This window comes from Streptomyces sp. NPDC038280, assembly GCF_055600045.1.
Window position 1 is genome coordinate 446,280 of record NZ_JBVJYZ010000003.1, and the last position, 57,671, is coordinate 503,950.

The following is a 57,671-nucleotide window of genomic DNA, read 5'->3' on the forward strand; positions in this document are numbered from 1 at the left end:
CACGGTCGCCAGCACCTCGGCGCGGGCCTCGTCCGTCGCCCACAGCGCCGCGCCCGCGCCCTCCGTCTCGGTCGGTCCCGGGGCGACACAGTTCAACCGGATCCCCAGCGGCGCGAGTTCGACGGCGAGCGTACGCGTCATGGCGAGCACGCCCGCCTTGGCGGCCGCCGAGTGGACCGTGCCGGGGTGTCCGTGCCACGCGTAGGTGGCGATCACGGAGAGGACCGAGCCGCCGGTGCCCTGGGCGCGCAGCTGCCGGGCCACTGCCCTGGTGCAGTAGTACGAACCATTGAGGACGATGTCGATGACGGCGCGCCAGCCGCCCGGGCTGAGGTCGACACCCGGGACGACGAAGTTGCCCGCCGCGTTGTTGACCAGCCCGTCGAGCCGCCCGAAGCGGTCCACGGCGGCGGCCACCAGGGCGTCGACGGCCTCGGGGTCGCGTACGTCCGTCGGCACGGCGAGCGCCTGCGCGCCGTCCTTCTGCAGGAGGGCGACCGTCCCGTCCAGCCGCTCCGGCGTACGGCCCGCGACGACGACCCGCGCGCCCTCCGCGCCCAGGGCCCGCGCGATGGCGCGGCCGATACCGCTGCCGCCGCCCGTCACGATGTAGGTGCGACCGGTGAACTGCTTACTCATACGAGGACTCCATGGGCGTCGAGGGCGAGGGCGCCACCCGGGTGGACGAGCAGTGGGTTGACTTCGAGCTCGGCGAGCTCGGGGTGTTCGGCGGCGGCTTCGGCGAGGGCGCACAGGGCGGCCGCCGCGGCTTCGAGGTGGGCGCCGGGAGCGCCCCGCCATCCGGTGAGCAGCGGCGCGTGCCGCAGGGAGAGCAGCAGGTCACGGGCCCGCCGGGGGGTGAGAGGGGCCGCGGACAGGGCCGTGTCGGCGTGGAGTTCGGCGGTGACCCCGCCGATGCCGACCATGGCCACGGGCCCGAACGCCGGGTCGCGCCGCACGCCCGCGATGAGTTCGACGGCGTACGGGGGAGTGACCATCGCCTCCACCGCGTAGCGGTTGGCTCCGGTCGCCTCCTTCATCCGGCCGAACGCGGCCCGCAGAGCCGCCTCGTCGGAGAGGCCCAGTGCGACCCCGCCCGCCTCGGTCTTGTGCGCCAGGCCCATCGCCTTGAGGGCGAGCGGGTGCCCGACGCGGCCGGCCGCGGCCACGGCCTCGTCCTCCGTGCTGACGAACACGGCGGCGGGGAAGCCGAGTCCATACGAACACAGCAGCTCACGGACGGTCTCGTAGCCCCCTTCCGTGAGCGGCGGCGAGGCGGCGGGCGGCAGCGCGGCGGGTCCGGACGGCCGGGACCTTCGGACGGCGTCCGCCGCCGCCAGGGCACCAGCCGCCTGCTCGATCCGCTCGTACACGGGGATTCCCCCCTCCCGCAGGACCGCGAGCGCCGGAGTGTCCCTCGCCATGGTGTGCACGACAAGGGTGCGACCGGACTCCCTCGCCGCGTCGGCCAGTTCGCGGGCCACCTCGCACTCACGAGGTCCCTGCGCCGGATGCCCGGTCGCGTAGTCGCCGAAATAGCCCGTGAGGACGGTGGCGTCGGTGTCCCCGGACAGCAGCAGCGTCCGGGCGATCCGGGCGTACGCGCCGAGGTCCGCCTCGCCGGCCCCGGCGAGGTCGACCGGGTTGCCGCACCCGCCCACGGCGGGCAACTGCCCTCCGAGGGCCACCCGCGTCTCCTCCCCGAGCACCGGCACGTCGACCCCCCGCCCGGCCAGCGCGTCGGCGGCGAGCGCCCCCTGCCCGCCACTGTCCCCGACGACGGCGACGCGCAGGGGGCGGTCGCCCGACGGCCGGGACGCCGCGTCCCGAGGGGCCAGGAGGCACAGCGCCGTGTCCACGAGCTCGCCCGCCGTGTCCAGGAGGGACGCGCCCGCGTCCCGGCAGATCGCCGCCACCACCGCCCGGGCGCTCACCAGCGCGCCGGTGTGGGAGGCGGCCGCGCGGCCGGAGGCCTCGCCGCGGCCCACGGTGAGCAGCAGGACCGGCTTGCCGGCCGCGTGGGCCGCCGCGAGGGTGCGCGCGAACCGGCGGCCGTCGCGGAAGTCCTCGATGTACGCGGCGATCACCCGGGTCGCATCGTGGGCGATCAGCGCCTCGAGGGCGTCGACCGCGTCGATGTCCCGCTGGTTGCCCAGGGAGACGAAGCGGGAGAAGCCCTGCCCCGCGCGGGACAGCAGCCGTCCGATCTCCAGCGCGAGGTTGCCGCTCTGGGACACCAGCCCCACCGCCCCGGCGGGGAAGTCGCCCCAGCTGAGGCGGAGTTGCGTGGTGGTGTCGACGACCCCCATGCAGTTGGGACCGAGCAGCCGGGCCCCGTGCGCGGTGACCAGCGAGGCCAGTTCGTGCTCGGCCCCGGCGCCCTCGCCGCCGGAGGTGATGACCGTGAAGCAGCGGGCACCGGCCGCGAGGCCTTCGGCGACGACGGGCCTGACGTGCGGGGGCGGGACGGCGACCACGATGTGCTCGGGGGCCTCGGGCAGGGCGGCGAGACTCGGGTGGAACGGGACGCCGTCGAGTTCCCCGCCGCTCCGGTTGACCAGGCGCACGGTGCGGCGGTGGCGCCCGGCGAGGGCACCGGTGGCAAGCCAGTACCCCCACTTCTCCGGATTGCCGGACGCGCCGACGACAGCGACCGACGCCGGATCGAACAGCGCGTCCAGGCTCATCCGTACCACCCGAAGCGCTCGGCGATCACGGGCAGCCGGTCGGCGACGAGGGCGTGCGCCGCCGCCCGCGGCGTCGATCCGTCGGCCTCGGCACGCGCCAGCACCTCGTCGATGAGGGCCCGCATCGAACGTCGGATGTGCGCGAACGCCTCCTCGGCGTCGGCCCCGATGTCCCCGAAGAGGGTCCACCACCACCACGCGTTGGTCGCGGAGTTGACGACGACGTCCGGCAGTACGGTGATCCCTCGCGCCGCCAGCAGCGCCTCCGCCTCTGCCAGTACCGGCATATTGGCGGCCTCGACGATCCAACGGGCCGTCACCGACGCCTGGTTGGCGGCGTCGATGGCGTACGACACGGCGGCCGGGACCAGTACGTCGGCGTCGGCGGACAGCCAGGCGTCGCCCGGCAGTTCGCGGTCGTCCTCGCGCAGGACGGCCCGGTCCACCGTGCCGTAGGCGTCGCGGGCCCCGAGTAGCGCCTCGACGTCCAGGCCGTCGGGGTTGGCGACGGTGCCCTTGACGTCGGCCACGGCGACCACCTTCAGCCCGGCCGCGGCCAGGAACCGGGCGGTGGCGCCGCCCATGGTGCCCAGACCCTGCACGGAGACCCGTGTCCCTCGGTAGGCCACCCCGGCCCGGTCCAGTGCCGCGAGGACGGACTCGGCGACCCCGCAGCCGCCGGCCAGTTCGTCGAGGCCGATGCCGTCGACGTGGACGGCGAACGCGTCGGCGAGCCGCCCGCGCGCGGCCTCCTCGTCGTCGAGGAGCCGGTAGACGGCCTGGACCGACGAGACCAGACCCGCTTCGGCGGCCGCCCGGTCGACGACGTCCTGGGTGAGACCCAGGTCCTCCCCGGTGGTCCAGAAGTGCTCGACGTACGGCCGCATCGCCCGCAGATAGCGGACGAGGAGCCCGTACGCCCCGGGGTCGCGCGGGTCGCAGTCGATACCGCCCTTGGCACCGCCGAGCGGGATGTACCGCGCGTCGGGGCTGTAGTGCAGGGCCTCTTTCATCGTCATGCCGCGCGCCAGCCCCGTAACCTCGTCGAGGGTGCACCCCTCGCGCATCCGCAGTCCGCCGCTGGCCACGCCGCGTACGAGACGGTCGATCACCAAGTGCCCCTGACGGCCGGTGACATGGTCCGTCCAGGTGAGGGAGACCAGGGGAGTGGCCGCCGGAGAAGTGGTCGTCATCAGGAGGTCTCCTCGGGAACGGTGATGAGGGTGGGGCCAGGGATGGAAAGTGCCCGCGCGAAGGCCTCGCCGAACTGCCCCGGTGAGCGCACCCGCTCCCCGCCACCGCCGTAGGCGCGGGCCAGCCCGGGCAGGTCGACGGGCGCGAGGTCGACGGCCGTCGGGACCTCCCCGCGTGCGGCCATCTCGTCACGGATCTCGCCGTAGCCGCCGTTGTCGAAGACCACGACGGGCAGCGGCAGCCGCAGCTGCGCGGCCGTCGCCAGTTCCTGCACGGAGAACTGCAGCCCGCCGTCTCCGCTGAGCGCGACGACCTGCCGGTCGGGGAACGCGGTCTTGGCTCCGATCGCGGCGGGCAGGGCGTAGCCGAGCGTGCCGAAGCCGGTGGGGTGCAGATACCGGCCGCCCGGGCCGACGGGCAGATGCGGAAGCGCGCCGTAGTAGCAGCACTGGGCGCTGTCCGAGGTGATGACGGCGTCCTCGGCGAGCAGGGAGCGCATGACCCGGAGATACGGGATCCAGCGCGCGTCCCGGTCGCGGGTCTCGGCGTCCCGCGCGGCGACCAGCGCGGCGGCCTCCTCTCCGACTCCGGGCGCGTCGCCCTCCACTGACGGTCCGAGCGCCGCCAGCAGCCCCCACAGGGCCCCGAGCGCTTCCCGCGCGTCCCCCACGAGTCCCACGTCGGCGGGACGCGGCCCCGCGTAGATCTGCGCCGGGTCCACATCGACCCGTATCAGCGTGCCGTTCAGCTCCGGGAGGGGCGCCCACAGATCCGACTCGGCCAGTTCCGTGCCGACGGCGAGCACGGCGTCCCGGTCCACGAGCCACTTCTGGACGGCGGGGCTGTGCAGCGACACCCCGACGGAGAGCGGGTGGGTCTCCGGGACGACACCCTTGCCGTTCGCCGTGGTGACCACCGGCGCGCCCACCAGCTCGGCGAGGGCCAGGCATTCGGCGGCCGCTCCCCGGGCGCCCCCGCCGAGCACGAGGGCCGGGCGTCGCGCCCTGCGCAGGACGTCGGCGGCGCGCCGCGCATCGGCGGGATGGGGCGCCGCCACGACGGGGGACGGGGCGAGCCGCGCCGGGCCCGCGGGCTCCGCGGCCTCCAGCAGATCGAGCGGCACCTCGATGTGCGCCGGGCGGGGCCGGCCCGTACGGAACAGGGTGAACGCCCGCGCCACCGCCTCACCGATCTCCCCGACCGATGACACCCGGTGACTGAACGCGGCGACCGAGCGCATCGCCTCCGTCTGACCGCGCGTCTCGTGCAGCAGCCCGGTGGACAGCCGGGGATGCCGCAGCGGCATACCGGGCGAGACGACCAGCAGCGGGACACTGTCCGAGTACGCCTGCCCCACCGCCGCCGCGATGTTCAGCAGGGCGGGCCCGGTGGTGGTGAGGGCGACTCCGGGACGACCGCTCACCCGCGCGTAGGCGTCGGCCGCGTACCCCGCGCCCTGCTCGTGACGAGGTGTCACATGACTGATGGCGTACGGCCGCAGATGGCGGTAGATCTCCAGATTGTGCGTACCGGGAATGCCGAACGCGGTCGTGACGCCGTGCGCCGCCAGGGCGCGGACCACCGCCTCGCCACCCGTCATCTTCCCCGTGCGCGCGGACCGGCTCATCACAGGCTCCGCGAGATCAGCAGGCGCATGATGTCGGAGGTGCCTTCCTCGATCTCCTCCAGCTTCGCGTCACGCATCCACTGCTCCACCGGGTACTCCCGCGAGTAGCCCCAGCCGCCCAGTGTCTGTACGGCCGCCCAGGTGCAGTACGCCGCCGTCTCCGACGCCGTCAGCTTGGCCATCGCCGCCTCGGTCGTCGCGTCGAGCCCCGCGTCGAGCCGCTTGGCCGCCCGCCAGGTCATCAGCCGGGCCTGCTCGACGCGGGTGCGCATGTCGGCCAGGCGGAAGGCCACCGCCTGGTGCTCGACGATCGGCCTGCCGAACTGCCGGCGGTCCCGGGCGTAGTCGCGGGCGTACTCGTACGCGGCCCTGGCCACCCCGGTCGCCGCCGCGCCCAGCACCGCTCGCGAGATGTCGAAGGTTCGCATGAGGCCGTGGAAGCCCTGGCCCTCGTCGCCGAGCCGGTCGGCCTCCGGGACGAAGGCGTCGGTGAAGAAGATCTCCCGGCAGACGATCGCCCGCTGGCCCATCTTGCGCATCGGCTCCCCGAAGGTGACCCCGCTCGCGCCCTTGCGGAAGAGGAACGCCGTCACGCCCCGGGAGCGCAGCGCCGGATCAGTCGTGGCGAAGACGACGTACTGCTCGGCCTCTCCCGCGTTGGAGATCCAGGACTTCTGGCCGTTCAGCAGATAGCCGCCGTCCGTGCGGGTCGCCGTCGTCACGATGGACGCGGCGTCCGAGCCCGCGCCGGGCTCGGTGGTGGCCAGCGAGGTCATCGGGGTGTCCGGACCGGTCAGCGGGGTGAGCCAGGCCTCCTGCTGGTCCTTGGTGCCGAGCGCCAGCAGCGGGTCCGCGTAGAAGCCGTTGGAGCAGAGGAGGTTGCCGATGCCGAGGTCACCGACGCACAGCTCCTCCTGCGCCAGGCACTGGGTGAAGACGTCGGTGAAGCCGCCGCCGCCGTACTCCTCGGGAAGCATGAAGCCGGTGATGCCGACCCGCGCCGCCTTGCGCCACAGGTCCCAGGGGGTCTCTATGTCGGCCTCGTCCACGGCGCGCGCTCGCGGGCGTATCTCGTCGCGTGCGAAGGCGCGGGTGAGCTCGATGATGTCGCGCTGCTCGGGGGTGAGCGGGACCAGCTCGGTGGGGAGGTCGGACATGGTGCCTCCAGATACGGCGACGGCGTCAATTAACTGAACCGTCAGTCAGTATCTGGAGGCGCGGCGGGGCGTGTCAACGAGTCGGACTACTGAATCATGACTCAGTAGAGCGGGTGGCTGTCACCCGGCGGGGGAGACGGGTGGGGGCGGCGGTTCCGGCACTCCGTGCGGCGAGACCTCCGCGGAGCTCAGGGACTCCGACGGAGGCGACACGTCCTCGGTCCGCGGCTCGTTCTCGGTCGGCGTGCCGGTGTCCGGGGATGTATCGGGGGCGGGCGACTCGGGCGATTCGGGGGCGGTCGACGGGCACGCGCTCGGACCACCCGGCGGGACGGCCCCACCGGTGACCGTGACGCACGGCAGCGGCGACGACGGGCCCGTGGAGTCGGACTCCGAAGCGGGCTTCGACGGCGATCCCGAGGGCGAGTCGGAGTGCGAGACCGACGGAGGGTGCTTAGGAGGCGCGGTCTCCTTGTCCTTCTTGCCCTCCGAGTCGCCGCGACGGCGAGCGATCCAGTCGCCGTTCTTGGCGTCGAAGATGACGAAGACGTTCACGACCTTCACGGAGGGGGCGACGATCACGACGTTCGACGCCCGGAAGCCGGGCCACGCGGCACCGGTCGTCCGGGGCGGAGTCCGCTGGGCCACCGGCGGCGTCAGCGGATTCCCGCAGGCGCAGCGCACCCTCGGCACTCCCCGGTTGTCGACGAGCACGGCCGTGCCGGTCTGGAGGACGGCCTGATAGGTGGTGGCGGAGCCGTCGCGGTACCCGTGGTTGGTGACCTGGGTGTCCACGCGCAGCTGAAGCGGTGTGAGCGAGCGCAGATACCCGGCGACGGCGTTCGGCTGGATGCCCAGGACCGACGCGAAGGACGCGTTCTTGGCCGGGACAGCGCTCAGATAGTCGATCTGCTTCTCGACATCGCAACTGGCGACCTTCATGGTCCCCCCGTACAGACCCGGCGCCGAACCGTTCACACTGCGGGTGGCGTTGGTCGGGCCCGGGGTGGTCGGGCTCGGCAGCGCGGCCGGGGACTCGGGCGCCGGGGCCTTCGCGGCCGTGGACGGTGTGTACGGATTGGGCCCCGTGGCGGCCGCCGGCTGGAGGGCCACCTCGCCGCCCGCGCCGTTGCCGCCCCCGTCCGAACGGGTGAGGACGATGGTCAGCGCCACCGCCGCGACGACCACCGCGGTGAGGGCCGCGATCTTCGGGACCGAGCGCCACCAGGGGCCGCCGTCCCCGCCCGCCCGGCCGCCGCGACCGCGGCCGTCACCGCCGCCCGTACCGCCGGGGGGCCCGGGCGGGGGCGGCGGACCGCCCGACTCCGGGCTGGATGAGGGGCCCGAGAGGGGTCCCGAAGGGGGGCCTGTGGGCGGGCCGGAGGGCGGGTGCGACGTCACGATGTGTCCCTTCTTCCGTTCCGCGCCCCATTGTGTGGGCCGCGGGATGACTCCGCACCGCGACCCGGGGCTGTCGGGAGCAACAGACCACGACCGCCTGCGGACGTGGCTTCGCCCTCGGAACATCACGCCGGCATCGCCCGCCGAGGATGACGGCTCCAGTGCCCACGCCAGCGGCCGCGCCTCGCGCGACCCGTTCCCGGCCCCGAAGGAATTTGAGTACATGTCAGCGACCGGACCGTTCATGACCGTCTTCGCATACGTGTCCGCCCGGACCCCCGACCGGACCGTCCGGGGGGGCGCGCGCCCAGGGTCCGGCCTAGCGTGGCAGCGTGAGCCGTCAGGGACCCACCACGCGCAGCGGCGCCCAGCGCGCCCTTCACGACTGGGGCGACGCTCTCCTCGCCGTCGTGGCAGGACTGGCCGCCATGGTCGTCATCGCCGCCCTCGGGCTGTGGGCGGCCGGCGCCGGAGACCTGCCGGGCGGCGGCTTCCCGAGCGTCGTCGCGGCCGTCGTCGTGATGGCGGCCGGCGGCGACGTGGGCATCGCCGGAGACGCCGGCCCCCTCGCCGGAACCGACGCCGCACTCACGGCCATGCCCCTCTCGGTGGCCCTTGTCGGAGCGCTCACCACCGGCGTCTGTTTCCTCCGGCCGCTGCGCCACCGGGCCGTCGCCGGCACCGGCGAACTCCTCGGCAGGGTCGCCCGTACGACCGTGCTCTGGCTGGCCGCGCTGGCCGGCCTGACCGCCCTCGCCCGGCACACCTTCGATCTCACTCCGGACCTCGGGCAGGACGAGCTGGCCGACATCGTCGGCGAACTCCTGGAGGGCGCCGTCACCGTCGGCTTCCGTGCCGATCCCGGCCCCACCCTGCTCTACGGCCTGCTCTGGATCCTCGGCGTGCTCGCCATGGCCCTGTTGGTCTCTCGCAGGGCCCCGCTCCCGGCCAGGCTGGTCCGCTATCAGGAACCCGTGAGGCCCGCGGCGTTCGCGATGCTGCTCCTGCTCCTGGTGTACGTCGTGCTCGCCCTGGTCATCGGCGTCGTGGTGGCGGCGACCCGGGGCCACGCCGCCTCCACCTTCGCAGTCGTCCTCCTGGGACTGCCGAACGTCGCCTGGCTGGCCCTCGGGCTCGGTATCGGCGGCTCCTGGGAGGGCAAGGTCGAGGGGCCCTTCGGCCTGCCGATGCCGCATGTCCTCGACGAGGTCCTGCGAGGCCGCGAGACCACCACCCTCGATGTGTCCGCCCTCGCCTCGGCCGACGAGCGCGCCTGGTGGCTCGTCCCCATTGCCGCCCTTCTGCTCCTGGCTGCGGCGTTCGCCATGGCGGTGCGCTCCCCGGCCCGGATGCGGCTCTGGCAGCACGCCCTCCACATGGGCGTCGCCTTCGCCCTGACCATGCTGGTCGTCTGCCCCGTCACCCGGCTCTACGCCCGCTACGGCCTGTCGCTCCTCGGGATCGGTGACGTCGGCGGGCTCGGCGGCCAGGTCGCCCTGCGGCCGCATTTGTGGACCACGGTCGGCCTGGCCCTGCTGTGGGGCCTGGTCACGGGCTTCATCGGCGGACTGCTCGCCTCGCACGTACACCGGCGGGGCGAGGTCGACCAGGCGGACGGCGCCGGTCCCGCCTAGAGCGCGTATCGAGTCGTGATCATCGGGTGGTCCTGGTGAGGTGTTTGATCCAGATCATCGAGGCGTGCAGGTGGAGACTGGCGAGGTAGCTGTCGGGAGTCTTGTCGTATCGGGTGTCTCACCGTCCCAGTTCCGGCCTCCTGGTACGTCACGCTCTGGGGCGGGTGAGGCACGTGGAGCCGACGTGAGCCGACCGGTGCACTGATGTCCGGGCGGGGACTCATGGGACATGGCCCGGCACCCGGCTCAGGTTCCGGGGAGGATACGGCGCGTTTCGTAGGCCCACATCGCGATCTCGACCCGGTTGCGGGCGCCGAGTTTGGCCATCAGGCTGGCCAGATGCGTCTTCACCGTGCTGAGGCTGATGTGCAGTGCATCGGCGATCTCGGTGTTGGTCAGCCCGCGAGCGACGGCGAGGAGCACCTGCTCCTCGCGGGCGGTGACGGGGGAGACCGGCTGGGCCACGGGCCGGCCGGCGGGCAGGTCCGCGAATGCCTGGAGCAGACGGACGGTGACGCTGGGCGCGATGAGCGCCTCACCGTCGGACGCCGACCGTACGGCGTGCGCCAGAAGGTCCGGTCCCGTGTCCTTGAGGAGGAATCCGCGGGCGCCGGCACGTAGTGAGCCGTAGACGTACTCGTCGAGGTCGAACGTGGTGATGACGACCACGGCCAGCGGGTCGGCGACACCCGGGCCGGCGACCAGCCGGGTGGCCTCGAGCCCGTCGAGTACGGGCATGCGGATGTCGAACAGGCAGACGTCGGGGCGTAGTTCGCGGGCCAGACGTACCGCTTCCCGCCCGTCGGCGGCCTCGCCGACCACCTCGATGCCGGGCTGGGCGTTCAGCATGATCCGCAACCCGGTGCGGATGATCGTCTGGTCGTCAGCGACGAGGACGCGAATGGACACCGCTCTCGCTCCTCGCTCTCGGCAGTTCGGCTTCGACATGCCAGCCCCGGTCGGTACCCGGGCCGGCTCGTAGTGTGCCGCCGAGCAGGGTCGCGCGCTCGCGCAGTCCGGTAAGTCCGTATCCGTCGCGACCCCGGCCGGTGCGCCGGCCGTTGTCGCGCACGCTCACCCGTACCGTGTGCCGTTCCGCGGCGACCCGAACGACGAGCTCGGTCGCGTCGACCGCATGGCGCAGCGCGTTGGTCACCGACTCCTGCACGATCCGGTAGACGGCCGCGTCCACGGCCGGGGGCAGCGCGTCCAGTTCGCCGTCGAGCCCCAGGTCGACCCTGAGGCGACCACCCGGGGTGCGCACCAGGCGCTCCAGATCCGCGACTCCGGCAGGGGGCGCCAGCTCGGCGCCGACCCCGTGGTCGCGCAGCGCGGCGACCATGGCGCGCATTTCCTCCAGCGTGCGCGCCCCTTCCTCCTCGACCCCCTCCAGCGCCTCGACGGCGGCGGACGGGTCGGTGCCCGCGAGCACCCGGCCCGCCTGGGCGATGATCACCATGGCCGACACGTGGTGGGCCACCGTGTCGTGCAGCTCCCGGGCGAGTTGCTCGCGCTCGCGGGAGCGCACCTGCTCCAACTGCCGCTCGCGAGCGGTCACCCGGAACCGCACGGCAGCCCCGACCACGCCGGGCAGCAGCAGGAAGACGAAGCCCACGACCTTTTCGACGACCGGGGTCTCGTCCGTGACGACACACAGCGCGCCGACCGCGATGATCACCGCGCCGCCCAGCACGATCTCGCGTCCCGATCCCCACCGGGGCAGCGCGTACACCAGCACGAGCACGACCGCGCCGGTGTACAGGCCGACCGGCTCGCGCGGTGCGGCGACGAGCGAGGCCACCGGAAGCAGGATCACCGAGCCGAACGCCAGCGTCACCATCGCCAGCGGGCGGGTCCGGCGCCACAGGGGCAGCAGGCACAGCCATACGGCGAACACCACCGCCACCGGCCGCCACACGACGTTCTCGCGCAGGGTGGCCTCCAGCGCCACACCGGCAAGGCCCGCGGCGAGCAGCGCCCAGTCCCGCCGCACCCGGGCGGGCGCGTCGGGCGGCCGGGGTTCGGTCCACAGGGTTCGCAGGTCGTCTCGGAGCACGGTTCTCAGCCTAGGGACCGCGGCGTGCCGCGCATCGGCCGAAAGGACGGGTCGTACTCCGCCCCGGGGCCGACGGATCCGCGGCCCGCGGGCCGATGCCGCGGAGCGCCGTGGCGACGAGCCTCGGCATCGTCGGCCGTACAAGGACGGCCGACGAGGTGGTTGGAGGAACCGATGCTCTCGAAAGCCCTGTTGCGCCTGGGCGCAAGCGCCGCCCGCCATCCCTGGCGGGTGATCGCGGCATGGCTGATCGCCGCCACGCTCGCCGTCCTCGCCGCCGTCGCCTTCGGCGGGCGGACCGCGGACTCGATGACCGCTCCGGGACTGGACTCCCAGCGGGCCGCGGAACTGATCGAGCGGGCAGGCACCGGCCAGGAGGGGATGACCGCCCAAGTGGTCGTCACCCCCCTCGACGACGGTGCGACGTTCTTTGACGACGGCGCGCGCACCGCTCTCACGCGGCTGCGGGCCGAGGTGAAGCGGCTGCCGCACGTGCTTGGCACGAGCGACCCGGCGGCGGCGCTCGACACGCGCGGGGACACTGCCGTGCGCGGCGGACTTGTCTCGGCCGACGGGCGGATCGCGGTCGTCCGGGTGCAGTACCCCGACCAGAGCCGGCTGTCGGCCGAAGACCTCGACGCCCTCGTCGATCTCGGCGGCCGACTGCGCGCCGAGCTGCCGCTGCGCATCGAGATGGGCGGGAACCTCTTCTACGCCTTCTCCGACCCCGACGGCGGCGCAAGCGAGCTGATCGGCCTCCTCGCCGCGGCCGCGATCCTGTTCCTGGCGTTTGGTTCGCTCGTCGCCGCCGCGCTCCCTATCGGCATGGCGGTCTTCGGGCTGACCGTCGGGGTCGCCACGATGACGGTACTGGCGGGGGTGACAGAGGTCCCCACCTTCGCACCGGTCCTGGGCAGCATGGTCGGGCTCGGAGTGGGCATCGACTACGCGCTGTTCGTGCTCGCCAGGCACCGGGAGTACCTCGCGTGCGGGCTAGATCCGCAGGCGGCGGCCGGACGAGCGGTGGCAACGGCGGGGCGGCCGGTGGTCTTCGCCGGCGGCACCGTCGTCGTCTCGATCCTCGGGCTGGCGGTCGCGAACGTGCCGTTCATGACGGTGGGCGGGGTTGCCGTCTCGATCGTCGTCCTGACGATGGTGCTCGCGTCGGTGACGCTGCTGCCGGCCTTCCTCGGCGCGGCGGGCCCGCGCCTGGCCCGGGCCGGCCGGATCGGCCGGGCTCTGCAGACCAGGAAGCTGGGCCGACTCGCACGGTGGCGGGACCCGGCGGCAGGCGCCGCCCACGCCGCCGGGTGGCGTCGCTGGATCGGCCACGTCAGCCGGCACCCGGTGCCGTACGCGGTCGGCGCGGCGGGGCTGCTGCTGACCGCGACGCTGCCCGTGCTCGGCCTGCGCGTCGGCCTGCCCGACGACGGCTCACTGCCTCAGAGCCGTACCGAGCGCCGGGCCTACGACCTCGTCGCCGAGGGGTTCGGCCCGGGCACCAACGGTCCCCTCGTCATCGCCGCGGACCTCACCGGTGATCCGGGAGTGATGGACCGACTCGTCGGGGCGGTCGCGGCGGATCCGGGCATCGCATCCGTCGCGCCGACGCACATCGATCGGGCCACCGGCATCGCGACCCTCGTGGTGTTCCCGACCACCAGCCCTCAGGACAAGGCCACGGCCGACACCATCGCCCGGCTGCGCACCGACGTGCTGCCCACGGCGATCGGGCACGGCCCGGCCAGGGCCCACGTCGGCGGCGCCGCCGCGAGCCTGTCCGATGTGGGCCAACGCACCAGCCAACGCCTGCCGGTGTTCGTCGCCGCTGTGCTGGCGATGTCGTTCCTGCTGCTGATGCTGGTCTTCCGCTCGATACTCGTACCGCTCAAGGCGGTACTGCTGAATCTGCTGAGCATCGGCGCGGCCTACGGCATCATGGTCGCGGTCTTCCAGTGGGGCTGGGGAGGCGCACTCATCGGGCTGGAAGCGACGGTTCCGATCGTGTCGTTCATCCCGACGTTCCTCTTCGCCATCCTGTTCGGCCTGTCGATGGACTACGAGGTGTTCCTCCTCGCGCGCGTCCGTGAGGAGTACGTGCGCACCGGCGACAACAGCACGGCGATCGTGGAGGGCGTCTCCGGCACCGCCCGGATCATCACGTCGGCCGCCCTCATCATGGTGGCGGTCTTCCTGTCCTTCGCCGTCGCCGAGGACCCCTCCACCAAAATGTTCGGGCTCGGCCTGGCCAGCGCGATCTTCATCGACGCCACGGTCGTACGCATGGTGCTGGTACCGGCGACCATGACACTCCTCGGCCGGACCAACTGGTGGCTGCCGAAGTGGCTGGACTGGATGTTTCCCCGCGGCCCGGTCGGCACCGACGACACCGACGCGGAATCCACGGGTGAGGTCCCGCGTCCACGGCTGGTTGACCGTTGACTCAACTCCTGCCCGCCCTTGGCGTCCGGCATTTCAGCGCGTCACCTAGGGGCATATCGAGTCGTGATCATCGGGTGGTCCTGGTGAGGTCCTTGATCCAGATCATCGAGGCGCGCAGGTGGAGACCGGCGAGGTAGCTGTCGGGAGTCTTGTCGTATCGGGTGGCGATGCCTCGTCATGCTTTGAGCTAGTTGATCAGGCGTTCGACGGTGTTCCGCTCCTTGTGGAGATCGGCGTCGTGGCTGACGGGTCGGCCACCTCTGGAGCCCTTCTTCTTCCGGGTGGCGGCCTGGTCCTTCTTCTCCGGGATGACCGCCTTGATACGGCGTTTGCGCAGGTGGGCGCGGTTTCCGCAGGACGAGTACGCCTTGTCCGCGGCGACCGCGTCCGGCCGGATGCGGGGTCGGCCGACGGGCCCGCGTACCTGTGTGATCAGGCCCTCCAGCAGGGCCGCGAAGACGCCGGCGTCACGCCCCTGCCGGAAGCGGTTGTGGACGGTCGACCAGGCGCCGAGCTCCGTCGGCGTCTCCCGCCACTGCCCGCCCGTCTTGAACCGCCAGATCACGCCCTCGAACTGCTGCCGCAGTCGCTCGGGGGTACGGGCCTTACTCGCCGATCGGCAGGTACGGCTCGATGAACTCCCAATCCGGATCGGTCAGTTGCACTCGAGTCACGTAAGACCGTCTATCGGACCGGACCGTGCCACGAAGGCACATCCCGCAAATTGATCACGACTCGATACGCGCCCTAGTACCGGGGTGCCCGTACGGACGGAGGGGGCCACCGGACCCCGGCGGCGCGGGTGAACACCGGGAGCGCCCATGCGGGCGGTTCGGGCGGCGGTCCCGGCTCAGGGTCCGGATCCCGGGGCGGCCACGGTTCCGTACCCGGCTTCCACGGCCTCTCCATCGCCACACGCAGTCTCGCCACGAACTCCAGGCAGGTGCCGTACCGCTCGTCGGGCGTCTTCGCGAGCGCCTTCCCCATCACCTCGTCGACCGCGCCCGGCAGATCGGGTCGTTCACCGGTGAGGGGAGGCGGCGGATCGTACTGATGGGCCCAGAGCAGCGCCATGTCGTCGTCCCGGCGGAAGGGCGGTACGCCGGCCAGCGTCTCGTAGACCACGCAGGCCAGGCTGTAGACGTCGCAGCGGGCGTCGACCGGCTTGCCCGAGATCTGCTCGGGCGCCACGTAGTCGAGCGTCCCGACGAACTGCCCGACCGTCGTGAACCCGGTCAGGGACAGCGACTTCTTCGTCAGACCGAAGTCGGTGAGATAGACATGCTCCGGGTGGTCGCTGTCGGTGCCCTCGGCGACCAGGATGTTGCCCGGCTTGACGTCCCGGTGCACCAGATCGTGCGCGTGCGCCGCGTCGAGTGCGGAGGCCACCTGTACGGCGATCCGCCCCGCCTTGTCGGGTGGCAGCGGGCCCTCCCGGTCCAGCAGCGCCCGCAGGTCCTGCCCGGCGACGAACCGCATGGCGATGTACAGCACGCCCTCCGTCTCGCCGGCCTCGAAGACCGGGACGATGTGCGGATGGTCGATCGCCGCGGCCACCCGCGACTCATGGGCGAATCGCTTGCGGAAGGTGTCGTTGCGGGCCAGTTCCGGCGCGAGCAGTTTCAGCGCCACCGTGCGGTCGAGCCGCAGGTCCCGCGCCCGGTAGACGACGGCCATCCCGCCGCGTCCGATCTCGCTCTCGACGAGGTAGTCCGCGATCTGCTTGCCGAGCAGGCCCGAAGGCCGGCCGATCGGCAGGTCCGTGTCACCGGCGCCGGGCGCGGCCATCATCCGTCACCCGCCGCGGCTGACGGCCGCCCGTCCTCGTCGCGCTCCACGAGCCGGGTGGCTTCGGGCGCGGGCTCCTGCCCGGGGTTCTCGTCGGTCCGTTCCACGAGCCGGGTGGCTTCGGGCGCGGGCTCCTGCCCGGGGTTCTCGTCGGTCCGTTCCACGAGCCGGGTGGCTTCGGGCGCGGGATCCTGCCCGGGGTTCTCGTCGGTCCGTTCCACGAGTCGCGTGGCTTTGGGCCCGGGGTTCTCGTCGGTCCGTTCCACGAGTCGCGTGGCTTCGGGCCCGGGGTCCTCGTCGGTCCGTTCCACGAGTCGCGTCGCCTCGGGCCCGAGACTCTGCCCGGCCCCCTCGTCGTCCCGCTCCACCAGCCGGGTGGGTTCCGGTGAGCCCTTCGGCGGCTGGAGCCCCACTACCTGCGTCGGTTCGCGCGGTACCGCGCCGGGGACCGGCGCGGCCGGCGCGACCGGTGCCTGCGGTTCGACGGCCGAGACCTGGGCCGCGGCCGACGGCCCCGCCGAAGCCGCGTACGTACTCAGCCGGGTGCCGTCGCAGTGCACCCAGCGCTCGTGCTCGGCGTCGTACAGCCACACCGCCTCGCCGTCCACGACCATCCCGACGCGCAGGCCGCGCGTCGCCCCGCGGAACCCCTCGCCGTCCATGCGCCCCGCCGCGAGGTCCTCCGCCGCCCGCCGATACCTGGCCAGGGACTCCTCCGCGCGCGCGAGCAGCGGGCGGGGATCGGCCGCCCTGGCCGGTGGCTGCCCGGCGGCGGGAGGGTCCGGCGGTACGGAGACGAGCAGCCGTCCGTCGACCCACGCGGACCAGCCGTTGGAGCACAGGATCCGCCCCCAGTCACCGACCCGGTCCAGCAGTTGTACCGGCAGGAACGGATCGAGCGGTTCCGTCGGGCGGTTCGGGTCGGGGGCCTCCCACGCCGGCATCCCCCCGCGCGGCACCACGTGGGTCGGCCGGAAGTCCGGGTCGAAGGAGCTGGCTGGACTGACGGGAAGGACCATGGGCGGCGCCTACTTTCGCTACTTGCGCATGATCACAGGCTCGTGCCGGCGGAGCAGTTTCGCGACCACGAACCCGAGAACCAGACAGAGCACCACCAGCATCCCCATGTCGAGCAGCCACGCGCTGAGCGTGTGCGCGAACAGCGGATCCGACGTCTTCTCGTTCGGGGCGATCTTCCCGAGGTCGACGGTGGATCCCATCGCCCCGAACGCCCAACGGGACGGGACCAGCCACGCCAGCTGCTCGATGACCGGCGAGCCCTTGATGGTCAGCAGTCCGCCGCAGAACACGACCTGGACGATCGCCAGGAGCACCAGGAGAGGCATGGTGACCTCCTCCTTGCGCACCAGCGCGGAGACGAACAGCCCGAGCATCATCGCCGTGAACGCCAGCAGGGCGACCGCGAGGGTGATCTCCACCAGCGGCGGGAGCAGCACGCCCTTGCCGCCGGGGGCGTTCAGCGGGACCCCGATCAGGGCCACCAGGGTCAGGACCACCGCCTGCACGACGGTGATCAGCCCCAGCACCACGATCTTGGACATCAGATACGCGGACCGGGACAGACCCACGGCTCTCTCCCGGCGGTAGATGGTCCGCTCCTTGACGAGCTCGCGCACCGCGTTGGCCGCGCCCGTCAGCACTCCGCCGACGCAGAGGATGAGCAGTACGTTCATCGTCGACTCTGGCCCGAACTCGCCCTCGGACAGCGCCCTGGCCATCGCGCCCATCACGAACGGCAACGCGATCATGATGGCCAGGAAGGTCCGGTCGGCGCCCAGCGCGGCCGCGTACCGGCGCACCAGCGTCCGCAGTTGAGCACCCCAGCTCTGTGCCTTCGGTGGCGGCTCGGGGGGAGTCACCTGCGCCCGCCCGGCCGCCACGCTCGGTCGCTGCCTGGCGCTTTCGCTGTCGATGTACCTCTGCTGGAAGGCCGACTGCCGGTACGACCCCGCCCAGTCGCGGCCCCGGTCGTTCTCGAACGCCTCGAACGCCTCCGGCCACTGCGAGAAGCCGAAGAAGGAGAGGGAGTCCTCGGGCGGCCCGAAGTAGGCGATCCGGCCACCCGGGGCCAGAACGAGCAGCCGGTCGCACACGTCCAGGCTGAGCACACTGTGGGTGACCACAATGACCGTACGGCCGTCGTCGGCGAGGCCGCGCAGCATGTGCATCACCGAGCGGTCCATCCCGGGGTCGAGGCCGGACGTCGGCTCGTCCAGGAACAGCAGCGAAGGCTTGGTCAGCAGCTCGAGAGCCACACTGACGCGTTTGCGCTGGCCGCCGGAGAGGCTGTGGATCGCCTGGTCCGCGCGCTGTTCCAGACCCAGCTCGCGGATGACCTCGTCCACCCGGGCCCGGCGCTCCGCCGCGGCGGTGTCCTCGGGGAAGCGCAGTTCGGCGGCGTAGGTGAGGGCGCGCTTGACGGTCAGTTGCTGGTGGAGGATGTCGTCCTGCGGCACGAGACCGATGCGCCGGCGCAGCTCGGCGTAGTCGCGGTAGAGATCGCGGCCGTCGTAAAGGACCGTGCCTCGGTCGGCGGGGCGTAGTCCCGTCAGCGCGTTGAGCAGCGTCGACTTGCCGGCGCCGCTGGGGCCGACGACAGCGAGCAGGCACTTCTGGCCCACGGGGAACGACACCTCGTCCAGGAGCGTCTTGCGGCCCTGGTCGACGGTGACCGCAAGGTCCTGCACGTCGAGCGAGACCTCGCCGGTGTCGGTGAACTCCACCAGTTGGTCGCCGATGAGACAGAACGCGGAGTGACCGATGCCGACGATGTCGTCGGGGGTGACGCGCGCGCGGTCGACGGGGCGGCCGTTGAGGAAGGTGCCGTTGTGGCTGCCCAGGTCATGGATCCAGTACGTGCCGTCCGGCTCCGCGCGCAGCTCGGCGTGGAGCCGCGAGACCGTCAGATCGTCGATGACCAGGTCGTTGTCGGGGCCGCGCCCGATCCGGACGGTCCTGACCGGCAGCGGACGGACCGAGGTCGGCCGGCGGAAGGTGCCGGTGGCGGCGGGCAGCGAGACCGAGGACGGCCGGGGCGTGGGGGGCGAGCCCCGCACCGGCGAAGCGGGTTCGGGTGAGGGCCCGGCCCCGGTTTCGGCCTGGGGTTCGGCCCCGGTTTCGGCCGCAGGTTCGGCCTGGGGTTCGGCCGCGGGTTCGGCCTGGGGTTCGGAAACGGATGGGCCGGGTTCGTACGAGACCGGGGGTCGCTGTCCGGGCTCGCCGGGTGTCTCTCGGCCGGGCCGTACGCGCGGTTCCGGTTGCGGTGCGGGCGCCCCGAAGAGGACGCCCAGCGGACCGTCCTCGGGATGCCCGAAGCGGATGACGGTTCCGGGCCCCACGCCCCGGACCTCGATGCGCCGCCCCTCCGCGAACGTGCCGTTGGTGCTGCCCTCGTCCTGCAGCGTCCAATGGTCACCCTCGGGCCGCAACACCGCGTGGTGCCACGAGATGCGCGCATCCACCAGCACGATGTCGCTCAATGGGTCGCGCCCGATGCGATATGCCCGGCTCGGACTCATCACCGTGGTGTCCCCGTCGATCTCGAGGACCAGCTCGGGCGCGGCGGGCACGACGGGCCGCTTTCCCATACATGGATTTTAACTTTCCGGGCCCCGACGCGCTCGGGGGCGCCCTCACGGCGAGCGGGGGCGGGCCCTGCGCGCGGCCCGTCTCAAAGGGGCCACAGGTATCGTGGTCGCCCCGGTTCACGTCGCGGAAGGAGGGGCCCGTGCCCAAGGGTGTGACCAAGCGCCGGCCCCGGACCCGCGCCGCGCTCCTGGCGGCCGCGCTCGAGGCCTTTGCCGAGCACGGCTTCCACGCCACGTCCATCGAGCAGATCTGCGAGCGCGCCGGCTACACGCGGGGCGCGTTCTACTCCAACTTCAGCAGCAAGGAAGAGCTCTTCCTCGCGCTGTTCGACGCCCACAGCGAACGCACCCTCAACCGGCTCGCCGCCGCGGTCGACGCGGTCGGCGCCGAGGAGTTCACCCTGGAGCGGCTCGCCGAACTCGCCTCACGGGTCGAGCCGGACGAGCGCGACTGGTATCTGGTCACCACCGAGTTCACCCTGCACGCGATCCGTGACCCGCAAGCCGCCTGGGTGCTGGCCCAGCACGACGCGCGGCTGCGGGCGGAGATCGCGCGTGGCCTGACGACCGTACTGCGCCGAGCCGGACGCGAACTGACCGTGGACGCCGATGAGTTCGCAAGGCTCCTCATCGCCGTGCGGGAGGGCGGCCTCGCGCAGAGCTATGTGGAGCCCGACAAGCTGCCGCCGGGGGCCCTCGAACGAACCTTCCTGACCTCGCTGTTGTCGGCCGTCACCACCGAGCGCTGAACACACTCCCCGGATGACGGCGAGCCGACGGCCGCGTCGGTCCCCCAGCCGCTCAGCCTGCTGAGCCCTCGGCCGCTCCGCCCCTCCGCCCCTCCGCCGTTCGGCCGCTCGGTCGCGTCAGTCGAAGAGGTCCGGGTCGGACGCCGTGATCTGGTCCCACAGCGGGCGTGCCTGGAACCATCCCGCCAGATGCGTCCCCACCTGGGAGCGGGTGATCAGGGCCGTCTCCCGGTCGATCAACTGCGGTGTTCCGGCGGCCATGGCGAGGAGCTGGGCCTGGCACGAGCGCTCCATGGTGATGAACCACCACACCGCCTCGGCCACCGAGTGACCCACCGTCAGCAGTCCGTGGTTCTTCAGGATCACCGCCTTGTGGTCACCGAGCGCGCGGGCCACCCGCTTGCCCTCCTCGACCTCGTTCACCACGCCCCGGTAGTCGTCGTAGATCCCGTGGTCCTCGAAGAACGCGCAGGCGTCCTGGGTGATCGGGTCCAGCGGGATGCCGAGGCTGGAGAACGCCTTTCCGTGCAGTGAGTGGGAGTGCGCGGCCGCGATCGCGTCCGGACGGGCGGCGTGCACCTGGGAGTGGATGACGAAGGCCGCCCGGTTCACGGGTCGCCGGCCCTCGAGCAGCGTGCCCTGGTGGTCGACCAGGATCAGGTCGGACGCCTTGATCTGCTGGAAGCTCATGCCGAACGGATTGACCCAGAAGGCGTCCGGGTTCTCCGGATCGCGGACGGTGATGTGCCCGGCGACCCCTTCGGAGAACCCGAACTTGCCGAACAGGCGGAATCCCGCCGCCAGTTGCTCCTTGCGGTACTGGCGTTCCTCCTCGACCGAGTCGAAGGTGGGCGGCATCGGCAGGGTGACACCCTCGGGCATCGGACCGACCGCCGCGGCGAGGGTGGCCGGGAGTTCGGTACGCGCGTCGGTGCTCATCAGGAACTCCAAGGGAGGAGGAGAGGGGAGCGGGGTGGCAAAAAGATACAGTCGTGTATCCGTTTGAACAATGGCCGGGTTCCGCGTGGGATCAATGTCGCGCGGGAGAAGGTGGTGGCGGCCGGGCTGGAACTGCTGGCGTTCTCCACCTTCGACGCGAGGACCTCGAAGATCCGCACCGAGGTGAACACGTGGACGGTGTCGCCTCGCCGACATTCACCGACTTCGCCGGGGAGGCGGATGCTTCGGATGACTCCGAACCGCGGGACTACGCGGTCATCAAGGGGTCGCGTTGCTCGCCTGCCTGGCCCACAGGGCGCGGATGCGGGTGCGGGACGACCTGGCGACGATGTTCCGAGGGGCTGGACGAGGCGGCGCCGGTGGAGGAGGCCGCCCGCCGCTTCACCGGCGTGTGACCGCGGCGACGAACCGTCTCCGGCTTCGGTGCAGCCGCCTGACGCGACATAAAACCGGCCCAGCCACGGGGTCTTGGCGCGCACAGCCAAGGCGACGGGCCACAGGGCGGCGCGCATCCGGCCTCAGCCCCGGGACGGCGTTGCCGCCGTCGCCCTCGCACTGCTCGGGCGTGGTCGCCACCGCGGCCCCTCAGGCGGGGACGGGCTCCAAGTCGCCACCGTCAAAGGGCGGATAGCTCTCGCTGCCCGTTCGCTCGGCCGCATCGATGTAGGCGGCAAGAGCGTCGCGGGAGTGGGCGAGGCTGGCCATCTGATCGTTCAGTCGCTGCAGCCGTGACCGCATCGCGGCCAGCAACTCGGGGCACCCGGGCAGCTCCGGGGCCTCTCCGAGCACACATGGCAGCACGTACGCGATGTCCTCGGAAGACAGACCGGCACCGAGCAGGTGCCGGATCTGCCTCACCCGCAGTACGGCGCTCTCGTCGTACTCGCGATAACCATTGGCGCCACGATCCGCCTCCAGCAGCCCCTGGGCGCCGTAGTAGCGCAACTGATGAGTGTGGACTCCCGTCCGACGACTCAGTTCCCCGATCCGCATGGCAACCTCGCTTGACCTTCATACCGGTATCAACGTTGACGATGCTGTCATGAACAACAGCACCGAAACACCCGTGACCATCATCGGACTTGGCCTGATGGGCCAGGCACTCGCCGGCGCGTTCCTGAAAGCCGGGCATCCCACCACCGTGTGGAATCGCACGTCCTCGAAAGCCGACCAACTGGTGGCCGAGGGCGCACGGCTGGCGCCGAGTGTCGGCGAGGCGCTCAAGGCGGGTTCGCTGACGATCATCTGCGTCACCGACTACCCGGCCCTGTACGAGCTCCTCGGCGCGAACGATGTCGAGCTGGACGGCACGATGTTGATCAACCTGACCTCGGGGAGCTCGGCCCACGCCAGGGAAGCCGCCCGATGGGCCGAGCAGCGTGGTGCCCGCTACCTCGACGGCGCCATCATGGCCATCCCGCCGACCATCGGCACCGCCGACGCGGTGATTCTGCACAGTGGGCCGCAGGCGGACTTCGAGGCGCACGAGTCGACACTCGGCGCGCTCGGCACCGTCTCCTACCTGGGGGCGGACCATGGGCTCGCGTCGCTGTACGACGTGGCCGGCCTGGCCATGATGTGGAGCGTCCTGAACGCGTGGCTCCAGGGCACGGCCCTGCTCAGGACGGCCGGAGTCGACGCCGCGACGTACGCGCCGTTCGCGCGGCAGATCGCCGCCGGTGTGGCCGAATGGCTGCCTGGATACGCCGAGCAGGTCGACAGTGGCTCCTTCACGGCCGAGGTATCCGCCCTGGAGAGCGACGCACGGGCGATGGAGCACCTGATCGAGGAGAGCGAGGCAGTGGGGGTGAACGCCGAACTGCCGAAGTTGCTCAAGACCATGGCCGACCGGGCGATCGCCGCCGGACACGGCAAAGAGCAGTATCCCGTGCTGATCGAGGAGTTCGGCAAGCTCCGCAACGACTGACCGACCCCGACCCCGACCCCGACCCCGACCCGGACATCGGGATCCAACCAGCTCGGAGAAGGGGGAGTCTGTCCCGGACCGCCGCACCTCACGACCACCGCCGCCTCGCCGAGCTGCTGATGCCGACTCCGCCGACCGGGAGAAGGCGAGCTGGGGCAGTGGGCGACGAGTGATCGCCCGTGGACCGGCGGACCAAGCTGCGCTGTTCGGCCCCGCACCGCTGCGGTGCGGGGCCGAACAGCGCGGATTGCTACGAGGGCCGGACCGTGGTCGTTCCTCGGATGCCTCAGCGCCGCGCGCCTTGACGGCGTGAGGAGGGCGGGCGGCGCGGAGGAGTCACTCAGGGACGTCAAGATCCAGTACTGGCGGCTTTCGGGCTTACCTCGGCGCTACCCCGGGTAGGGGTCTTGTGTCCCGGGAAGGCGCTGGCTACGGTCGCAGAAAGCGCTTACTCCGACGACTGGTACGACGACCGCCGATCGATGACTGCCCGCCGTATGTGTACGTCGGCCGACGACCTCGCCAGGAGCCCCTGTGCCGACCACGCACCACCCGCGATCCCGCACGGACCTGCTCATCTACACCCGCACCCACGGCTACCGCCATGACTCCATCCCGGCCGGCGCCACCGCCCTCGCCGAACTCGCCAAGGACCAGGGTCTCGTTCCCGAGACAACCGAGGACCCCGCCACCCTCGCTCCCGAGCGCCTCGCCCGCTGCGCCGCGGTCGTCTTCCTGTCCACCACCGGCCCGGTCCTCACCGGCCGGTCCCGCGCGGCCCTGGAGGCGTACGTACGCGGCGGCGGCGGCTTCCTCGGGGTGCACGCGGCCGCCAACGCCGAGCCCGACTGGCCGTTCTACGGAGAGCTCCTCGGTACCCGCTTCGACGGCCACCCCGAGATCCAGCCCGCCGAGGTCCACGTCGAGGACCCCCACCACCCCGCCACCGCCCATCTCCCGGCCCGCTGGAGCTGGACGGACGAGTGGTACAACTTCACGGCCAACCCGCGCTCCGCCTCCGTCCACGTCCTGGCCCGCGTCGACGAATCCACCTACCGCGGCGGCACGCTCGGTAGCGACCATCCCCTGGCGTGGTGCCACACCGTCGGACGGGGCCGCTCCTGCTTCACCGCGCTCGGCCACAGCGCGGAGGCGTACGCCCATCCCGACTTCCGCGCCCACCTGGCCGGAGCCCTGCGCTGGGCGGCCGGCTCCCCCTGACCCCCGCCGGTGCACCCCGCTCCGGCGCTGCTCGCCCCATCCCGCCGCTCGGACCCGGCCCCCGGCCCGCCTTGCGAGGCCGGTCCCGAGGCGTCAGGGTCGAGTAGGCGACCGACCCGAGGAGGACGGACCCATGCCCATCGCCACGGTGAACCCCGCGACCGGCGAGACACTCAAGTCCTACGAAGCGCTCGGCCCCGAGGGTGTCGAACGGTGTCTGGCCGATGCCGACGCCGCCTTCCGGGCCTATCGCGCCACCGGGTTCGCCGAACGCGCCCAGCTGCTCAAACGCGCCGCCGACCTGCTGGAGCAGGACCAGGAGGACATCGCCCGGACGATGACCCTCGAGATGGGCAAGCCGCTCGCGGCGGCGCGCGCCGAGGCCGCCAAGTGTGTCAAGGCGATGCGTTGGTACGCCGAGAAGGCCCCGGAGCTGCTCGCCGACGAACACCCGGCGGAGTCGGACGTCCGCGATTCCGGCGCCTCCGCCGCGCGTACGCACTACCGCCCCCTCGGCGTCATCCTGGCCGTCATGCCGTGGAACTTCCCGCTCTGGCAGGTCGTACGGTTCGCGGCGCCCGCGCTGATGGCCGGCAACGTCGGCCTCCTCAAGCACGCCTCGAACGTGCCGCAGACGGCGTTGTACCTCGGCGATCTCTTCCACCGGGCCGGCTATCCCCGTGGGTGCTTCCAGACCCTGCTCATCGGGTCCGGCGCCGTCGAGTCGGTCCTGCGCGACCCCCGAGTCGCCGCCGCCACCCTGACCGGCAGCGAGCCGGCCGGCCGCGCGGTCGCGTCCGTCGCCGGTGACGAGGTCAAGAAGACCGTGCTGGAGCTGGGCGGCAGCGACCCCTATGTGGTGATGCCGTCGGCCGACATCGACAAGGCCGCCGCGACCGCCGTGACCGCCCGGGTGCAGAACAACGGCCAGTCGTGCATCGCGGCCAAGCGGTTCATCGTCCACACCGACGTGTACGACGCGTTCGCGGAACGGTTCGCGGCCGGGATGGCGGCGCTGACCGTCGGCGACCCGCTCGACGAGTCCACCGACGTGGGGCCGCTCGCCACCGAGCAGGGCCGCGCGGATCTGGAGGAGCTGGTCGACGACGCCGTGCACCACGGGGCGACCGTGCTGTGCGGCGGGGGCCGCCCGGAGGAACACGACCGGGGCTGGTTCTACCGGCCCACCGTCCTCGCCGACGTCACCCCGAAGATGCGGATCGACCAGGAGGAGACCTTCGGGCCCGTCGCCACGCTCTACCGCGTGTCGAACCTGGACGAAGCCGTGGAACGCGCCAACGCCACACCGTTCGGTCTCAGTTCCAATGTGTGGACCCGTGAGGACGAGGACGTCGAACGGTTCGTCCGCGATGTGCAGGCGGGCGGGGTCTTCGTCAACGGCATGACGGCTTCCCACCCCGCTCTGCCCTTCGGAGGCGTGAAGCGCTCCGGGTACGGACGCGAGCTGTCGGGCCATGGCATCCGTGAGTTCTGCAACGTCACCACGGTGTGGCAGGCGGCGGACAAGGACTGACCAGGCCGGCGGACACGGACTGACGCCGCGAAGCCCGGAGAGGCGAGCGCAGAGCGGAACGAGAGGCGAGCGCAGAGCGGAACGAGAGGCGAGCGCAGAGCTCAAGGAGCGGCGAGCTCAGAGCGGAGGGAGCGGCGGCGTCGGGATCTCGGCCGACGGGCCCGGCGCCGTCCCCTCGCCGAACGGGCTTCCGCCCAGCTTCTCCCGGTGATGCGGCGTCAGCCAGCCCGCCGGGTCCGGGCCCACCGGCACGATCCTGGTCGGATTGATGTGCTTGTGCACCTGGTAGTAGTGGCGCTTGATGTGATCGAAGTCGACCGTGTCGCCAAACCCCGGTGTTTGGTACAGATCGCGTGCGTACGCCCACAGCACGCGGTCCTCGGCCAGCTTGTTCCGGTTGCACTTGAAGTGACCGTGGTAGACGGCGTCGAAGCGCACGAGCGTGGTGAACAGCCGGATGTCCGCCTCCGTGATCGTGTCACCCATCAGGTACCGCCGGTCAGCGAGGCGCCGCGACAACGCGTCCAGACGTGCGAAGAGCTTGCCGTACGCCTCCTCGTACACCGCCTGCGAGCGGGCGAACCCGGCCTCGTACACGCCGTTGTTGACGTCGCGGAAGATGTCCTCCATCAGCGCGTCCATCTCATCGCGCAGCGGCTCCGGGTAGAGGTCCGGTGCCCCCTCCCGGTGCAGGGCGGTCCACTCGGTCGCGAAGTCCAGTGTGATGCTCCGGTAGTCGTTCGTCACCAGCGTCCGGGTCGGTATGTCGACGATCGCCGGTACGCTCACCCCGCCCGGGTGGTTCTTCTCGCGCGCGTCATAGGCCTCCTTCAGGAAGCCGATCCCGAGCACCGGGTCCCGGCCGTCCGGATCGAGGGTGAAGCGCCAGCTGCGCTCGTCCTGGATCGGGTCCGCCACGGCGACGGAGACGGCGTGCTCCAGTCCTAGCAGCCGCCGGGAGACCAGCGCGCGGCTCGCCCAGGGGCAGGCGCGACTGACGACCAGCCGGTAGCGGCCCGGCTCCACGGGCCAGCCGTCGCGGCCGTCGGCCGTGATCCGGTCCGTGAAGTGGCTGGGTGAACGCACGAAGGCGTCGCTGTCGCCCGCCGAGGCAGCACGGGTACGGGTCTTGCTGTTCACGAGGACGCTCCCTCCGGTCGATGCGCGGGTACCCGACGGGTGCGTGTCCACTCCACGAGCTCGTCGGCCGTCCAGGTGTTGATCACCCGGTCCACGGGCACCCCGCACTCCTCGGCCCGTGCGCAGCCGAAGATCTGCCAGTCCAGCTGGCCGGGCGCGTGCGCGTCCGTGTCGATCGCGAAGAGGACCCCGGCGGCGACCGCCCGGCGCAACAGTCTGCGCGGCGGGTCGAGCCGCTCGGGACGGCTGTTGATCTCCAGCGCCGTCCCCGCCTCGGCGCACGCCGCGAACACCTGCTCCGCGTCGAACTGCGACTCGGGCCTGCCACGCCCGGTGACGAGCCGCCCCGTGCAGTGCCCGAGGACGTCCATCAGCGGGTTGCGCACGGCCTTCACCATGCGCCGTGTCATCGCGGGGGCGTCCATCCTGAGCTTGGAGTGGACCGAGCCGACGACGAGATCGAGCCGGTCGAGCAGTTCCGGTTCCTGGTCGAGCGAGCCGTCCAGCAGGATGTCGCATTCGATCCCCGTCAGCAGACGGAAGGGCGCCCACCGCTCGTTGAGTTCGGCCACCACGTCCAGCTGCTCCCGCAGTCGTTCCGGGGACAGCCCGCGGGCGACGGTCAGCCGCGGCGAGTGATCGGTGAGGACGGCCCACTCGTGACCCAGGGCCTCGGCCGCACGGCCCATCTCGTCGATGGGGCTGCCGCCGTCCGACCAGTCCGAGTGCAGATGGCAGTCGCCGCGCAGGGCGGCCCGCATCAGCTCTCCGCCCCCGGCCCGGGGCAGCCCGCTCTCCTCCTCCAGATGAACGAGGTAGGAGGGAGTCTCACCGGCCAGCGCCTCCCGCACGACCTGGGCCGTCTTCGGGCCGATGCCCTTGACGGCCTCCAGTGTTCCCGCGGCGGCCCGCTGGGCGGCCTCACCCTCGGCCATGGCGGCGACCGCCGCCGACGCCGTACGGAAGGCCTTGACGCGGTACGTGGGCGCCTGGGAGCGCTCGAGGAGAAAGGCGATCCTGTCCAGGGCAGCAACGGGATCCATCGCCGCGTCTCCTTCCTTCGCCCCCTGCCGCCCTGTCCGTCCGGGGTTTCACACGGTGTCGGGCGGTCACACCGGCGCCCGGGCGTTCACGCCGACCGGCTTCCGCCTCAACCCGGCCCGGCCCGCTCTCGGCTCACGCCGGTTCGCTCACCCCGCCCTGGTCCGGTCGGCCCGAGCCGGCCGGCGGGGGACCGATCTCGCACCACACCGCCTTTCCCTCGCCCCGGGGTTCCACCCCCCAGCGCGTGGCCAGCGCGTCCAGAAGCAGCAGCCCGCGCCCCGAGGTCGCCGCCTCACCGGGTGTACGCCGCCGGGGCCAGGCACTCGAACGGTCCTGCACCGACAACCGCACCCTCCGCACCGGCTCGGGCAGCACCTCCAGCGTCAGCACCGCACCGCCCTCGGTGTGCAGCAGCACATTGACCAGCAGTTCCCCGGTGATCAGCTCGGCGTCGTCGGCCAGGGAGCCCATGTCCCAGTCGCGCAGCGCCTCGCTCACGGCCGACCGGGCGTCGGAGAGGCCCTGCGGGTCCGCCTGGTGGATGTACTGGTGTATGCGCGGCGCTCGCGGCGTGCCCGGGTCCGGGCTGCGCCGCAGTACCAGCAGCGCCACGTCGTCACCGGAGCCCCAGCGCTCCCACAGCTGCTCCGACAGATGGTCCGCGAGCGCCTCCGCCTGCGGCGGGCCGGTACTGATCGCCTCCGCCAGGGCGTCGAGCCCGCTGTCGATGTCCGACCCCGGCTGCTCGACCAGACCGTCCGTGTACAGCACCAGCGTCTCGCCCGGCACCAGGTCGAGCCGGGTCTCCGGGAACTCCTCCTCCCCGAAGACCGAGGCGAGCCCCAGGGGCAGCCCGCCGCGGAGCTTGGGGAGACCCACCCGGCCGTCCGTGTGGCGGATCATCGGCCCGAGGTGGCCCGCGCGGACCGCCCGTACCGTGCCCCCGTCGAGGTCCACCTGCGCGTACGTACAGGTCGCGAACCGCGCGGTGTCCAGTTCGGCGAGAAAACGCGACGCCCTGGCGAGCACGGTCGACGGGGCGTGCCCCTCACCGGCGTACGCCCGCAGCGCGATCCGCAGCTGCCCCATGATCGCAGCCGCGTGGGTGTCGTGCCCCTGCACGTCCCCGACGACGATGCCGACACGTCCGCGCGGCAGCGAGATCACGTCGTACCAGTCGCCGCCGACCTGCCGGCCGCTCCACGCCGCGTGATAGCGCACCGCGATCTCGCCGCCCGTGATCTCCGGGATGCGGCGCGGCAGCATCGTCGACTGCAGACCCGTCGCCAGCTCCCGCTCCTCGTCGAAGAGGATGGCCCGCTGGAGCGACTGGGCGACGATCGCGGCCAGTCCGAGGCAGAGGTTGCGCTCATCGGCGGTGAACGCCGTACGGCCCCGGTAGAACAGCGCCATACCGCCGAGCGAACGCGCCTGGGCGATCAGCGGCAGATAGGCGGCCGCCTTGAACTTCAGCCGGCCGATATAGGGCGCGAGGACGGGAAAGTCCCGGCCCAGCGTGGAGAACTTGCTCACGAACAGCGGACGGCCGTCCATCACCGTCTCGGCCAGCGGCAGCCCTCGCTCCAGCCGCCGCGCCCTCAGCCCGTCGAGCACCTCCAGCGAATCGCCGCTCAGCGCGATGATGTTCAGCGACCCGTTCTCGACGAGGCCGAGCGCGAGGCCGTCCGCTCCCAGCCGCGCGAGCCCGCCGGGGCCGGTCAGCGCGGCCGTCACATCGTCGACGGTCACCGCCCGGGACAGCGCGTGCGTCGTGCGCTCGACGATGCTCGTCTGCACCTGCCGGCGCTTCTCCAGTTCCAGCAGGAAGGCCGAATGGGTGACCTCGGCGGTCGTGTCCCGGACGATCCCGACGATCCGGTGTCCTCTGCCGGTCTCGTCCCGCAGGATCCGGGCCTGCACATGCGTCCACTGCTCCGTGCCGTCCTCCGCCGACATGCGGAAATGCGCGGTGTAGGAGGAACGGCCGCTGCTCAGGGCCTCCCGGATGACGGAGTCCAGCTGGTCGCGCTCTTCCGTGTCGAGGTTGTGGACGAGCGCGGCGGGCCGGCCGTCGAAGGTGTCAGGATCCAGGCCGAAGACAAGCAGGCCCGCCTCGTCGACATCGATGGTTCCTGAGTCGAGATCCCAGTCGAAACTGCCGGTGCGGTTCATGGCGAGCCGCTCCATTGGCCCGATCTCGCCGCTGAGCTGCCCGTCCGGTGCCGGGCGTGGCGGCGAGCCGGTGAGCTGTCCCCGGTCGTCGTCGGTCATCCCACCCATTGTCGAACCCACCGCCCGGGAATGCCATGGCGGCGACACAGGCAACCGTGCGCCGGTCGAGTGGCCGTCCACCCGCGCCGGTGGGCCCGCCGCGGACGCGTCAGGTGTGCCGCGGTGCGGGCTGCAGAACGGCGAACACGGCGCCGGAGGGATCCGCGAGCCACGCGATCCTGCCCACGTCGGGGACGTCGGCGGCGGGCATCAGGACCGTTCCGCCGGCCGCCCGGGTCCTGGCCGCGATCGCGTCCGCGTCCTCCGCGGTGAAGTAGGGGACCCAGCGCGCCTCCTGGGCGTCGCCCTGGAGCGGGGCGATCCCGCCGAACGAGGCGTCCTGCTGGTCCCCGTCTGCCGTCGACAGCACCCTGTACGTCATGCCCGGAGCCGGCATCTCCTGCGAGCGCCAGCCGAAGAGCGAACGGTAGAACGCGACGGCGGCCTCCGGATCGCCCACGTGCAGCTCCGCCCAGCACAGCGTGTGGGTGTCCGAAGTCGTTTCGAGACCCTTGACGGCGGCCGGCTGCCACACGGCGAACTCGGCGCCGCCCGGGTCGGTGAGGCACGCCATCCGGCCGGCGTCCATGACGTCGAACGCGTCGACCCGGATGGTCCCACCGCCCTGCTCGGCCGCCCGCGCGGTGGCGGCGGCGTCGGGCGTCTGGAAGTACACCGTCCAGGCGGGACGGGCCCCTTCCTCGGTGAGCGGCCCGAGCGCGCCGAGCGTCTTCCCGCCCTTCTTGAAGAAGCCGTACCCGCCCGCGTCCGGTCCCGCCGACTCGAAGTCCCAGTCGAAGACCGCCCGGTAGAAGTCCGCGGAGGCCGAGGTGTCGGGGCTGCCGAGATCGAGCCAGCTGGGGGAGCCGGTGGTGAAGTCCGTACCGAGCATGGGGCGGTTCCTGCCTTTCTGGGGTGTCTGCTGACACGATTGCCCATCGTCCGCTCGGGGCCCGGTTCGCGGCAGCCGTACGGGCCGGGGTTCATCCGCACGGACCACCACCCGCGTACACCGCCCCCGGGAGGCCGCCCCCGCTCACCAGCCGTCTCGGTGCACCACGCTGCGCACCGGCTTGCGGCTGAGCGGTCCGAACCGGCCCATCGGCCATCCCACGGGTATCACCGCGAAGGTCCGCACATCCCGGGGAATCCCCAGGGCCCGCTTCCACTCCCGCTCCAGCATCAGATGCCAGATGGTGATGTTGGCGCCGAGCCCCAGGCCGCGGGCCGCGAGCAGCAGGTTCTGGACGCCCGGGTAGACGCTGGCCGCCTCCGCCAGTACCTCGAAGCGGGCCCGGCCGCGCATCAGCCGGGCGAGGCCGCCCGCGCCGAGGGCGGCCGCCGACGCCTTCGTACCGGCCAGGTCGGGCCGTACGGACGGGTATCGGTAGCAGGGGATGACCAGTGCCGGGGTCTCGGCGAAGGTGTCGCGCTGGTAGCGGATGGCCTTGGTCAGGCGCTCGAACGCGGTGTCGTCCATGCCGGGAGGCGCGGACCGGCCCGCCGTGGCCAGATAGGCGTCCACGCACCTCTCCCAGAGCGGCGCCAGCCGAGCCATCACCGCGCGGTCGGTGACGACCACGTACTGGTAGCGCTGTGCGTTGGAACCGCTGGGCCCCCAGACCGCCGCCTGTATCAGCCGGTCCAGCAGCTCATCGGGCACCGGGTCGGGCCGCAGCCGTCGCATCGCCCGCGCGGTGGACATGATGTCGAAGAGACCCGGGTCCTCGTGATCGTCGCTCATGACCGCGGAGCATAGGGCTCCGGCGCCCTCCCCGGTCGCCCGGATGCGGTACGGGTGGACGGCCAGGAGAATGACGTCATCCGGACTAACGAGGAGGCGGCATGAACGCTGAGTCCGATTCGACCTCGAAGACGCTGGGCCCGACCCCGGACAGACTTCTGCACACCGGCTCGGAGGGTGAGATCGCCGCCGAGGACCTGGTGCTGGCCTCGGGGCGGGACGTGACACCCGCGAATCTGGCCTGGGCGGAGCGGCGACTGGCCGCGAAGGGACGGGCGTCCCTCGACGAGCTGCTGCCCTGACGCGCGGGGCCCGGACGGGCCCGGAGTACGGGAGCGGGCCGCCCCCGGCGTGGGGGTGGGCCCGCGTCCCGGTGAGTCCGGCACCCCGTGAGCCGGGCCCTAGTGAGAGGTCGGCACCGGGACGAGGCCGTCCGCGACCAGGCCGGTCAGGACGGCCTCGCCCAGGGCCTGTACCGCGGAGTGCGGGCGGACCATCACGGTGATCTCCTTGATCCGGTCCTCGGGGTCGAGGTGCAGCAGGTCGATGCCGTGTATCTGCTTGCCGTTCACGGTGGCCCTGAAGAGCAGGACGCCCGCCGGCGCCTCGGTGCCGTCGGCGCCGGTCTCGGCGTCGCCGTCGAACTCCCCGATGTACCGGAAGTCCTCGAAGGTCCGCAGGAGGACTCCGAAGAGACCCATCACCAGGGGCTTTCCTTCGAACGGCGTGAACTTCACGGGGCTGTAGAGCCGGATGTCGTCGGTGAGCAGGTCGCCCAGAGCGGCGAGGTCGCGGCTGTCCACGGCGGCACGGAAGCGGTCCACGGCGGTCATGGATTCTCCTCATAGTCATGTTTCTGAGTAGTCAGTTTCATGACTATCATGAAACGGGTTCAGGAACAGGGGAACTCGTGAGCGGAGCGGCGAGGAGAAGGGGGGCGGTTCCATGGCGCTGCGGCACGCCGTTCTGGCGGCGCTGCTCGACGAGGAGTTGAGCGGCTATCAGCTGGCCAAGGCCTTCGACATGGGTGTGGCGAACTTCTGGCACGCGCTGCCCCAGCAGCTCTACGCCGAGCTGACCAAGCTGGAGAAGGAAGGGCTCGTCGCCGGCCGCGAAGTGGTTCAGGACACGCGCCCCAACAAGCGCCTGTTCCGGGTCACCGACGCCGGACTCGCCGAGCTGGAACACTTCGCCGGGGCGACCACCAAGCCCTCCTTCATCCGTGAGGATCTGCTCGTCAAGGTGCAGGCCGCCGACCATGTCGACACGGAGACCCTCATCGCGCAGCTCACCGAACGGGCCTCCTTCGCCGGGGCGAAGATCGAGCTGTTCGACGTACTGCTGCGGAAGATGCGCGGAGACCGGGGCGAGGAGGAGTTCCTGCGCCACGGCGACCGGATCGGCCCCTATCTGACCTGTCTGCGCGGTCTGGAATTCGAGCGGGGCAACCGCGACTGGTGCGAGCGCGCCGTCGCGATCCTGACGGAAAGGCGGGCTGCCCGTGCCCAGGGGTGAGTACACGCGCTTCGTCGCTCTGGGCGACAGCCAGACCGAGGGGCTCGGCGACGGCGACGACACCGGAGGCCCGCGGGGGTTCGCCGACCGGCTCGCGGAGCGCCTCGCGCGGCACAACCCCGGCGTCCGGTACGCCAACCTCGCCGTACGCGGTCGCCTCGTAGGACAGGTCCGCGGGGAGCAGCTCGCGCCCGCGCTCGCCCTGAATCCGGACCTCGCCACCGTCGTCGCCGGGGTCAACGACCTGCTGCGGCCCCGCTTCGACGCGGACGAGGTCGCCGGTCACCTGGAGGCGATGTTCGCGGCGCTCACCGCCCGGGGAGCCGTCGTCATGACCCTCACCTTCCCGGACGTCACGCGTATCACGCCGCTGGCCCGACCCCTCGGCTCACGGGTCGTCGCGCTGAACGACCGGATCCGGCAGGCGGCGCGGCGGCATGACGTCGTCCTCGCCGAGACCTCCCGCCACCCCGTGGTCACCGACCCCCGCCTGTGGAGCCCCGACCGGCTCCACGCCAGTCCGCTCGGGCACGAACGCATCGCCGCCGCCCTGGCCCACGCCCTCGGGCTGCCCGACAGCGACGACTCCTGGACGCACCCGCTGCCCGAGCCGTTGGCGGCTGCCGCCGGGTGGCGCGCCGCGGCCGGCGAACTGCGCTGGGCCGCGTCCTTCCTCGGGCCCTGGCTCGGACGGCGCCTGCGCGGCCGCTCCTCCGGCGACGGCCGCGCGGCCAAACGCCCGGAGCTGCTTCCCGTACTCACCGCTCCGGCGCCCGACGCGGCGAAGGAGTCCGGTGCATCCCCGGGCGAGGCCCTGCCCCGGCCGTAGCTCTTCCGCCGAGAAGCCCTCTTCCAGATTCTTGGAACACGTTCTACTCTGGCGCGGCCGCAGCCGCGGGCCAGCGAGCGCGAGACGCCTGGAGGGGCCGTGCACCTCGAATACACGCCTGAACAGCAGCAGTTGCGCGCCGAACTGCGCGCCTACTTCGCCGAGCTCGTCCCGGACAACGTCTACGCCCGCTACGCCGATCCCGCGGCCCAGAAGCGCTTCTACCGCGAGACCATCCGCCGTCTCGGTACCGACGGCTGGCTCGGCGTCGGCTGGCCGGAGCAGTACGGCGGCCGCGGGCTCAGCCCCATGGAGCAGTTCATCTTCTTCGACGAGGCCGCCCAGGCGGGCGTCCCGTTGCCGTTGATGGCGCTCAACACCGTCGGCCCCACGATCATGCAGTTCGGCACCGACGAGCAGAAGGCCTACTTCCTGCCCAGGATCCTCGCCGGCGAGATCGACTTCGCCATCGGCTACAGCGAGCCCGACGCCGGCACCGACCTCGCGGCCCTGAAGACGCGCGCGGTCAGGGAGGGTGACGAGACCACCGGCCATTACACGGTCAACGGACAGAAGATCTGGACCACCAACGGCGACACCGCCGACTGGGTGTGGCTCGCCGTCCGCACCGACCCGGACGCCCCGCCCCACAAGGGCATCACCATGCTCCTCGTCCCGACCAGCGACCCCGGCTACTCCTGCACCCTGATCAACACCCTCGCCTCGCACGACACCACGGCCAGCTACTACGAGAACATCCGCGTCCCGGCCTCCCGGCGGGTCGGTGAGGAGAACAAGGGCTGGCGCCTGATCACCAACCAGCTCAACCACGAGCGCGTCACCCTCGCCGCCCACGGCACCATGGCCATCCGCGCCCTGCACGACGTCCAGCGCTGGGCGGCCGACACCGAACTCGCCGACGGGCGCAGGGTCATCGACCTCGGATGGGTCAGGAAGCGCCTCGCGCAGACCCACACCAAGCTCGACGCGATGAAGCTCCTCAACTGGCAGATGGTCAACGCCGTCCAGGAGTCGACCCTCACCCCGCAGGACGCCTCCGCCGTCAAGGTCTACGGCTCCGAGGCACGCCGCGACGCCTACGCCTGGCTCATGGAAGTCGTCGGCTCCGCCGGCGCCCTGAAGGAGGGCTCGGCGGGAGCGGTCCTCCACGGCGAGCTGGAGCGGGGCTACCGCTCCGCCGTCATCTTCACCTTCGGCGGCGGCAACAACGAGATCCAGCGCGAGATCATCTCCTGGATCGGGCTGGGCATGCCGCGGGTGCGGCGCTAGGTCGTGTCCGGAAAGTCTTGCCTGGCGCCTCGTTCCCCGCGGCGCGCGCACCGATCCGGCGGCGCGCGGCAGCTCGCGCGTACGCCTCCTCGCCCCCTCACGTCCATGAGCCGTACGACAGACCGACGCCGCCCCGGCGGCCCTCCCACCCCCGCCCACCGCTGCCGGCACGGCACAGCGCCGCGATCCCAGGAGCCCCGCAGGGCCACCAGCGCCCCTTCCTGCCCACCCGCCCAGGTCACGACTCGGGGCCGCCACCCCCCGCCCCGTACAAACTCCGCAGACGGGCGGCCATACTGTTCGGGCCGGGGAGGGCGCAGCGAAATGACGGGGGCGACAGCACGCGATGGCGGACAGGCTGATCCAGGGCCGGTACCGGTTGATCGAACAAATCGGGCGCGGCGGCATGGGCGAGGTGTGGAGCGCCACCGACGAGGCGCTCGGCCGTCGCGTCGCCGTCAAGTGCCTCAAACCGCTGGGACCGCAGCAGGACAAGGACTTCATGCGGATCCTGCGCGAGCGTTTCCGCCGCGAGGCCCGTGTGGCCGCCGCGCTCCAGCACCGGGGCGTCACCGTCGTCCATGACTTCGGCGAGGACGACGGCGTGCTCTATCTGGTGATGGAGCTCCTCGACGGCCGCAACCTCAGCCAGCTCCTGGAGGAGAACAAGCAGCACCCGCTCCCCGTCGACGACGTCGTGGACATCGCCGAACAGGTCGCAGACGCCCTCGACTACACCCACCGCCAAGGCATCGTCCACCGCGACCTCAAGCCCGCCAACATCATGCGGCTGGGCGACGGCGCCGTGAAGATCTGCGACTTCGGGATAGCGCGCCTCGCCGCCGACATCGGCTTCACCTCGCGGCTCACCGGCACCGGCATCGCCATGGGCACCCCCCACTACATGTCGCCCGAGCAGATCAGCGGCGGCGAAGTGGACCACCGCAGCGATCTGTACTCACTCGGCTGCGTCCTGTACGAGATCGCCACCGGCGTCCCGCCCTTCGATCTCGACGACGCCTGGGCAGTCCTCGTCGGACACCGCGACACCTCGCCCGAGCCGTTGCGCGCCCACCGGGCCGAACTGCCCGGCTATCTCGACCGGATCGTCCTCGACCTGCTCGCCAAGAAGCCCGAAGGGCGGCCCGGCGACGCCGCCGACCTGCGCCGCAGGATCCTCTCGGGCCGCTCCGGCCCCGTCCTGGTCGAACCGTCCGTCCGGCCGCCGCAGCCGCCCTCGCGCGCCCCTCGGCTGCCGTCCTGGACGCACGGCATGACCACCGGACACAAGGCCGCCGGAACGTCCGGACCGCGCACCACCCCGCACGACCCGTCGGCCGGCCTGACGGGGGAGTGGACCGCCCCCGCGCCGATCGTGCCCGGCGTCCCCACGGACCCCTCGCTCCCGGTGCCGCACGTCGCCGCGCACCCGCTGCACGCGCCGCCGCGCCCGGACCGCCCCACGCCGTCGCCGGAACAGACCGCGGTCCTGCACAGCCGGCACAGCGCGGGCCTCAGCCTCGGCCGCCTCGGCCGCTGGGAGGAGGCCGGCGAGGTGCACCGCTCGGTCGCCGTCGAGCGCGGGCAACTCCTCGGCCCCGAGCACCCCGACACCCTCGCCAGCCGCTACGAAGTCGGCTTCACCCTCAGCAGGACCGGGCGCGACGCCGACGCGCTGCGGGAGTTCGGCGGCGTCGCCGAGGGCCGCGCCCGGACCCTCGGTCCCGACCACCCCGACACGCTCGCCGCCCGCCAGGAGATGGCGTACGTACTGGGCCGGCTCGGACGTCACGTCGACGCCCACCAGGTGTACGCGGCGGTGCTCGCGTCCCGGGAACGCACCATGGGACCCGACCATCCCGACACCCTGCGCTGCCGCCACAACCTGGCCTTCAACCTGGGCCGGCTGGGCCGCCTCGAGGAGTCCTACCGGTTGGCGCACGACGTGGCCGAGGCGCGCGCCCGCCTGCTGGGCGCCGGGCACCCCGACACGCTGGTCACCCGCTACGAAGTCGCCTACACCCTGGGGCAGCTGGGACGCTGGCCGGAGGCGCTGGCGACCTACCGCGAAGTCGCCGAGGCCCGCGCCGCCGTCCTCGGCGCCGACCACGCCGACACCCTCGCCGCCCGCTACGAGGTCGGCATCAGCCTCGGCCGGCTCGGCCGCAGCGCCGAAGCGCTGACCCTCTACCGGGACCTCGTCGGGGCCCGCACCCGCGTCCACGGCCCCGCCGACCCCGAGACCTTGCGCGCTCGCCACGGCCTCGGCGTCAACCTCGGCCGGCTCGCCCGCTGGGAGGAGGCCCTGGCGGAGGCCCGTGACGTCTGCGCGCTCCGCGAGCGGGTCCTCGGCGCCGACCATCCGGACACGCTGGTCAGCCGCCGCGAGATCGCGGTCGGTCTCGGCTGGCTCGGCCGCTGGGGCGACGCCCTCGCCGTCTACCGGCAGGTCGCCGAATCCCGTGAACGCGTCCTCGGTGGCGACCACCCCGACACCCTCGCCGGCCGCAATGACGAGGCGCACTGCCTGGAGCAGCTCGGCCGGCACGCCGAGGCCGTCGAGGTGTACCGGCGGGTGGCGGCGCTGCGCCGCCGGCTCGACAGTGCCGCCCCCTGACCCCTCGCGCACACCGCACGACGCGTGTTACGAAGAGCCATGCCAGCACAGCGCTCGTACGACGCCGTCATCGTGGGCGGCGGCCACAACGGACTGGTCGCCGCCGCCTACCTCGCCCGCGCGGGGCACACCGTCCTCGTCCTGGAACGCCTCGGCACCACCGGCGGGGCGGCCATCTCCACCCGGCCGTTCGCGGGCGTGGACGCCCGCCTGTCGCGCTACTCGTACCTGGTCTCGCTGCTTCCCGACACGATCGTGCGCGAGCTGGGCCTGCGGTTCGCCGTCCGCAAGCGGACCGTCTCCTCGTACACGCCCAAGGGCGACGGCGGTCTGCTGGTCGGCGGCGGACCCGAGCGCACCCGCGCCTCCTTCGGCGCGCTGACCGGCTCGGACCGGGAGTACGCGTCCTGGGAGCGCTTCTACGGAAGGACCCGGCAGGTCGCCGAGCGCGTCTTCCCGACCCTGACCGAGCCGCTGCCCACGCGCGAGGAGCTGCGCGCCAGGATCGACGAGGACGAGACCTGGCGGACGCTCTTCGAGGAGCCCATCGGGGTCGCCATCGAGCGGGAGTTCGGCGACGACCTCGTCCGCGGCGTCGTCCTCACCGACGCGCTGATCGGCACCTTCGCCGACGCCCACGACCCCTCCCTGGTCCAGAACCGCTGCTTCCTCTACCACGTCGTCGGCGGCGGAACCGGCGACTGGGACGTCCCCGTCGGCGGGATGGGCGCGCTCACCGACGCCCTCGCGGACGCGGCACGGGCGGCGGGCGCCGAGATCGTCACCGGCCACGAGGCCACTCGGATCGAGACCGACGGGCGGTCCGCGGAGGTCTCGTACCGCACGGACAGCGGCGAGGGACGCGTCGCGGCGCGGCACGTCCTGGTCAACGCCTCGCCCCAGGCACTCGCCACCCTCCTCGACGCGCCCGCGCCCGAGGCCGCGGAAGGTGCGCAGCTGAAGGTCAACATGCTCCTGACCCGGCTCCCGAAGCTCAAGGACACCTCCGTCGACCCGCGCGAGGCGTTCGCCGGCACCTTCCACATCGCCGAGGGGTACGGGCAGTTGGGCACCGCGTACCGGGAGGCCGCCGAGGGACGGCTGCCGGCCGCGCCGCCGTCCGAGATCTACTGCCACTCGCTCACCGACCCGTCGATCCTCGGACCGGAACTCGCCGCCCGTGGCTACCAGACCCTGACCCTCTTCGGCCTGCACACCCCGGCCCGGCTGTTCACCGACGACAACGACGCGGCCCGCGCGGCCCTCCTCACGTCCACCCTCGCCGAACTCGACGCCCATCTCGCCGAGCCGATCGCCGACTGCCTGGCCGTCGACGCCGAAGGCCGCCCCTGCGTCGAGGCCAAGACCCCGCTCGACCTGGAACGGGACCTGCGCCTGCCCGGCGGCCACATCTTCCACCGCGACCTCGCGTTCCCGTACGCGAGTGAGTCCACCGGCCGCTGGGGAGTGGAGACCGCCCACGCCAATGTCCTGCTCTGCGGAGCGGGCGCGGTCAGGGGCGGCGGGGTGAGCGGCATCCCCGGCCACAACGCGGCGATGGCGGTACTCGGCCGTTGACGCGACATGCCGCCCGGGCTCGGGCATGAAGCCAAGCTGTGGCAGCGGTTAAGAAAACCTCGATGGACCGCAGGGCCGACGTACGGAAGATTTCAGCCAGGGATCTTGGGTGCCATCACACGTGCCCACCCTCCTTGTCACAGGACTCGTACGTCAGGAGCCATTGCATTGAAGGCGCTGGTCAAGCAGAAGGCGGAGCCGGGCCTCTGGCTCACGGACGTGCCCGAGCCGGAGATCGGGGCGCGAGACGTCCTGATCAAGGTGCTCCGCACCGGAATCTGCGGGACGGATCTGCACATCCGCGCCTGGGACGGCTGGGCCCAGAAGTCCATCGCGACGCCGCTGACCGTCGGCCACGAGTTCGTCGGCGAGGTCGTGGAGACCGGCCGCGACGTGGCGGACATCAAGGCCGGTGACCTGGTCAGCGGCGAGGGCCACCTCGTCTGCGGCAAGTGCCGCAACTGTCTCGCGGGCCGTCGCCACCTGTGCCGCGCCACGGTCGGCCTCGGCGTCGGCCGCGACGGCGCCTTCGCCGAATACGTCGCTCTGCCCGCCGCCAATGTGTGGGTCCACCGGGTGCCCGTCGACCTCGACATCGCCGCCGTCTTCGACCCCTTCGGCAATGCCGTGCACACCGCCCTGTCCTTCCCGCTGGTCGGCGAGGACGTCCTCATCACCGGCGCCGGGCCGATCGGCATCATGGCCGCGGCCGTCGCCAAGCACGCCGGCGCCCGCAGCGTGGTGATCACCGACGTCAGCGAGGCGCGCCTGGCGCTGGCCCGCAAGGTCGGGGTGAGCCTCGCCCTCAATGTCGCCGAGACCACCATCGCCGAGGGCCAGCGGGCCATGGGCCTGCGCGAGGGCTTCGACATCGGCCTGGAGATGTCCGGCCGCCCCGAGGCGATGCGCGACATGATCGCCAACATGACCAACGGCGGCCGTATCGCGATGCTGGGCCTGCCCTCGCAGGAATTCCCCGTCGACTGGTCCCGGATCGTCACCTCGATGATCACGATCAAGGGCATCTACGGCCGCGAGATGTTCGAGACCTGGTACGCGATGTCGGTGCTCCTGGAAGGCGGCCTCGACCTCAGTCCGGTGATCACCGGCCGCTACTCCTACCAGGACCACGAGGCCGCCTTCGACGACGCCGCGAGCGGCCTCGGCGGCAAGATCATCCTCGACTGGACTGTCTGATGTGAGGCTCGGTTCACCTCCGGGGCGCTGAAGCGTGCGTCGACGGCCGATCGTGCTCGGTCCTTCGTTCCTCAGGACCTCCGCGCTCCCCCTGCCTTCGGCGGGGGGACCCCCATCCCTTTCGACGCCCGCGCGCCCCATCGGCTCACTCGCCCTCGACCCGAAGGTAATTCATGTTCGACTCCGTACGCGACGACCTGCGCACCACCCTCGACAAGATCCGCGCCGCCGGTCTGCACAAGCCCGAGCGCGTCATCGGAACCCCCCAGTCGGCGACCGTCGCGGTCACCGCGGGCGGCCGCCCCGGTGAGGTGCTGAACTTCTGCGCCAACAACTACCTGGGCCTCGCCGACCACCCCGAGGTGATCGCCGCCGCCCACGGGGCGCTCGACCGCTGGGGCTACGGCATGGCCTCCGTCCGCTTCATCTGCGGCACCCAGGAGGTCCACAAGGAGCTGGAGCAGCGGCTCTCCTCCTTCCTCGGCCAGGAGGACACGATCCTCTACTCCTCCTGCTTCGACGCCAACGGCGGCGTCTTCGAGACCCTCCTCGGCGCCGAGGACGCGGTGATCTCCGACGCCCTCAACCACGCCTCGATCATCGACGGCATCCGCCTGTCCAAGGCCCGCCGCTTCCGCTACGCCAACCGCGACATGGCCGACCTGGAGCAGCAGCTCAAGGAGGCCACCGAGGGCGGGGCGCGCCGCAAGCTCGTCGTCACCGACGGCGTGTTCTCCATGGACGGCTACGTCGCCCCGCTGGCCGAGATCTGCGACCTCGCCGAGCGCTACGACGCCATGGTCATGGTCGACGACTCGCACGCCGTCGGCTTCGTCGGCCCCGGCGGCCGCGGCACCCCCGAGCTGCACGGCGTCATGGACCGTGTCGACATCATCACCGGCACCCTCGGCAAGGCACTGGGCGGCGCGTCCGGTGGCTATGTCGCCGCCCGCGCCGAGATCGTCGCGCTGCTGCGTCAGCGCTCGCGCCCGTACCTCTTCTCCAACACCCTCGCCCCGGTCATCGCGGCCGCCTCCCTCAAGGTCATCGATCTGCTGGAGTCGGCGGGCGACCTGCGCGAGCGGCTGGCCGAGAACACCAGGCTGTTCCGCACGCGGATGACCGAGGAGGGCTTCGACGTCCTGCCCGGCGACCACGCCATCGCCCCGGTGATGATCGGGGACGCGGCCGAGGCGGCGATGATGGCCGAGCTCCTCCTCGAGCGCGGGGTCTACGTCATCGGCTTCTCGTACCCGGTCGTCCCGCAGGACCAGGCCCGTATCCGCGTCCAGCTGTCGGCGGCGCACTCCACCGACGACGTGCACCGCGCCGTGGCCGCGTTCGTCGAGGCGAGGTCCGCCCTTTAGACCTGCGAGACTGGGCGCATGATCGAAGCGCGGCGGCTGCACATCCTCCGTGCGGTGGCCGACCACCGCACGGTCACCGCGGCTGCCGCCGCGCTCTATCTCACGCCCTCGGCCGTCTCGCAGCAGCTGGCCGCCCTGGAGCAGGAGACCGGGCACCGCCTGGTCGAGCGCAGTGCGAGGGGCGTTCGGCTGACCCCCGCCGGAGAGATCCTGCTCAGCCACGCCAATGCCGTACTGGCCCAGCTGGAGCGGGCCGAGTCCGAGCTCGCCGCCTATGGCTCCGGGGAGGCGGGCACGGTGACCGTGGCGGCCTTCGCGACCGGGATCGGCCTGGTCGTGGCCCCCGCGATCACGGAACTCGCCCGCTCCTCGCCCGGCATCCGGGTCCGAGTCCGCGACGCCGAGGGCGACGCGAGCCTGATCATGGTGCTGGACCGGCAGGTCGACATGGCCGTGGCCGTCGAGTACCGGGGCGCGCCCGGCGAGGACGACGCCCGGCTGACCCGGGTTCCGCTCTACGCCGAGCCCTTCGACGCGGTCCTGCCGGTCGGCCACGCGCTGGCCGGCCGCGAGCAGGTGGCGGTCGCCGACCTCGCGAAGGACCCGTGGATCGGTCCGTACCCCGGCAACCCCTGCCATGACGTGGTGGTCCTGGCCTGCGAGTACGCCGGCTTCGAGCCCCGCCTGGAACACTCCTCCGACGACTTCCGCGCCGTCGTCTCGCTGGCCTCGGCCGCGGCCGGCGTGGCGCTCGTCCCCCGCTCGGCGCTGCGCGGCATGGAACTCTCGGACGTCGTGATCCGGCCGGTCGACGGCGTGGCGCCCACCCGCCGCGTCTTCGCGGCGGTCCGCCGGGGCGCGGAGAACCACCCCCTGATCCGCCCGGTGCTGACGGCGCTGGAGTCGGCGGCGGCGCTCCAGCCGCTGGGGTGACCCGGTCCTGACAGCGCGGTCGGACGGGGCGCTCCCGGTATCGGCCGTGCGGGAGGCCCGTGGACGCGCTGGAGTCGGCTCAGTCGGCCGAGGGCGTCCAGCCGTCCGCCTCGATCCGGGCCCGGTCCGCCGGGCGGGACTCGTCGAAGAGGACGCGGCGGCCGCCTCGGACCCGCAGGCCGTCCACATACACCCCGCGCCCCACGTAGAGCTGGTCGGTCGTATAGCGCCAGCGCAGCCGCACGGGGACATCGCGCCAGGCGGTGAGGTCCGCCCGCACGCGGTGCCAGACCCGGCCCGACCAGCCCGTCACCGAACCCTTCGGGTGGGACGTCGGCTCCTCGCCCTCGCGTGCGGTCGTGAACGGCACCGGTGTCCAGGTGGCCCCGGAGTCGGCCGAGGCCTCGAGGAACAGCGCGTCCGCACCCGGTTCGATGTCCCACCACAGGGCGCAGCGCAGCCTCGCACCGGCGGAGCCGGGGGAGAGGACCGGCAGGGTGAGCGTCGCCGTGGTGCCGCCGCCGAGGCCCGCGAACCAGGCGGCGCGGCCGCGCCGCGGGCGTACGGGGACGGCGCGGGCCAGATGGTTGGCGGCGGCCACCCTGGGAGCGGAGCCCGAGCGCCAGGTGCGCACCGGATGGACGGAGTTGCCCAGGACGATCAGGAACGAGTCGGTCGTCGGGTCCAGGACCAGGCTGGTGCCGGTGAAGCCGGTGTGCCCCGCCGTGCGCGGGGTGGCCATCGCGCCCATGTACCAGTGCTGGTAGAGCTCGAAGCCGAGGCCGTGTTCGTCCCCGGGGAAGGCGGTGTTGAAGTCGGTGAACATCAGCTCCACCGACTCCGGCCGAAGGATACGGGCGGGGCCGTACGAGCCGCCGTTGAGGAGCGTTCGGGCGAGGACGGCCAGGTCCCAGGCGCAGGAGAAGACCCCCGCGTGCCCGGCTACACCGCCGAAGCCGTGCGCGTTCTCGTCGTGGACCTCTCCCCACACGAGGCCGCGTTCCAGGCCCGACCAGGGGAGCCGGGCATCCTCCGTGGCGGCGATCCCGGGCTGCCAGGAGGCGGGCGGATTGAAACGCGTGCGCCGCATCCCGAGTGGAGCGGTGATCTCGTTTCGGAGCAGTACATCCAAGGAGTGACCGGTGATCTCCTCCAGGACGAGCTGGAGCGAGATGAGGTTGAGGTCGGAGTAGAGGTACGTGCTTCCGGCCGGCTTCGCCAGCCGCTCGTTCCACAGCAGCCGGAGCTTCCCCTCCCGGGTCGGCTCCTTGTAGAGCGGGACCCACGAGCGGAACCCCGAGGTGTGGGTCAGCAGCTGACGGATCGTGACGTCCTGCTTGCCACCACCCCCGAACAACGGCAGATACGCCGTCACCTTCTCCTCGAGGGCCAGCGCCCCCTGCTCGATCCGACGCACCGCCAGGATGGAGGTGAAGAGTTTCGTGACGGAGGCGAGGTCGAACACCGTGTCCTCGGTCATCGCGATCTGCCGCTCGGGCGGCAACTCGACGCCGGTGTCGGTCTTCTCGTCGTACCCCGCGTAGCGCACCGCCTTGCCGATCGGCCGGTGCAGGGCCACGGTCCCGCCGCGTCCGGCGAGCAGTACGGCGCCTGCGTACCAGGGATGCGCGGGGGAGGGGGAGAGGAACCTTTCGGCATCGGCGACGAGAGCGTCCAGGTGCTCCTGGAGGAGCCCGGCCCGCTCGGCCGAGCCGCGGCGCAGCGTCGTCGCGGGGTGGGCGCCGGGGCCCACCGCCGTACGCGCGTCGCCGCCCGGCGCGCCCGCGGCCGCGACCCCCGGAACCGAACCGATCACCAGCGCACCTCCCAGGGCCAGGGCCCCGCCCGAGAACAGGCGCCGGCTGATCCCTCCGGTCGCCGCGCCCGCCGTGTCCTCCGCCATCCTCACCCTCCCTGAAAGAATCCTTCGGCCCTCCCCGCAACACGTGAAACTTTCTTACCAGGGTGAGGGGGCGTCAAGGCGGTCAAAGAATCTGACACAGCATCAGAAAATCTCTTCCCTCGTCCGGCGCACTGCGGCATCCTGCCGCCCATGAAGACGGAGCTGAGCAGAAAACTGGGGATCGAGCACGCCATCTTCGGCTTCACTCCCTTCCCCGCGGTGGCCGCCGCCATCACCCGGGCCGGCGGCTTCGGCGTCCTCGGCGCGGTCCGCTACACGGCCCCCGACGACCTCGCGCGCGACCTGGACTGGATGCAGGACCACACCGACGGCCTGCCCTACGGCCTCGACGTCGTCATGCCCGCCAAGAAGGTGGAAGGGGTGAGCGAGGCCGATGTGGAGGCGATGATCCCCGAGGGGCACCGCCAGTTCGTCCGCGACACCCTGGCCAAGCACGGCGTCCCGGAACTCGCCGAGGGCGAGGCGTCGGGATGGCGCATCACCGGCTGGATGGAACAGGTCGCCCGCAACCAGCTCGACGTCGCCTTCGACTACCCCATCAAACTCCTCGCCAACGCCCTCGGGTCACCCCCCGCCGACGTCGTGGCACGCGCCCACGACCACGGTGTCCTCGTCGCCGCCCTGGCCGGCAGCGCCAAACACGCTCGCCACCACGCCGAGGCCGGCATCGACATCGTCGTCGCCCAGGGCTACGAGGCGGGCGGCCACACCGGCGAGATCGCCTCCATGGTCCTCACGCCCGAAGTGGTCGACGCCGTCGGTCCGCTGCCCGTACTCGCCGCGGGCGGTATCGGCAGCGGTGAACAGATCGCCGCCGGGCTGGCCCTCGGCGCGCAGGGCGTGTGGCTCGGCTCCCTCTGGCTCACCACCACCGAGGCCGACCTCCACTCCCGCGCGCTGACCGCCAAGCTGCTCGCCGCCGGGTCCGGTGACACCGTCCGCTCCCGCGCGCTCACCGGCAAACCCGCCCGGCAGCTGCGCACCGAGTGGACCGACGCCTGGGACGACCCGGCCGGGCCCGGGACCCTGCCGATGCCGCTGCAGGGGCTGCTGGTCGCCGAGGCCGTCTCCCGGATCCAGAAGTACGAGGTCGACCCGCTGCTCGGCACTCCGGTCGGCCAGATCGTCGGCCGGATGAACTCCGAGCGCAGCGTGGGGCAGGTGTTCGACGAGCTGACCAGCGGCTTCGAGCGGGCCGTGGACCGGATCACTCGCATCGCGGGACGGAGCCAGTCATGAACCAGCCCCCGAACGGCTTCTGGGCGCAGGCGGCCGCCGACCCGGAGCGCACGGTCCTGATCGCGCCGGACGGTGAGGAGTGGACGGCCGGCCGGCTGCACGCCGACGTCAACCGGCTCGTCCACGCGCTGCGCGCGGCCGGCCTCCGCCACGGTGACGCCTTCGCGGTCGTGCTTCCCAACGGCGTCGAGTTCCTCACCGCCTACCTCGCCGCGTCCCAGGCCGGCTTTTATCTCGTCCCGGTCAACCACCACCTGGTCGGTCCGGAGATCGCCTGGATCGTCTCCGACTCCGGCGCCAAGGTCCTCATCGCCCACGAGCGGTTCGCGGCCGCGGCGCGGGCCGCCGCCGACGAGGCGAAGCTGGCCGCCTCGCGGCGCTACGCGGTGGGGGCCGTCGAGGGGTTCCGGCCGTACGCCGAACTCCTCGCGGGACAGCCCACCTCGGCGCCGGACGACCGCACCCTCGGCTGGGTGATGAACTACACCTCGGGCACCACGGGTCGCCCGCGCGGCATCCGGCGCCCGCTGCCCGGCAAGCCTCCGGAGGAGACCTACCTCGGCGGATTCCTCGGCATCTTCGGCATCAAGCCGTTCGACGGCAATGTCCATCTGGTCTGCTCGCCGCTCTATCACACGGCGGTGCTCCAGTTCGCGGGCGCGGCGCTGCACATCGGCCATCCCCTCGTCCTGATGGACAAGTGGTCGCCCGAGGAGATGCTGAGGGTCATCGACGCCTACGACTGCACGCATACGCACATGGTCCCGACCCAGTTCCACCGCCTCCTCTCGCTCCCGGAGGAGGTGCGCCGCCGCTACGACGTCTCCTCGATGCGCCATGCCATCCACGGCGCCGCGCCCTGCCCCGACCACGTCAAACGGGCGATGATCGACTGGTGGGGCCACTGCGTGGAGGAGTACTACGCCGCGAGTGAGGGCGGCGGTGCCTTCGCCACAGCCGAGGACTGGCTGAAGAAGCCGGGTACGGTCGGCAAGGCGTGGCCCATCAGCGAACTCGCCGTCTTCGACGACGACGGAAACCGGCTGCCGCCCGGCGAACTCGGCACGGTGTACATGAAGATGTCCACCGGCGGCTTCAGCTACCACAAGGACGAGGCGAAGACCGCGAAGAACCGGATCGGTGACTTCTTCACCGTCGGCGACCTCGGCGTCCTCGACGAGGACGGCTATCTGTTCCTGCGCGACCGCAAGATCGACATGATCATCTCCGGGGGAGTGAACATCTACCCCGCCGAGATCGAGGCCGCGCTCCTCAGCCACCCCGCCGTCGCCGACGCCGCCGCTTTCGGCATCCCGCACGCGGACTGGGGCGAGGAGGTCAAGGCCGTCGTGGAACCGGCCGACGGCCATGAACCCGGCCCCGACCTGGCCGCGGCCCTCCTCGCCCACTGCGAGGAGCGCCTGGCCGGCTACAAACGCCCCAAGTCGGTCGACTTCATCGAGACCATGCCCCGCGACCCGAACGGCAAGCTCTACAAGCGGCGGCTGCGGGACCCGTACTGGGAGGGTCGTCAGCGCGCGATGTGACAGGGAGGCGTGACACCCGGCTGCCCGCGTGAGGCGGGCGGCCGGACGACCGATGGCCCGGGAGCATTCCCGGACCGCGTCCCCTGAGTGCCTCCCGAGTCGGTCCCCGCGCGTCCGCCCCACCGGCCCGTCCCATCGGCGGAGCACACCGTGCGGCCCCCCTGCCCCTCTGGCAGCGTGGCCGCATGAGTACCGGCGCGGCAGGCCTGACACGGCAGTGGACCACCTGGGTGCCGGTGATCGCGGCGGTGGCCCTCGGCGTGGCCTGGGGCCGCGACCTGCCCGGGTTGGCCGTCGGCCTTGTCGCGCTCTGTCTCGTCGGCGCGGTCCTGGCCGCCGTCCACCACGCCGAGGTCGTCGCCCACCGGGTCGGCGAGCCGTTCGGCTCGCTCGTGCTTGCCGTCGCCGTCACCGTCATCGAGGTCGGACTCATCGTCACCCTGATGGCGGGCGGCGGCGAGAAGACCTCGACCTACGCCAGGGACACCGTCTTCGCCGCCGTCATGATCACCTGCAATGGCATCGTGGGGCTGTCCGTGCTGGTGGGCGCCCTGCGCAACCGTGTCGCCGTCTTCAACGCGGAAGGCTCCGGCGGCGCGCTCGCCACCGTGTGCACGCTCGCCGCCATGACGCTGGTCCTCCCGACGTTCACGACGAGCCGGCCAGGCCCCGAGTTCACCGGCACCCAGCTCACCTTCGCCGCGGTCGCCTCGCTGTGCCTGTACGGGGTGTTCGTCACCGTGCAGACCGTGCGGCACCGGGACTACTTCCTGCCCGTCACCCCCGACGGGAAGGCGGCCGACCCCTCGCAACACGCCCCTCCGCCGACCGTCCGCGAGACCTGGTGGAGCGTCGGCCTGCTGCTCGTGGCGCTCGTCGCCGTCGTCGGCAACGCCAAACTCGTCTCCCCGACCATCGAGGACGGCGTCGAATCCGCCGGACTGCCGAAGGCCGTCGTCGGTGTCGTCATCGCCCTGATGGTGCTCGCGCCCGAGACCCTCGCGGCCGTCCGCGCCGCCCGCAACGACCGGATGCAGACCAGTCTCAACCTCGCCTACGGCTCGGCCATCGCCAGCATCGGCCTGACCATCCCCGCGATCGCTCTCGCCTCGATCTGGCTCTCCGGCCCGCTCGTCCTGGGCTTGGGCGCCCTCCACATGGTCCTGCTCGCGCTCACCGCCGTGGTCAGCGCGCTCACCGTGGTCCCGGGCCGCGCGACCCTGCTGCAGGGCGGCGTCCATCTGGCGATCTTCGCGGCCTTCGTCTTCCTTTCGTTCACCCCCTGACGGCGGACCCGACGCGGCTCCGCCGGCACTTCTCCGGCGGAGCCGCGGTGGAGTCAGCCCCGCACCCTCACCACCCTCAGCGCCGGCGAGCGCGCGATGTCCTTCTCGCAGAAGCGGGACGTCACCCAGCGCTCACCCGAGAACAGCTCGGTCTGGTCGCTGTAATGGCGAGACGCCGGGTTGGAGGACTGGGAGTACGTCAGCAGCGTCCGCGCGACGGGGCAGCGGCCGCCGTCCCAGCCCACGGCCTGGACGTGGCTGGTGCCGTGCGCCACCTCCGTGTAGCCACCGGCCCCCGCGTTCCACACCGGCTCGGCCTTGTTCCAGATGCCCAGCGATTCCGTACCGCCGGAGACCGGGAGGCGCGTGCCGTTGCGTACGACGAACTGGTGGGCCCCGAGCGGCGCGTCCAGCGCGATCCCCGCCGCGCGCAACTCGGCCACCGCATCGGTGAGCGACTTCGCGAACGCCGGCGACGCGGTGTTGAGCGTGTGCGGCGTACGGACCGGATCGGCCGCGTCGAACGGCACCTTCCACTGCTCGGCGAGCGGCGCGGCGCCGGTGAACTTCCGCCAGAACCGGTCGAAGAGCAACGCGCCCCGGCTGTCCGTGTTCACGGTCCTGTCCCAGGAACCGAGGACCCGGCAAGCCTCCGGGTCACCCGGCAGCGCGGCCGGGCACGCCTTCGCCGCGTCGGCGGCGGCCAGATCCCCGGCCGGTGCCCGGTTCGCGAACTGCTGGCGCTGTAGATCGGCCACCGTCAGGCCGCCCTTCGCCGCCATCGCCGCGACGTCCTCGACACCGCCCCGGGTCCGCAGCGAGCGGGGCGTGCCGATGGTGCCGAAGACCCGCTCGTAGCCGGTCAGCGGCCGGTCCGCGTTGGCCAGCCACGCGCTGTCGTTGGAGTTCTCCGCGTACGGCGCGTCCCGCAGCACCGGCATCCTCGACGGTCCGAAGACGCCCGGCTGCAGCGCGTCCGGGTCGGAGCCCGGCGCGCAGTCCGCGCGCGACCCGTCGAGAACCGCCACGCCCGACGCCGGATAGGTGACCTTCCCGAGCGGCGTGGAGCAGCGCTGCGCGAGCTCGTCGGTGATCCGGGGCAGGACCTGCGACTGGGTGAAGAGGGAGTGCCCGGCCGAGTCCGCAGCGACTGTGTTCACCCACGGCAGGCCCTGTGTACGGCGCAGCGCGTCCAGGATCTCCCCGGTCGAGCGGGATCTGCCGAAGGCCAGCGCGGTGTCCGAGCCGCGCAGATTGGCGGCGTTGGGGTCATTGAGGGCGTACGCCGTCGTCGTCGACCAGGGGAGCGGCAGCTGGGCGCCGAGCCCGGTGACGACCGGACCGTACCGGGTCCACCACTGCGTACGGGTCACCTGGCCGCCGTCCTTGACGGGTACGGTCACCGTACGCCTCACCATCCGCTCCGGCTTTCCGTCCACCAGATGGGCGGTCGGGTCGGCCGGGTCCAGCGTGAGCTGGTGCAGATTGAGGGGGACACCCGTCGCGACGGTGTGGCTCCAGGCGACCTTGTCGTTGAAGCCGATGTTGACGACGGTCGTGCCGAGCAACGAGGCGCCGGAGACGTTCAGTTCGCCGGGTATGGTCTGCTGCGACTGCCAGAAGCGGCGGCCGCCCTGCCAGGGGTAGTGCGGGTTGCCCAGGAGCAGCCCGCGCCCGTTCGCGGTCGTGCGCCCGCTGAACGCCACCGCGTTGGATCCCATGGTCGCGTTCTCGGCGGCGAACAGGGCGCGCGCGGCCTCCGCCGTACGGGCCGGGTCCACCGCCGCGTCGGAACTGCCGGCCCCTGAGGGGGCCGCGGGGGGCTGGGCGGCGGTGATCCCGTCGACGCCCCGGCCCTGTCCGCCCAGCACCGACACTGCGAAGCCGCGCCTCGCGACGTCGAGTGGGGTGACGGGCCGTACCCAGTCGGCGCCCTTGCAGGCGGGGTCGGTGACGCGGTTCTGCCGCAGCCACGCGTTGTATCCGGACGCCCAGCCGCGCATCAGCTCCTTCACCTGCCGGCTCGGGCCGCGCGGTGCGGGCCGGCCGAGAAGTCCCTCGACGGTGCCCGCGTCCCGTACCCCCTTGAAGTACAGGTCGCTGGAGAGGTTCTTCGTCGCGGACGACAGCGAACCGTCGGGGGCGCCGTCGGGACCGAAGTACCGCGAGCGCTCGCCTCGCACGGTCACGAAACCGTCGGCGAGCGTGCACACCTGGTCGGCGGCCTGGGCCCAGCCGGTGCCGAAGCCCAGAGTCGCGTAGTCCTTCGCCACGATGTGCGGGATGCCGTACTCGGTGTAGCGGATGACGGCGGACAGAGCGCCGCCCGACGGATGGTGGCGGCCACCGGAGTCGGTGTCCGCGACGGCGGTCCGTGGCAGCGCGGCGGCGACGGTGGCCAGCGCGGCGACGGCGAGGACCAGGTGTCTCGCACGGGTCAGGAAGAGCAAGGTGCCTCCCAACGGAACTGGAGTGAAGGGTGGTTGGACCATGCACGCAGCCGGCGGACCCGTTGTCAACATCCCGTTCGGTATCCGAGGTACGGACCCCTGTCGCACCGCCATGAAGGGCGACCGTCCGCGACCCGTCCGCAGTCTTGACCCGCCCCGTCCCGCCCCCGAGGATCCAGCCATGGAACGCCTCCTCAGCAGCACCGTCGACGGCATCCTGCGCCACAGCGCGCAGCGCACCCCCGACCGGACCGCCGTGCGGTACGCCGACCGCTCCTGGACCTACGCCGAGCTGGACGCGGCCGTGTCCACGGCGGCCGCCGTGCTGAGCGGGCACGCGCTCGCCCCGCGAAGCCGCGTCGCCACCTACGGGCACAACTCCGACGCCTATCTGATCGCCTTCCTCGCCTGCTCCCGCGCCGGGCTCGTCCATGTGCCGGTCAACCACCACCTCACCGGGGACGACCTGGCCTACATCCTGCGCCAGTCCGGAAGCTCACTGGTCCTCGCCGATCCGGATCTCGCGCCCCGCGTCCCGGACGGGTTCCCCGTTCTCGCCCTGCGCGACACCGCCGACTCCCTGCTGACCGCCCTCGCGAATCCGCGCGCCCACGAACCGGTCGGCGCCCCCGGCGACCTCGTCCAGCTGCTGTACACCTCCGGTACCACCGCCCTGCCCAAGGGCGCGATGATGACGCACCGCGCCCTGGTCCACGAGTACGTCAGCGCCATCACGGCCCTCGACCTCCAGGAGACCGACCGGCCCGTCCACTCGCTGCCGCTCTACCACTCGGCGCAGATGCATGTGTTCCTGCTGCCGTACCTCGCGGTCGGCGCGGAGAACACCATCCTCGACGCGCCCGATCCCGCCCGGATCTTCGACCTGATCGAATCCGGGCGGGCCGACAGCCTCTTCGCTCCGCCGACCGTCTGGATCGGCCTCGCGAACCACCCGGACTTCGCGACCCGCGAACTGGGCGCCCTGCGCAAGGCGTACTACGGCGCCTCGATCATGCCCGTGCCCGTACTGGAGAGGCTCCGGGACCGGCTGCCCGGGCTGCGCTTCCACAACTGCTTCGGCCAGAGCGAGATCGGCCCCCTGGCCACCGTCCTCGGGCCCGACGAGCACGAGGGCCGCATGGACTCCTGCGGCCGGCCCGTGCGCTTCGTCGAGGCCCGCGTGGTGGACGAGGAGGGCAAGGACGTTCCCGACGGCACCCCCGGCGAGGTCGTCTACCGTTCCCCGCAGTTGTGCGAGGGGTACTGGGACAAGCCCGCCGAGACGGCGGAGGCGTTCCGCGACGGCTGGTTCCGCTCCGGCGACCTCGCCGTGCGCGACAGCGAGGGGTACTACACCGTCGTCGACCGGGTGAAGGACGTCATCAACTCCGGGGGAGTCCTGATCGCCTCCCGCCAGGTGGAGGACGCCCTCTACACCCACCCGGCCGTCGCCGAGGCAGCCGTCGTGGGTCTCCCCGACGAGCGCTGGATCGAGGCCGTCACCGCCGTGGTGGTACCGCGCGAAGAGGTGACCGAGGCCGAACTGATCGCCCATGCCCGGGAGAAGCTCGCCCCCTTCAAGGCCCCGAAGAGGATCCTGTTCGTGGATGAGCTGCCGCGCAACGCCAGCGGGAAGATCCTCAAGCGGGAATTGCGGGACCGCTTCACGTCTGCCTGAGGTCCACGATCCGTTTGATCTTCCCCACCGACCGCTCCAGCGTCTCGGGGTCGACCACCTCGACCCCGACCGACACGCCGATGCCGTCCTTGACGGCCGACGCGATCGCCCGAGCCGCCTCCGCGCGCTGTTCGGGCGTCGCCCCGGCCCGCGCCTCGGCCCGTACGGTCAGCTCGTCGAGCCGGCCCTCGCGGGTCAGCCTCAGCTGGAAGTGCGGTGCCACCCCCGGCGTGCGCAGCACGATCTCCTCGATCTGGGTGGGGAAGAGGTTCACCCCGCGCAGGATCACCATGTCGTCGCTGCGCCCGGTGACCTTCTCCATGCGGCGGAACACCCGTGCCGTACCCGGCAGCAGTCGGGTCAGGTCCCGGGTGCGGTAGCGGATCACCGGCATCGCCTCCTTGGTCAGGGACGTGAAGACCAGCTCGCCCTGCTCCCCGTCCGGCAGCACCTCGCCGGTGAAGGGGTCGACGACCTCCGGATAGAAGTGGTCCTCCCAGATGTGCAGTCCGTCCTTGGTCTCCACGCACTCCTGGGCCACGCCCGGGCCCATCACCTCCGACAGGCCGTAGATGTCGACCGCGTCGATCGCGAACCGCTCCTCGATCTCGCGTCGCATCTCCTCGGTCCACGGCTCGGCGCCGAATATGCCGACCTTCAGTGACGTCGTCCGGGGGTCGACGCCCTGCCGTTCGAACTCGTCGAGGAGGGTGAGCATGTACGACGGGGTGACCATGATGATCTCGGGGCGGAAGTCCTGGATGAGCTGGACCTGACGGGCGGTCATGCCTCCGGAGGCGGGGATGACGGTGCAGCCCAGCCGCTCGGCGCCGTAGTGAGCGCCCAGCCCGCCGGTGAACAGGCCGTATCCATAGGCGACATGGACCTTCTGCCCGGGCCGGCCGCCCGCCGCGCGGATGGAGCGGGCCACCACGTCCGCCCAGACGTCCAGGTCGCGGTCGGTGTAGCCGACGACCGTGGGGCGTCCCGTCGTACCGCTGGAGGCGTGGATGCGACGGATCGCGGACTGGTCCACGGCGAACATGCCGAACGGGTAGTGGTCGCGCAGATCCGTCTTGGACGTGAAGGGGAAGCGGGCGAGATCGGCGAGCGTGCGGCAGTCCTCGGGGCGCAGGCCCGCCTTGTCGAAGGCCTGCCGGTAGAAGCCGACGTTCTCGTACGCGTGCCGCAGGGTGCCCCGCAGGCGCTCCAGCTGAAGCGCCTGGAGCTCCTCGCGGCCGAGCCGCTCCCCGCTGTCCAGCAGATCCGTCATTCGCCGCTCTCCCGTCCCGACCCATCCCAAAACGGACAACCGATCATTCGGTCTGTGTCTCCGGGGCCAGTAATTCAGCAGGTCGCGCCCCCTGGCAAGGGGCGTGCGCGATTTTCTGCCGGGGAAATCCGATTGCCCCACCGCTCCGCGCGGTGCTGGAGTGGGCCGCATGGATCATGAAGAGGTGCGGGCGCTGTACGACCGGCAGATGCGACGCGACGCCCGGCCCGACGGCCCCGGGGCGCGGGTGGAGCGGGACGGTCCCGTGGTCAGGCAGGTGGGGCCCGCGCACGCCTGGAACGGCATCCTGTGGTCGAGCCTCGGCGCCGCCGACGCCGACGCGGCCATCAGGGAGCAGATCCGGTACTTCACCTCTGTCGGCCGCGCCTTCGAGTGGAAGGCGTACGGACACGACGGCCCCGCCGATCTCGGCAGCCGGCTCCTCGACGCCGGGTTCACCGCCGAACCGGACGAGACCCTGATGGTCGGCGAGACGCGACAGGTCTCCTCCGCCGTCGAGCTGCCCGCCGGCGTGGAGCTGCGCCCTGTCACCGACGCGGCCGGTGTGAAGCTGGTGACGGACGTCCACGACCAGGCCTTCGGGACGGACGGCTCCCGCCTCGAGCGGCAGCTCCTCGCTCAGCAGGCGGCCGCCCCCGACGCCGTCGCGGCCGTCGTCGCCGTGGCCGGGAGCACACCGGTGAGCGCCGCCCGCCTGGAGTTGAACCCCGGCAAGGACTTCGCCGGGCTCTGGGGTGGCGGGACGGTCGAGGCCTGGCGCGGGCGCGGGCTCTACCGTGCCCTGATCGCCTTCCGCGCCCGCATCGCCGCCGACCGCGGCTACCGCTACCTCCAGGTCGACGCGTCCGACCAGAGCCGTCCCATCCTCCAGCGCCTCGGCTTCGTGGCGCTCACCACCACGACTCCGTACCTCTACACCCCCTGATCAGCGCGACCAGTGCGCCGGGCGGGTCAGACCGGACGGCAGCCTGGTCGCCGCGTCCCCCTTCGCCGCGTTGACCTGCGGCTGAGTGAGGAAGAGGGCGCCCGTCAGATCGGCGCCGGTGAGGTCGGCGTCGCGCAGGTCGGCTCCGATGAGGTCGGCGAGGCGCAGGTCCGCGCCGGTGAGGTCGGCGGCGATCAGCAGGGAACCGCGCAGATCGGCGCCCCGAAGGTCCGCGCCGCGCAGCCGGGCGCCGAGGAGGTCGGCGCCCCGTCGGTTCTTCGTCCTGCGCCCCGCCGTGGCTCGTACCAGAGAACTGGTCTTCAGCAGGAGCGTGTTCACCTCGCCCCGCACGGCCGCCACGTCCACCGCCCGCACCTCGTCGGCGCTGCCCTCCGTCAGCCGCTCCACCCGCTCCAGCGCGCGCCGCAGATCGGCATGGATCGAGCGGGTGGCGTGCAGCGCGAGCGCCTCGGTGAGATAGCGCAGCAGCTCATGGAGCTGACGCATCACAGGGAAGACGTCGAACATCTGCTGAGCGGTGCCCGGTGCCTCCCGCCAGTCCTGGCCGCCGAAGGTGACCTGGGAGACCTTCTGGCCGGCGCCGAAGCAGTCGTAGACCGTGCAGCCGGAGAAGCCGGTGGCGCGCAGCTCGGTGTGGATACCGCAGCGGAAGTCGGTGCGGAGGTTCCGGCACGGCTTCCCCGCGGGCTTGTCGATCGCGAAGTCGGCCGACGCGGCGAAGGGCAGCGCGACGCAGCACAGCCCGAAACAGTTCGCGCAGTCGCCGCTCAGTGCGGCGGCTGCGGGGGCGGTGGTCTCGGGGCGCTCGGGCACGGGGTGCGTTTCCTCGGTGTGTCGACGGTGATCGATGCCAGGATTACATCCCGCCCCGGTGCGACGGGACAAATCGTTTCCCCTGCCCCTGCCCCTGCCCCTGCTCCTGCTCCTGCTCCTGCTCCTGCCCCCGTCCGCTTCCCGCTCTCGGCGAACTCGGTCGCCCCCGGGCCACGCGGGCGATGAGGATCAACGCCATGCCCACGTTCAGCGCGTACGACGGAACCGCACTCTCCTACCGGATACGAGGGGAGGGGGAGCCACTGATCTGCCTGCCGGGCGGCCCGATGCGCGCCTCCCGCTACCTCGGCGACCTCGGCGGCCTGGACGCCCACCGCAGCCTCGTGCTGCTCGATCTGCGCGGCACGGGAGACTCCGCGGCGCCCACCGACCCCGGCTCGTACCGCTGCGACCGGCAGGTAGCCGATGTCGAGGCGCTGCGCGCGCACCTCGGCCTGGAGCGGATCGATCTCCTGGGCCACTCGGCGTCCGGCAATCTGGCGACCCTGTACGCGGCCGCGCACCCGGAGCGGGTGCGCTCCCTGGTCCTCGTCACCCCCGGCGTGCGGGCCGTCGGCATCGACATCACCGACGAGGAGTGGGACGAGGCGGTCGCGGTCCACTCGGGCGAGCCCTGGTACGCCGAGAGCCGGGCGGCGCTGGAGTCCCTCGACGGCGACACCGACATGAGGACGCTGGTGAAGATCGTCGATCCCTTCGCGTACGGGCGCTGGGACGCGGCGGCCCAGGCGCACGCCGCCGCCGCGGAGAAGGAGATCAACTGGGAGGCCAGGGGCCTCTTCTACGCCGACGGCGCCTTCGACCCGGAGGCGACCCGACCGGCGCTGGCCTCTGTCGGCGCCCCCGTCCTGGTCCTCGCCGGCGCCTACGACGGCGGCCCGACGCCCGCCCGGGGAGCCGAGCTGGCCGAGTTGTTCCCTCAGGGCGACCTGGTGGTGCAGCCGCGCGCCGGGCACTTCCCCT

General features: G+C 72.1%; 44 protein-coding genes and 1 pseudogene (2 of these 45 cut by a window edge). 21 read left to right on the forward strand and 24 right to left on the reverse strand.

All coding sequences use genetic code 11. From position 1 onward, the window contains the following. From ACZ7J0_RS10380 to ACZ7J0_RS10405, 6 genes are all read right to left on the reverse strand, one after another. Positions 1-639, reverse strand: partial view of a glucose 1-dehydrogenase gene (locus tag ACZ7J0_RS10380; RefSeq protein WP_470885881.1) — the 5' portion only. The gene continues 150 nt to the left of window position 1, outside the view; only the first 639 of its 789 coding nucleotides appear in the window; it begins with the start codon at positions 637-639; its stop codon lies beyond the left edge, outside the window. After that, on the reverse strand, positions 636-2,687 hold the full coding sequence (locus ACZ7J0_RS10385) for an acetate--CoA ligase family protein (protein ID WP_470885883.1): 2,052 nt from the start codon (positions 2,685-2,687) through the stop codon (positions 636-638). The genes ACZ7J0_RS10380 and ACZ7J0_RS10385 overlap by 4 nt, the downstream gene beginning before the upstream one ends. Beyond that, the gene (locus ACZ7J0_RS10390; RefSeq protein ID WP_470885885.1) at positions 2,684-3,880 is read right to left on the reverse strand and encodes a Glu/Leu/Phe/Val dehydrogenase dimerization domain-containing protein; all 1,197 of its coding nucleotides are present in this window, start codon (positions 3,878-3,880) and stop codon (positions 2,684-2,686) included. Before ACZ7J0_RS10390 ends, ACZ7J0_RS10385 begins: the two co-directional genes overlap by 4 nt. After that, on the reverse strand, positions 3,880-5,508 hold the full coding sequence (locus tag ACZ7J0_RS10395; protein ID WP_470885887.1) for a thiamine pyrophosphate-binding protein: 1,629 nt from the start codon (positions 5,506-5,508) through the stop codon (positions 3,880-3,882). The genes ACZ7J0_RS10390 and ACZ7J0_RS10395 overlap by 1 nt, the downstream gene beginning before the upstream one ends. After that, positions 5,508-6,665, reverse strand: a complete 1,158-nt coding sequence (locus ACZ7J0_RS10400; RefSeq protein WP_470885889.1) for an acyl-CoA dehydrogenase family protein — start codon at positions 6,663-6,665, stop codon at positions 5,508-5,510. Before ACZ7J0_RS10400 ends, ACZ7J0_RS10395 begins: the two co-directional genes overlap by 1 nt. 120 nt (positions 6,666-6,785) lie before the next feature. Further along, on the reverse strand, positions 6,786-8,069 hold the full coding sequence (locus ACZ7J0_RS10405; RefSeq protein WP_470886061.1) for a DUF6777 domain-containing protein: 1,284 nt from the start codon (positions 8,067-8,069) through the stop codon (positions 6,786-6,788). A 329-nt stretch (positions 8,070-8,398) separates the two neighbouring features. Between ACZ7J0_RS10405 and ACZ7J0_RS10410 the strand changes: the two genes are divergently transcribed. Continuing rightward, positions 8,399-9,700 carry a streptophobe family protein gene (locus ACZ7J0_RS10410; protein WP_470885891.1) on the forward strand — a complete coding sequence of 434 codons (1,302 nt, stop codon included), beginning with the start codon at positions 8,399-8,401 and terminating at the stop codon, positions 9,698-9,700. Positions 9,701-9,946: 246 nt separating this feature from the next. On the opposite strand, the gene ACZ7J0_RS10415 is transcribed toward ACZ7J0_RS10410, so the two are convergent. Both ACZ7J0_RS10415 and ACZ7J0_RS10420 read right to left on the reverse strand, forming a co-directional pair. After that, positions 9,947-10,609, reverse strand: a complete 663-nt coding sequence (locus ACZ7J0_RS10415) for a response regulator (protein ID WP_470885892.1) — start codon at positions 10,607-10,609, stop codon at positions 9,947-9,949. Beyond that, a complete protein-coding gene (locus ACZ7J0_RS10420) occupies positions 10,584-11,756 on the reverse strand; it encodes a sensor histidine kinase (RefSeq protein ID WP_470885894.1) in 1,173 nt (390 codons plus the stop codon). Before ACZ7J0_RS10420 ends, ACZ7J0_RS10415 begins: the two co-directional genes overlap by 26 nt. Positions 11,757-11,930: 174 nt before the next feature. On the opposite strand from ACZ7J0_RS10420, the gene ACZ7J0_RS10425 reads away from it, so the two are divergent. After that, positions 11,931-14,198 (forward strand): MMPL family transporter, encoded by a 2,268-nt coding sequence (locus ACZ7J0_RS10425; protein WP_470885896.1) that lies wholly within the window; start codon positions 11,931-11,933, stop codon positions 14,196-14,198. 67 nt (positions 14,199-14,265) lie between these two features. Here ACZ7J0_RS10425 and ACZ7J0_RS10430 read toward each other — a convergent pair. From ACZ7J0_RS10430 to ACZ7J0_RS10445, 4 genes and pseudogenes are all read right to left on the reverse strand, one after another. Then, positions 14,266-14,872 (reverse strand): annotated as a pseudogene (locus ACZ7J0_RS10430) (transposase). A 73-nt stretch (positions 14,873-14,945) separates the two neighbouring features. Beyond that, positions 14,946-15,986, reverse strand: coding sequence for a serine/threonine-protein kinase (locus tag ACZ7J0_RS10435; protein WP_470885898.1), 1,041 nt, complete (start codon positions 15,984-15,986; stop codon positions 14,946-14,948). Then, positions 15,986-17,005 carry an SH3 domain-containing protein gene (locus ACZ7J0_RS10440; protein ID WP_470885900.1) on the reverse strand — a complete coding sequence of 340 codons (1,020 nt, stop codon included), beginning with the start codon at positions 17,003-17,005 and terminating at the stop codon, positions 15,986-15,988. Before ACZ7J0_RS10440 ends, ACZ7J0_RS10435 begins: the two co-directional genes overlap by 1 nt. Before the next feature lie 18 nt (positions 17,006-17,023). After that, on the reverse strand, positions 17,024-19,594 hold the full coding sequence (locus ACZ7J0_RS10445; RefSeq protein ID WP_470885901.1) for an FHA domain-containing protein: 2,571 nt from the start codon (positions 19,592-19,594) through the stop codon (positions 17,024-17,026). Between the two features lie 140 nt (positions 19,595-19,734). On the opposite strand from ACZ7J0_RS10445, the gene ACZ7J0_RS10450 reads away from it, so the two are divergent. After that, positions 19,735-20,343, forward strand: coding sequence for a TetR/AcrR family transcriptional regulator (locus ACZ7J0_RS10450; RefSeq protein WP_470885903.1), 609 nt, complete (start codon positions 19,735-19,737; stop codon positions 20,341-20,343). 117 nt (positions 20,344-20,460) lie between these two features. On the opposite strand, the gene ACZ7J0_RS10455 is transcribed toward ACZ7J0_RS10450, so the two are convergent. Together ACZ7J0_RS10455 and ACZ7J0_RS10460 are read right to left on the reverse strand one after the other, a co-directional pair. Further along, a complete protein-coding gene (locus tag ACZ7J0_RS10455; RefSeq protein ID WP_470885905.1) occupies positions 20,461-21,282 on the reverse strand; it encodes a class II aldolase/adducin family protein in 822 nt (273 codons plus the stop codon). Positions 21,283-21,888: 606 nt separating this feature from the next. After that, positions 21,889-22,296, reverse strand: coding sequence for a MerR family transcriptional regulator (locus ACZ7J0_RS10460; RefSeq protein WP_470885906.1), 408 nt, complete (start codon positions 22,294-22,296; stop codon positions 21,889-21,891). A 49-nt stretch (positions 22,297-22,345) separates the two neighbouring features. On the opposite strand from ACZ7J0_RS10460, the gene ACZ7J0_RS10465 reads away from it, so the two are divergent. From ACZ7J0_RS10465 to ACZ7J0_RS10475, 3 genes are all read left to right on the forward strand, one after another. After that, the gene (locus ACZ7J0_RS10465; protein WP_470885907.1) at positions 22,346-23,230 is read left to right on the forward strand and encodes an NAD(P)-dependent oxidoreductase; all 885 of its coding nucleotides are present in this window, start codon (positions 22,346-22,348) and stop codon (positions 23,228-23,230) included. 534 nt (positions 23,231-23,764) lie between these two features. Continuing rightward, a complete protein-coding gene (locus tag ACZ7J0_RS10470) occupies positions 23,765-24,451 on the forward strand; it encodes a ThuA domain-containing protein (RefSeq protein WP_470885909.1) in 687 nt (228 codons plus the stop codon). A 133-nt stretch (positions 24,452-24,584) separates the two neighbouring features. Beyond that, positions 24,585-25,985 carry an NADP-dependent succinic semialdehyde dehydrogenase gene (locus ACZ7J0_RS10475; protein WP_470885910.1) on the forward strand — a complete coding sequence of 467 codons (1,401 nt, stop codon included), beginning with the start codon at positions 24,585-24,587 and terminating at the stop codon, positions 25,983-25,985. 117 nt (positions 25,986-26,102) lie between these two features. On the opposite strand, the gene ACZ7J0_RS10480 is transcribed toward ACZ7J0_RS10475, so the two are convergent. The 5 genes from ACZ7J0_RS10480 to ACZ7J0_RS10500 form a co-directional block, all read right to left on the reverse strand. Beyond that, positions 26,103-27,125 carry a glutathione S-transferase family protein gene (locus ACZ7J0_RS10480; RefSeq protein ID WP_470885912.1) on the reverse strand — a complete coding sequence of 341 codons (1,023 nt, stop codon included), beginning with the start codon at positions 27,123-27,125 and terminating at the stop codon, positions 26,103-26,105. Then, positions 27,122-28,168 carry a PHP domain-containing protein gene (locus tag ACZ7J0_RS10485; protein WP_470885914.1) on the reverse strand — a complete coding sequence of 349 codons (1,047 nt, stop codon included), beginning with the start codon at positions 28,166-28,168 and terminating at the stop codon, positions 27,122-27,124. The genes ACZ7J0_RS10480 and ACZ7J0_RS10485 overlap by 4 nt, the downstream gene beginning before the upstream one ends. A 133-nt stretch (positions 28,169-28,301) precedes the next feature. Beyond that, entirely contained in the window at positions 28,302-30,440 is a 2,139-nt protein-coding gene (locus ACZ7J0_RS10490; protein WP_470885916.1) for a SpoIIE family protein phosphatase, read from the reverse strand. Positions 30,441-30,549: 109 nt separating this feature from the next. Beyond that, a complete protein-coding gene (locus ACZ7J0_RS10495; RefSeq protein ID WP_470885918.1) occupies positions 30,550-31,332 on the reverse strand; it encodes a VOC family protein in 783 nt (260 codons plus the stop codon). A gap of 144 nt (positions 31,333-31,476) precedes the next feature. Continuing rightward, on the reverse strand, positions 31,477-32,184 hold the full coding sequence (locus ACZ7J0_RS10500; protein ID WP_470885920.1) for a nitroreductase family protein: 708 nt from the start codon (positions 32,182-32,184) through the stop codon (positions 31,477-31,479). A 101-nt stretch (positions 32,185-32,285) separates the two neighbouring features. Here ACZ7J0_RS10500 and ACZ7J0_RS10505 point away from each other — a divergent pair, with 101 nt between their 5' ends. Then, positions 32,286-32,486, forward strand: a complete 201-nt coding sequence (locus ACZ7J0_RS10505) for a hypothetical protein (RefSeq protein ID WP_470885922.1) — start codon at positions 32,286-32,288, stop codon at positions 32,484-32,486. Positions 32,487-32,585: 99 nt separating this feature from the next. Here ACZ7J0_RS10505 and ACZ7J0_RS10510 read toward each other — a convergent pair whose 3' ends face one another. Continuing rightward, complete coding sequence (locus tag ACZ7J0_RS10510) at positions 32,586-33,017, reverse strand: nuclear transport factor 2 family protein (protein ID WP_470885923.1); 432 nt, start codon at positions 33,015-33,017, stop codon at positions 32,586-32,588. Between the two features lie 112 nt (positions 33,018-33,129). Here ACZ7J0_RS10510 and ACZ7J0_RS10515 point away from each other — a divergent pair, with 112 nt between their 5' ends. The 8 genes from ACZ7J0_RS10515 (at position 33,130) to ACZ7J0_RS10550 (ending at position 43,510) form a co-directional block, all read left to right on the forward strand. Next, positions 33,130-33,699 carry a PadR family transcriptional regulator gene (locus tag ACZ7J0_RS10515; protein WP_470885925.1) on the forward strand — a complete coding sequence of 190 codons (570 nt, stop codon included), beginning with the start codon at positions 33,130-33,132 and terminating at the stop codon, positions 33,697-33,699. Continuing rightward, complete coding sequence (locus tag ACZ7J0_RS10520; protein ID WP_470885926.1) at positions 33,686-34,528, forward strand: SGNH/GDSL hydrolase family protein; 843 nt, start codon at positions 33,686-33,688, stop codon at positions 34,526-34,528. Before ACZ7J0_RS10515 ends, ACZ7J0_RS10520 begins: the two co-directional genes overlap by 14 nt. 99 nt (positions 34,529-34,627) lie before the next feature. Beyond that, the gene (locus ACZ7J0_RS10525; protein ID WP_470885928.1) at positions 34,628-35,818 is read left to right on the forward strand and encodes an acyl-CoA dehydrogenase family protein; all 1,191 of its coding nucleotides are present in this window, start codon (positions 34,628-34,630) and stop codon (positions 35,816-35,818) included. 346 nt (positions 35,819-36,164) lie between these two features. Further along, positions 36,165-38,435 (forward strand): serine/threonine-protein kinase, encoded by a 2,271-nt coding sequence (locus tag ACZ7J0_RS10530; protein ID WP_470885929.1) that lies wholly within the window; start codon positions 36,165-36,167, stop codon positions 38,433-38,435. Positions 38,436-38,474: 39 nt separating this feature from the next. Continuing rightward, complete coding sequence (locus ACZ7J0_RS10535) at positions 38,475-40,013, forward strand: phytoene desaturase family protein (protein WP_470885931.1); 1,539 nt, start codon at positions 38,475-38,477, stop codon at positions 40,011-40,013. A 168-nt stretch (positions 40,014-40,181) separates the two neighbouring features. Further along, on the forward strand, positions 40,182-41,210 hold the full coding sequence (gene tdh, locus ACZ7J0_RS10540) for an L-threonine 3-dehydrogenase (protein WP_470885933.1): 1,029 nt from the start codon (positions 40,182-40,184) through the stop codon (positions 41,208-41,210). 173 nt (positions 41,211-41,383) lie between these two features. Further along, positions 41,384-42,577 (forward strand): glycine C-acetyltransferase, encoded by a 1,194-nt coding sequence (locus ACZ7J0_RS10545; protein WP_470885935.1) that lies wholly within the window; start codon positions 41,384-41,386, stop codon positions 42,575-42,577. 18 nt (positions 42,578-42,595) lie between these two features. Beyond that, positions 42,596-43,510: a LysR family transcriptional regulator gene (locus ACZ7J0_RS10550; RefSeq protein ID WP_470885937.1), complete on the forward strand. Its 915-nt coding sequence runs from the start codon at positions 42,596-42,598 to the stop codon at positions 43,508-43,510. A 79-nt stretch (positions 43,511-43,589) separates the two neighbouring features. Here ACZ7J0_RS10550 and ACZ7J0_RS10555 read toward each other — a convergent pair whose 3' ends face one another. Continuing rightward, positions 43,590-45,413, reverse strand: coding sequence for a serine hydrolase domain-containing protein (locus ACZ7J0_RS10555; protein ID WP_470885938.1), 1,824 nt, complete (start codon positions 45,411-45,413; stop codon positions 43,590-43,592). A gap of 150 nt (positions 45,414-45,563) precedes the next feature. Here ACZ7J0_RS10555 and ACZ7J0_RS10560 point away from each other — a divergent pair, with 150 nt between their 5' ends. The 3 genes from ACZ7J0_RS10560 to ACZ7J0_RS10570 all read left to right on the forward strand — a co-directional run bounded on the left by ACZ7J0_RS10560 (position 45,564) and on the right by ACZ7J0_RS10570 (position 49,506). After that, the gene (locus ACZ7J0_RS10560; RefSeq protein ID WP_470885940.1) at positions 45,564-46,673 is read left to right on the forward strand and encodes an NAD(P)H-dependent flavin oxidoreductase; all 1,110 of its coding nucleotides are present in this window, start codon (positions 45,564-45,566) and stop codon (positions 46,671-46,673) included. Next, complete coding sequence (locus ACZ7J0_RS10565) at positions 46,670-48,220, forward strand: acyl-CoA synthetase (RefSeq protein ID WP_470885942.1); 1,551 nt, start codon at positions 46,670-46,672, stop codon at positions 48,218-48,220. The genes ACZ7J0_RS10560 and ACZ7J0_RS10565 overlap by 4 nt, the downstream gene beginning before the upstream one ends. A 185-nt stretch (positions 48,221-48,405) precedes the next feature. Then, entirely contained in the window at positions 48,406-49,506 is a 1,101-nt protein-coding gene (locus ACZ7J0_RS10570) for a calcium:cation antiporter (RefSeq protein WP_470885943.1), read from the forward strand. A 53-nt stretch (positions 49,507-49,559) separates the two neighbouring features. Here the strand turns inward: ACZ7J0_RS10570 and ACZ7J0_RS10575 are convergent, their stop codons facing one another. Next, the gene (locus ACZ7J0_RS10575) at positions 49,560-51,956 is read right to left on the reverse strand and encodes a penicillin acylase family protein (RefSeq protein ID WP_470885945.1); all 2,397 of its coding nucleotides are present in this window, start codon (positions 51,954-51,956) and stop codon (positions 49,560-49,562) included. A 181-nt stretch (positions 51,957-52,137) separates the two neighbouring features. On the opposite strand from ACZ7J0_RS10575, the gene ACZ7J0_RS10580 reads away from it, so the two are divergent. After that, entirely contained in the window at positions 52,138-53,634 is a 1,497-nt protein-coding gene (locus tag ACZ7J0_RS10580) for an acyl-CoA synthetase (RefSeq protein ID WP_470885947.1), read from the forward strand. Here ACZ7J0_RS10580 and paaK read toward each other — a convergent pair. Then, positions 53,621-54,907 carry a phenylacetate--CoA ligase PaaK gene (gene paaK, locus ACZ7J0_RS10585; RefSeq protein ID WP_470885949.1) on the reverse strand — a complete coding sequence of 429 codons (1,287 nt, stop codon included), beginning with the start codon at positions 54,905-54,907 and terminating at the stop codon, positions 53,621-53,623. The genes ACZ7J0_RS10580 and paaK overlap by 14 nt on opposite strands. 169 nt (positions 54,908-55,076) lie before the next feature. On the opposite strand from paaK, the gene ACZ7J0_RS10590 reads away from it, so the two are divergent. Further along, the gene (locus ACZ7J0_RS10590) at positions 55,077-55,853 is read left to right on the forward strand and encodes a GNAT family N-acetyltransferase (RefSeq protein WP_470885951.1); all 777 of its coding nucleotides are present in this window, start codon (positions 55,077-55,079) and stop codon (positions 55,851-55,853) included. On the opposite strand, the gene ACZ7J0_RS10595 is transcribed toward ACZ7J0_RS10590, so the two are convergent. Next, entirely contained in the window at positions 55,854-56,687 is an 834-nt protein-coding gene (locus ACZ7J0_RS10595; protein ID WP_470885953.1) for a pentapeptide repeat-containing protein, read from the reverse strand. 197 nt (positions 56,688-56,884) lie between these two features. Here ACZ7J0_RS10595 and ACZ7J0_RS10600 point away from each other — a divergent pair, with 197 nt between their 5' ends. Beyond that, positions 56,885-57,671: the 5' portion of an alpha/beta fold hydrolase gene (locus tag ACZ7J0_RS10600; protein ID WP_470885955.1), read on the forward strand. It continues 86 nt past the right edge of the window; only the first 787 of its 873 coding nucleotides appear in the window; it begins with the start codon at positions 56,885-56,887; the stop codon falls past the right edge of the window.

Bases quoted from the DNA above. Each gene is read 5' to 3' on its own strand.
- ACZ7J0_RS10385 (WP_470885883.1), bottom strand. From the start codon at position 2,687: ATGAGCCTGGACGCGCTGTTCGATCCGGCGTCGGTCGCTGTCGTCGGC.
- ACZ7J0_RS10390 (WP_470885885.1), bottom strand. From the start codon at position 3,880: ATGACGACCACTTCTCCGGCGGCCACTCCCCTGGTCTCCCTCACCTGG.
- ACZ7J0_RS10395 (WP_470885887.1), bottom strand. From the start codon at position 5,508: ATGAGCCGGTCCGCGCGCACGGGGAAGATGACGGGTGGCGAGGCGGTG.
- ACZ7J0_RS10400 (WP_470885889.1), bottom strand. From the start codon at position 6,665: ATGTCCGACCTCCCCACCGAGCTGGTCCCGCTCACCCCCGAGCAGCGC.
- ACZ7J0_RS10425 (WP_470885896.1), top strand. From the start codon at position 11,931: ATGCTCTCGAAAGCCCTGTTGCGCCTGGGCGCAAGCGCCGCCCGCCAT.
- ACZ7J0_RS10435 (WP_470885898.1), bottom strand. From the start codon at position 15,986: ATGGCCGCGCCCGGCGCCGGTGACACGGACCTGCCGATCGGCCGGCCT.
- ACZ7J0_RS10440 (WP_470885900.1), bottom strand. From the start codon at position 17,005: ATGGTCCTTCCCGTCAGTCCAGCCAGCTCCTTCGACCCGGACTTCCGG.
- ACZ7J0_RS10445 (WP_470885901.1), bottom strand. From the start codon at position 19,594: ATGGGAAAGCGGCCCGTCGTGCCCGCCGCGCCCGAGCTGGTCCTCGAG.
- ACZ7J0_RS10455 (WP_470885905.1), bottom strand. From the start codon at position 21,282: ATGAGCACCGACGCGCGTACCGAACTCCCGGCCACCCTCGCCGCGGCG.
- ACZ7J0_RS10460 (WP_470885906.1), bottom strand. From the start codon at position 22,296: ATGCGGATCGGGGAACTGAGTCGTCGGACGGGAGTCCACACTCATCAG.
- ACZ7J0_RS10465 (WP_470885907.1), top strand. From the start codon at position 22,346: ATGAACAACAGCACCGAAACACCCGTGACCATCATCGGACTTGGCCTG.
- ACZ7J0_RS10475 (WP_470885910.1), top strand. From the start codon at position 24,585: ATGCCCATCGCCACGGTGAACCCCGCGACCGGCGAGACACTCAAGTCC.
- ACZ7J0_RS10485 (WP_470885914.1), bottom strand. From the start codon at position 28,168: ATGGATCCCGTTGCTGCCCTGGACAGGATCGCCTTTCTCCTCGAGCGC.
- ACZ7J0_RS10490 (WP_470885916.1), bottom strand. From the start codon at position 30,440: ATGACCGACGACGACCGGGGACAGCTCACCGGCTCGCCGCCACGCCCG.
- ACZ7J0_RS10495 (WP_470885918.1), bottom strand. From the start codon at position 31,332: ATGCTCGGTACGGACTTCACCACCGGCTCCCCCAGCTGGCTCGATCTC.
- ACZ7J0_RS10500 (WP_470885920.1), bottom strand. From the start codon at position 32,184: ATGAGCGACGATCACGAGGACCCGGGTCTCTTCGACATCATGTCCACC.
- ACZ7J0_RS10505 (WP_470885922.1), top strand. From the start codon at position 32,286: ATGAACGCTGAGTCCGATTCGACCTCGAAGACGCTGGGCCCGACCCCG.
- ACZ7J0_RS10510 (WP_470885923.1), bottom strand. From the start codon at position 33,017: ATGACCGCCGTGGACCGCTTCCGTGCCGCCGTGGACAGCCGCGACCTC.
- ACZ7J0_RS10515 (WP_470885925.1), top strand. From the start codon at position 33,130: ATGGCGCTGCGGCACGCCGTTCTGGCGGCGCTGCTCGACGAGGAGTTG.
- ACZ7J0_RS10530 (WP_470885929.1), top strand. From the start codon at position 36,165: ATGGCGGACAGGCTGATCCAGGGCCGGTACCGGTTGATCGAACAAATC.
- ACZ7J0_RS10535 (WP_470885931.1), top strand. From the start codon at position 38,475: ATGCCAGCACAGCGCTCGTACGACGCCGTCATCGTGGGCGGCGGCCAC.
- ACZ7J0_RS10545 (WP_470885935.1), top strand. From the start codon at position 41,384: ATGTTCGACTCCGTACGCGACGACCTGCGCACCACCCTCGACAAGATC.
- ACZ7J0_RS10550 (WP_470885937.1), top strand. From the start codon at position 42,596: ATGATCGAAGCGCGGCGGCTGCACATCCTCCGTGCGGTGGCCGACCAC.
- ACZ7J0_RS10555 (WP_470885938.1), bottom strand. From the start codon at position 45,413: ATGGCGGAGGACACGGCGGGCGCGGCGACCGGAGGGATCAGCCGGCGC.
- ACZ7J0_RS10560 (WP_470885940.1), top strand. From the start codon at position 45,564: ATGAAGACGGAGCTGAGCAGAAAACTGGGGATCGAGCACGCCATCTTC.
- ACZ7J0_RS10565 (WP_470885942.1), top strand. From the start codon at position 46,670: ATGAACCAGCCCCCGAACGGCTTCTGGGCGCAGGCGGCCGCCGACCCG.
- ACZ7J0_RS10570 (WP_470885943.1), top strand. From the start codon at position 48,406: ATGAGTACCGGCGCGGCAGGCCTGACACGGCAGTGGACCACCTGGGTG.
- ACZ7J0_RS10580 (WP_470885947.1), top strand. From the start codon at position 52,138: ATGGAACGCCTCCTCAGCAGCACCGTCGACGGCATCCTGCGCCACAGC.
- paaK (WP_470885949.1), bottom strand. From the start codon at position 54,907: ATGACGGATCTGCTGGACAGCGGGGAGCGGCTCGGCCGCGAGGAGCTC.
- ACZ7J0_RS10590 (WP_470885951.1), top strand. From the start codon at position 55,077: ATGGATCATGAAGAGGTGCGGGCGCTGTACGACCGGCAGATGCGACGC.